58 protein-coding genes, 1 tRNA gene and 1 pseudogene (1 of these 60 running past the window's edge) are annotated in these 54,920 nt (G+C 68.9%); 9 read left to right on the top strand and 51 right to left on the bottom strand.

The annotated features are described in order from the left end of the window. The 5 genes in view from FFS10_RS06150 to FFS10_RS06130 are tightly spaced (at most 22 nt apart) and all read left to right on the top strand, a layout consistent with a single transcriptional unit that may run on beyond the window. Positions 1–940, top strand: the 3' portion of a protein-coding gene (locus tag FFS10_RS06150) for a type II secretion system F family protein (RefSeq protein WP_137892633.1). The gene continues 275 nt to the left of window position 1, outside the view; the window shows 940 of its 1,215 coding nt (coding positions 276–1,215); the start codon falls outside the window, past its left edge; its stop codon occupies positions 938–940. Then, positions 940–1,782, top strand: coding sequence for a prepilin peptidase (locus tag FFS10_RS06145; protein WP_171016071.1), 843 nt, complete (start codon positions 940–942; stop codon positions 1,780–1,782). The genes FFS10_RS06150 and FFS10_RS06145 overlap by 1 nt, the downstream gene beginning before the upstream one ends. Before the next feature lie 8 nt (positions 1,783–1,790). Beyond that, the gene (gene coaE, locus FFS10_RS06140) at positions 1,791–2,402 is read left to right on the top strand and encodes a dephospho-CoA kinase (protein WP_137892631.1); all 612 of its coding nucleotides are present in this window, start codon (positions 1,791–1,793) and stop codon (positions 2,400–2,402) included. 22 nt (positions 2,403–2,424) lie between these two features. Then, positions 2,425–3,180, top strand: a complete 756-nt coding sequence (gene zapD, locus FFS10_RS06135) for a cell division protein ZapD (RefSeq protein ID WP_137892629.1) — start codon at positions 2,425–2,427, stop codon at positions 3,178–3,180. Further along, positions 3,177–3,398, top strand: a complete 222-nt coding sequence (locus FFS10_RS06130; protein ID WP_502702662.1) for a DNA gyrase inhibitor YacG — start codon at positions 3,177–3,179, stop codon at positions 3,396–3,398. The genes zapD and FFS10_RS06130 overlap by 4 nt, the downstream gene beginning before the upstream one ends. 4 nt (positions 3,399–3,402) lie before the next feature. Here the strand turns inward: FFS10_RS06130 and FFS10_RS06125 are convergent, their stop codons facing one another. The 4 genes from FFS10_RS06125 to secA all read right to left on the bottom strand — a co-directional run bounded on the left by FFS10_RS06125 (position 3,403) and on the right by secA (position 8,845). Beyond that, a complete protein-coding gene (locus tag FFS10_RS06125; RefSeq protein ID WP_249931182.1) occupies positions 3,403–3,876 on the bottom strand; it encodes an NUDIX domain-containing protein in 474 nt (157 codons plus the stop codon). 80 nt (positions 3,877–3,956) lie between these two features. After that, positions 3,957–4,829, bottom strand: coding sequence for an ATP-binding protein (locus FFS10_RS06120; RefSeq protein WP_137892622.1), 873 nt, complete (start codon positions 4,827–4,829; stop codon positions 3,957–3,959). Then, positions 4,826–6,055 (bottom strand): bifunctional glutamate N-acetyltransferase/amino-acid acetyltransferase ArgJ, encoded by a 1,230-nt coding sequence (gene argJ / locus FFS10_RS06115; protein ID WP_137892620.1) that lies wholly within the window; start codon positions 6,053–6,055, stop codon positions 4,826–4,828. The genes FFS10_RS06120 and argJ overlap by 4 nt, the downstream gene beginning before the upstream one ends. Positions 6,056–6,064: 9 nt before the next feature. After that, entirely contained in the window at positions 6,065–8,845 is a 2,781-nt protein-coding gene (gene secA, locus FFS10_RS06110; protein WP_137892618.1) for a preprotein translocase subunit SecA, read from the bottom strand. Positions 8,846–9,065: 220 nt separating this feature from the next. Here secA and FFS10_RS06105 point away from each other — a divergent pair, with 220 nt between their 5' ends. Next, the gene (locus FFS10_RS06105) at positions 9,066–9,377 is read left to right on the top strand and encodes a hypothetical protein (RefSeq protein WP_137892616.1); all 312 of its coding nucleotides are present in this window, start codon (positions 9,066–9,068) and stop codon (positions 9,375–9,377) included. A gap of 14 nt (positions 9,378–9,391) precedes the next feature. Here FFS10_RS06105 and FFS10_RS06100 read toward each other — a convergent pair. The 6 genes from FFS10_RS06100 to petA all read right to left on the bottom strand — a co-directional run bounded on the left by FFS10_RS06100 (position 9,392) and on the right by petA (position 13,570). After that, positions 9,392–9,467: transfer RNA gene (locus tag FFS10_RS06100), tRNA-Thr, on the bottom strand. Between the two features lie 47 nt (positions 9,468–9,514). Further along, a complete protein-coding gene (locus FFS10_RS06095) occupies positions 9,515–10,036 on the bottom strand; it encodes a ClpXP protease specificity-enhancing factor (protein WP_137892614.1) in 522 nt (173 codons plus the stop codon). A 16-nt stretch (positions 10,037–10,052) separates the two neighbouring features. Further along, positions 10,053–10,664: a glutathione S-transferase N-terminal domain-containing protein gene (locus FFS10_RS06090; protein WP_137892612.1), complete on the bottom strand. Its 612-nt coding sequence runs from the start codon at positions 10,662–10,664 to the stop codon at positions 10,053–10,055. Positions 10,665–10,764: 100 nt separating this feature from the next. Beyond that, a complete protein-coding gene (locus FFS10_RS06085; protein ID WP_137892610.1) occupies positions 10,765–11,529 on the bottom strand; it encodes a cytochrome c1 in 765 nt (254 codons plus the stop codon). 20 nt (positions 11,530–11,549) lie between these two features. Continuing rightward, positions 11,550–12,962 carry a cytochrome b gene (locus tag FFS10_RS06080; RefSeq protein ID WP_137892608.1) on the bottom strand — a complete coding sequence of 471 codons (1,413 nt, stop codon included), beginning with the start codon at positions 12,960–12,962 and terminating at the stop codon, positions 11,550–11,552. 11 nt (positions 12,963–12,973) lie between these two features. Then, complete coding sequence (petA, locus tag FFS10_RS06075; protein WP_137892606.1) at positions 12,974–13,570, bottom strand: ubiquinol-cytochrome c reductase iron-sulfur subunit; 597 nt, start codon at positions 13,568–13,570, stop codon at positions 12,974–12,976. A gap of 142 nt (positions 13,571–13,712) precedes the next feature. On the opposite strand from petA, the pseudogene mscL reads away from it, so the two are divergent. Then, a pseudogene (gene mscL / locus FFS10_RS06070) lies at positions 13,713–14,134 on the top strand (large conductance mechanosensitive channel protein MscL). A 17-nt stretch (positions 14,135–14,151) separates the two neighbouring features. Here the strand turns inward: mscL and pdxA are convergent. Beyond that, positions 14,152–15,195, bottom strand: coding sequence for a 4-hydroxythreonine-4-phosphate dehydrogenase PdxA (pdxA, locus tag FFS10_RS06065; RefSeq protein WP_137892604.1), 1,044 nt, complete (start codon positions 15,193–15,195; stop codon positions 14,152–14,154). A 6-nt stretch (positions 15,196–15,201) separates the two neighbouring features. Beyond that, positions 15,202–15,960 (bottom strand): Nif3-like dinuclear metal center hexameric protein, encoded by a 759-nt coding sequence (locus FFS10_RS06060; protein WP_137892602.1) that lies wholly within the window; start codon positions 15,958–15,960, stop codon positions 15,202–15,204. Positions 15,961–16,019: 59 nt separating this feature from the next. Here FFS10_RS06060 and FFS10_RS06055 point away from each other — a divergent pair, with 59 nt between their 5' ends. Next, positions 16,020–17,156: a S1C family serine protease gene (locus FFS10_RS06055; protein WP_137892599.1), complete on the top strand. Its 1,137-nt coding sequence runs from the start codon at positions 16,020–16,022 to the stop codon at positions 17,154–17,156. Positions 17,157–17,176: 20 nt separating this feature from the next. On the opposite strand, the gene tatC is transcribed toward FFS10_RS06055, so the two are convergent. From tatC to FFS10_RS05915, 28 genes are all read right to left on the bottom strand, one after another. Continuing rightward, positions 17,177–17,971, bottom strand: coding sequence for a twin-arginine translocase subunit TatC (gene tatC / locus FFS10_RS06050; protein WP_137892597.1), 795 nt, complete (start codon positions 17,969–17,971; stop codon positions 17,177–17,179). A 127-nt stretch (positions 17,972–18,098) separates the two neighbouring features. After that, positions 18,099–18,551, bottom strand: coding sequence for a Sec-independent protein translocase protein TatB (gene tatB, locus FFS10_RS06045; protein WP_137892595.1), 453 nt, complete (start codon positions 18,549–18,551; stop codon positions 18,099–18,101). Between the two features lie 22 nt (positions 18,552–18,573). Next, positions 18,574–18,816, bottom strand: coding sequence for a Sec-independent protein translocase subunit TatA (gene tatA, locus FFS10_RS06040; RefSeq protein ID WP_137892593.1), 243 nt, complete (start codon positions 18,814–18,816; stop codon positions 18,574–18,576). Positions 18,817–18,882: 66 nt separating this feature from the next. Then, positions 18,883–19,239: a histidine triad nucleotide-binding protein gene (locus FFS10_RS06035; RefSeq protein ID WP_137892591.1), complete on the bottom strand. Its 357-nt coding sequence runs from the start codon at positions 19,237–19,239 to the stop codon at positions 18,883–18,885. Positions 19,240–19,281: 42 nt separating this feature from the next. Continuing rightward, positions 19,282–20,292: a patatin-like phospholipase family protein gene (locus tag FFS10_RS06030; protein WP_137892589.1), complete on the bottom strand. Its 1,011-nt coding sequence runs from the start codon at positions 20,290–20,292 to the stop codon at positions 19,282–19,284. Next, a complete protein-coding gene (locus FFS10_RS06025; protein ID WP_137892587.1) occupies positions 20,285–20,647 on the bottom strand; it encodes a DUF4870 family protein in 363 nt (120 codons plus the stop codon). The genes FFS10_RS06030 and FFS10_RS06025 overlap by 8 nt, the downstream gene beginning before the upstream one ends. Next, positions 20,640–21,008 (bottom strand): phosphoribosyl-ATP diphosphatase, encoded by a 369-nt coding sequence (locus FFS10_RS06020; RefSeq protein ID WP_137892585.1) that lies wholly within the window; start codon positions 21,006–21,008, stop codon positions 20,640–20,642. Before FFS10_RS06020 ends, FFS10_RS06025 begins: the two co-directional genes overlap by 8 nt. Positions 21,009–21,012: 4 nt before the next feature. Next, positions 21,013–21,411: a phosphoribosyl-AMP cyclohydrolase gene (gene hisI / locus FFS10_RS06015; protein WP_171016075.1), complete on the bottom strand. Its 399-nt coding sequence runs from the start codon at positions 21,409–21,411 to the stop codon at positions 21,013–21,015. A gap of 49 nt (positions 21,412–21,460) precedes the next feature. Continuing rightward, positions 21,461–22,240, bottom strand: a complete 780-nt coding sequence (hisF, locus tag FFS10_RS06010; protein ID WP_137892581.1) for an imidazole glycerol phosphate synthase subunit HisF — start codon at positions 22,238–22,240, stop codon at positions 21,461–21,463. Positions 22,241–22,249: 9 nt separating this feature from the next. Continuing rightward, positions 22,250–22,990: a 1-(5-phosphoribosyl)-5-[(5-phosphoribosylamino)methylideneamino]imidazole-4-carboxamide isomerase gene (gene hisA / locus FFS10_RS06005; protein WP_137892579.1), complete on the bottom strand. Its 741-nt coding sequence runs from the start codon at positions 22,988–22,990 to the stop codon at positions 22,250–22,252. Between the two features lie 52 nt (positions 22,991–23,042). Next, positions 23,043–23,714, bottom strand: a complete 672-nt coding sequence (gene hisH, locus FFS10_RS06000; RefSeq protein WP_137892577.1) for an imidazole glycerol phosphate synthase subunit HisH — start codon at positions 23,712–23,714, stop codon at positions 23,043–23,045. A 25-nt stretch (positions 23,715–23,739) separates the two neighbouring features. Continuing rightward, the gene (hisB, locus tag FFS10_RS05995) at positions 23,740–24,342 is read right to left on the bottom strand and encodes an imidazoleglycerol-phosphate dehydratase HisB (protein ID WP_137892575.1); all 603 of its coding nucleotides are present in this window, start codon (positions 24,340–24,342) and stop codon (positions 23,740–23,742) included. Next, on the bottom strand, positions 24,339–25,439 hold the full coding sequence (gene hisC, locus FFS10_RS05990) for a histidinol-phosphate transaminase (protein ID WP_137892573.1): 1,101 nt from the start codon (positions 25,437–25,439) through the stop codon (positions 24,339–24,341). The genes hisB and hisC overlap by 4 nt, the downstream gene beginning before the upstream one ends. Beyond that, the gene (gene hisD, locus FFS10_RS05985; RefSeq protein WP_137892571.1) at positions 25,436–26,809 is read right to left on the bottom strand and encodes a histidinol dehydrogenase; all 1,374 of its coding nucleotides are present in this window, start codon (positions 26,807–26,809) and stop codon (positions 25,436–25,438) included. The genes hisC and hisD overlap by 4 nt, the downstream gene beginning before the upstream one ends. A 10-nt stretch (positions 26,810–26,819) precedes the next feature. Further along, positions 26,820–27,461, bottom strand: coding sequence for an ATP phosphoribosyltransferase (gene hisG / locus FFS10_RS05980; RefSeq protein WP_137892569.1), 642 nt, complete (start codon positions 27,459–27,461; stop codon positions 26,820–26,822). A gap of 85 nt (positions 27,462–27,546) precedes the next feature. After that, positions 27,547–28,824, bottom strand: coding sequence for a UDP-N-acetylglucosamine 1-carboxyvinyltransferase (murA, locus tag FFS10_RS05975; RefSeq protein ID WP_137892567.1), 1,278 nt, complete (start codon positions 28,822–28,824; stop codon positions 27,547–27,549). A 33-nt stretch (positions 28,825–28,857) separates the two neighbouring features. After that, positions 28,858–29,100 (bottom strand): BolA family protein, encoded by a 243-nt coding sequence (locus FFS10_RS05970; RefSeq protein ID WP_137892563.1) that lies wholly within the window; start codon positions 29,098–29,100, stop codon positions 28,858–28,860. 11 nt (positions 29,101–29,111) lie between these two features. Continuing rightward, positions 29,112–29,867, bottom strand: coding sequence for an ABC transporter permease (locus FFS10_RS05965; RefSeq protein ID WP_137892561.1), 756 nt, complete (start codon positions 29,865–29,867; stop codon positions 29,112–29,114). Beyond that, entirely contained in the window at positions 29,864–30,817 is a 954-nt protein-coding gene (locus FFS10_RS05960) for an ABC transporter ATP-binding protein (protein WP_137892559.1), read from the bottom strand. Before FFS10_RS05960 ends, FFS10_RS05965 begins: the two co-directional genes overlap by 4 nt. 73 nt (positions 30,818–30,890) lie before the next feature. Continuing rightward, a complete protein-coding gene (locus FFS10_RS05955; RefSeq protein WP_137892557.1) occupies positions 30,891–31,163 on the bottom strand; it encodes an STAS domain-containing protein in 273 nt (90 codons plus the stop codon). 2 nt (positions 31,164–31,165) lie between these two features. Then, positions 31,166–31,801, bottom strand: coding sequence for an MlaC/ttg2D family ABC transporter substrate-binding protein (locus FFS10_RS05950; protein WP_171016072.1), 636 nt, complete (start codon positions 31,799–31,801; stop codon positions 31,166–31,168). 116 nt (positions 31,802–31,917) lie between these two features. Continuing rightward, positions 31,918–32,700: an MlaA family lipoprotein gene (locus FFS10_RS05945; RefSeq protein ID WP_137892553.1), complete on the bottom strand. Its 783-nt coding sequence runs from the start codon at positions 32,698–32,700 to the stop codon at positions 31,918–31,920. Next, positions 32,697–33,185 carry an outer membrane lipid asymmetry maintenance protein MlaD gene (gene mlaD / locus FFS10_RS05940; RefSeq protein WP_137892550.1) on the bottom strand — a complete coding sequence of 163 codons (489 nt, stop codon included), beginning with the start codon at positions 33,183–33,185 and terminating at the stop codon, positions 32,697–32,699. The genes FFS10_RS05945 and mlaD overlap by 4 nt, the downstream gene beginning before the upstream one ends. A gap of 9 nt (positions 33,186–33,194) precedes the next feature. Beyond that, a complete protein-coding gene (gene mlaE / locus FFS10_RS05935; RefSeq protein ID WP_137892549.1) occupies positions 33,195–33,977 on the bottom strand; it encodes a lipid asymmetry maintenance ABC transporter permease subunit MlaE in 783 nt (260 codons plus the stop codon). Continuing rightward, complete coding sequence (locus FFS10_RS05930) at positions 33,974–34,789, bottom strand: ABC transporter ATP-binding protein (RefSeq protein WP_137892547.1); 816 nt, start codon at positions 34,787–34,789, stop codon at positions 33,974–33,976. The genes mlaE and FFS10_RS05930 overlap by 4 nt, the downstream gene beginning before the upstream one ends. Before the next feature lie 79 nt (positions 34,790–34,868). After that, a complete protein-coding gene (locus tag FFS10_RS05925; RefSeq protein ID WP_137892545.1) occupies positions 34,869–36,335 on the bottom strand; it encodes a glutamate synthase subunit beta in 1,467 nt (488 codons plus the stop codon). A 21-nt stretch (positions 36,336–36,356) separates the two neighbouring features. Next, complete coding sequence (locus FFS10_RS05920) at positions 36,357–41,084, bottom strand: glutamate synthase-related protein (RefSeq protein WP_137892543.1); 4,728 nt, start codon at positions 41,082–41,084, stop codon at positions 36,357–36,359. 174 nt (positions 41,085–41,258) lie between these two features. After that, on the bottom strand, positions 41,259–41,957 hold the full coding sequence (locus FFS10_RS05915) for an REP-associated tyrosine transposase (protein WP_137892541.1): 699 nt from the start codon (positions 41,955–41,957) through the stop codon (positions 41,259–41,261). Positions 41,958–42,077: 120 nt separating this feature from the next. Between FFS10_RS05915 and FFS10_RS05910 the strand changes: the two genes are divergently transcribed. After that, entirely contained in the window at positions 42,078–43,913 is a 1,836-nt protein-coding gene (locus FFS10_RS05910; RefSeq protein WP_137892539.1) for a phosphodiesterase, read from the top strand. A gap of 30 nt (positions 43,914–43,943) precedes the next feature. Here FFS10_RS05910 and FFS10_RS05905 read toward each other — a convergent pair whose 3' ends face one another. From FFS10_RS05905 to FFS10_RS05855, 11 genes are read right to left on the bottom strand one after another with little or no spacing between them, the layout of a single operon-like run. Then, a complete protein-coding gene (locus FFS10_RS05905; protein WP_137892537.1) occupies positions 43,944–44,873 on the bottom strand; it encodes a class I SAM-dependent methyltransferase in 930 nt (309 codons plus the stop codon). After that, complete coding sequence (locus FFS10_RS05900) at positions 44,870–45,454, bottom strand: DUF1415 domain-containing protein (protein ID WP_137892535.1); 585 nt, start codon at positions 45,452–45,454, stop codon at positions 44,870–44,872. Before FFS10_RS05900 ends, FFS10_RS05905 begins: the two co-directional genes overlap by 4 nt. A gap of 24 nt (positions 45,455–45,478) precedes the next feature. Continuing rightward, positions 45,479–46,687, bottom strand: coding sequence for an MFS transporter (locus FFS10_RS05895; protein ID WP_137892533.1), 1,209 nt, complete (start codon positions 46,685–46,687; stop codon positions 45,479–45,481). Continuing rightward, positions 46,684–47,826 carry a deoxyguanosinetriphosphate triphosphohydrolase gene (locus tag FFS10_RS05890; protein WP_137892531.1) on the bottom strand — a complete coding sequence of 381 codons (1,143 nt, stop codon included), beginning with the start codon at positions 47,824–47,826 and terminating at the stop codon, positions 46,684–46,686. The genes FFS10_RS05895 and FFS10_RS05890 overlap by 4 nt, the downstream gene beginning before the upstream one ends. Before the next feature lie 26 nt (positions 47,827–47,852). After that, positions 47,853–48,965: a 3-dehydroquinate synthase gene (gene aroB / locus FFS10_RS05885; RefSeq protein ID WP_137892529.1), complete on the bottom strand. Its 1,113-nt coding sequence runs from the start codon at positions 48,963–48,965 to the stop codon at positions 47,853–47,855. Between the two features lie 31 nt (positions 48,966–48,996). Beyond that, entirely contained in the window at positions 48,997–49,524 is a 528-nt protein-coding gene (locus FFS10_RS05880; RefSeq protein ID WP_171016073.1) for a shikimate kinase, read from the bottom strand. Positions 49,525–49,547: 23 nt separating this feature from the next. Next, the gene (locus tag FFS10_RS05875) at positions 49,548–51,698 is read right to left on the bottom strand and encodes a type IV pilus secretin PilQ (protein ID WP_137892528.1); all 2,151 of its coding nucleotides are present in this window, start codon (positions 51,696–51,698) and stop codon (positions 49,548–49,550) included. Further along, entirely contained in the window at positions 51,695–52,237 is a 543-nt protein-coding gene (locus tag FFS10_RS05870) for a pilus assembly protein PilP (protein WP_137892526.1), read from the bottom strand. The genes FFS10_RS05875 and FFS10_RS05870 overlap by 4 nt, the downstream gene beginning before the upstream one ends. Continuing rightward, a complete protein-coding gene (locus tag FFS10_RS05865) occupies positions 52,234–52,902 on the bottom strand; it encodes a type IV pilus inner membrane component PilO (RefSeq protein WP_137892525.1) in 669 nt (222 codons plus the stop codon). Before FFS10_RS05865 ends, FFS10_RS05870 begins: the two co-directional genes overlap by 4 nt. Positions 52,903–52,913: 11 nt before the next feature. Beyond that, positions 52,914–53,546 carry a PilN domain-containing protein gene (locus FFS10_RS05860; protein ID WP_137892523.1) on the bottom strand — a complete coding sequence of 211 codons (633 nt, stop codon included), beginning with the start codon at positions 53,544–53,546 and terminating at the stop codon, positions 52,914–52,916. Continuing rightward, positions 53,543–54,622, bottom strand: a complete 1,080-nt coding sequence (locus FFS10_RS05855; RefSeq protein WP_137892521.1) for a pilus assembly protein PilM — start codon at positions 54,620–54,622, stop codon at positions 53,543–53,545. Before FFS10_RS05855 ends, FFS10_RS05860 begins: the two co-directional genes overlap by 4 nt. Between the last annotated feature and the right edge of the window lie 298 nt (positions 54,623–54,920).

Below are 54,920 nucleotides of genomic sequence, written 5' to 3'. Positions count from 1 at the left end.
CCGCGGCAACGCCAACCCTAGGGTCACCAAGCTGCTCAACGACATCCGCACCGACGTGGAGACCGGCACCTCGCTGAACAACGCCTTCCGCAAGTTCCCGATGTACTTCGACAGCCTGTACTGCAACCTGATCGAGGCCGGCGAGGCCGCGGGCATTCTGGAGCAGCTGCTGGACCGGCTCGCGACCTACATGGAGAAGACCGAGGCGATCAAGTCCAAGATCAAGTCGGCCCTGATGTACCCGATCGCGGTCATCGTGGTGGCCTTCGTCGTGGTGACCGTGATCATGATCTTCGTGATCCCCTCGTTCAAGGAGGTGTTCAGCTCCTTCGGTGCCGACCTGCCCGCCCCCACGCTGTTCGTGATCGGCATGAGCGAGTTCTTCGTCGCCTACTGGTGGCTGATCTTCGGCAGCCTGGGCGGCGGCCTGTACTTCTTCTTCCAGGCCTGGAAGCGCAACGAGAAGGTGCAGCGCTTCATGGACCGCCTGCTGCTCAAGCTGCCGGTGTTCGGCACCCTGATCGAGAAATCGGTGATCGCGCGCTGGACCCGCACCCTGTCGACCATGTTCGCCGCCGGCGTGCCGCTGGTGGAGGCGCTGGACTCCGTGGGCGGCGCGGCGGGCAATACGGTCTACGCCATCGCAACGGAAAGGATCCAGCAGGAGGTCTCCACCGGCACCAGCCTGACCGCGGCCATGACCAACGCCCGCATCTTCCCGTCCATGGTGCTGCAGATGTGCGCGATCGGCGAGGAATCCGGCTCCATAGACCACATGCTGGGCAAGGCGGCGGACTTCTACGAGGCCGAGGTGGACGACATGGTGGCCGGCCTGTCCAGCCTGATGGAGCCCATCATCATCGTGATCCTGGGCGTGGTGATCGGCGGCATCGTGGTCTCCATGTACCTGCCCATCTTCAAGCTCGGCCAGGTGGTCTGATGCCGGAAATCCAAGTCGTGGAGGCCGCCTTCGGCGGCTTGCTGGGCCTGCTGATCGGCAGCTTCCTCAACGTGGTCATACACCGCCTGCCGCAGATGCTGGAGCGGCAGTGGGCGGCCGAATGCGCCCAGCTGTCGGGCCAGGCCCAGGCGCCGGGTGAACCGCTGAGCCTGCTGCGGCCGCGCTCGCGCTGCCCGCACTGCGGCCACGCGATCCGCTGGTACGAGAACATCCCGGTGCTGAGCTACCTGGCGCTGCGCGGCCGATGCGCCGCCTGCCACGCCACCATCGGCTTGCGCTACCCGCTGGTCGAGCTGGCCACCGGCGCGCTGTTCGCCTGGTGCGCCTGGCGCTGGGGCGCCACGCCGGCCGCGCTGGCCTGGAGCGCCTTCGCCGCGACACTGCTGGCGCTGACCCTGATCGACTGGGACACCACCTTGCTGCCGGACGACATGACGCTGCCGCTGCTGTGGGGCGGCCTGATCGCCGCGGCCCTGAACCTGAACGGCGTGCCGCTGAGCACCGCCCTGTGGGGAGCCGTCGCCGGCTATGTCTCGCTGTGGGCGGTCTACTGGGCGTTCAAGCTCGCCACCGGCAAGGAGGGCATGGGCTACGGCGACTTCAAGCTGTTCGCCGCCCTGGGCGCCTGGTTCGGCTGGCAGGCCCTGGTGCCCATGATCCTGATGGCCTCGGTGATCGGCGCAGGGGTCGGCATAGGCATGAAGTTCGCGAACACGCTGCGCGAGGGCGGCTACGTGCCGTTCGGCCCCTTCCTGGCCGCGGCCGGTTTGACGGCCATGCTGTTCGGGCCCGAGGCCATCCTGCGCGCGGTCGGACTCTAGGGCCGGCCATGGCTACGGTGACCCTGCTCGGCCTGACCGGCGGCATAGGCAGCGGCAAGAGCACGGTCGCCGCCATGCTGGCCGAGCATGGCGCGGCCGTGGTCGACGCCGACGCCATCGCGCGCGGCGTCACGGCGCCGGGCGGCGCCGCCATCCCGGCGATCGCACAGGCCTTCGGCGCCGAACTGATCACGCCGCAGGGCGCGCTGGACCGCGACCGCATGCGCGCCCTGGTGTTCGCCGACCCGAACGCCAGGCGGCGGCTGGAAGCCATCGTGCATCCGCTGGTCGGCCAGGAGACCGAGCGCCAGGCCCAGGCCGCCCTGGCCCAGGGCCGGCGCACCGTGGTGTACGACGTGCCGCTGCTGGTCGAGTCGGGCCGGCGCTGGCGCCAGAAGGTGCAGCGCGTGCTGGTGGTCGACTGCCCGGTCGTCACCCAGGTCGAACGCGTCATGGCGCGCAGCGGACTGGCCCAGGCCGAGGTGGAGCGCATCGTCGCCAGCCAGGCCAGCCGCGCCCAGCGCCTGGCGGCCGCCGACATCGTGATCCACAACCAGGGCCTGACGCTGCCGGCCCTGCGCGAGGAAGTGAGGCAGTTGGCGCAAGGCTTCGGGCTATGATGCGGGCACAGGAAAAAGCAGCGTGATACTGTACGAATATCCCTTCAACGAACGCATCCGTACCTACCTGCGACTGGAGCACCTGTTCCGACGCCTGGGCCAGCTGGTGCCCCGCGAAACCCCGCTGGATCACCACTACGCACTGACCACACTGTTCGAGGTCATGGACGTCGCCGCGCGCGCCGACCTCAAGTCGGACGTGCTCAAGGACCTGGAAAAGCAGAAACAGGCGCTCAACGGATATCGCGGCAACCCCGCGATCTCCGAGGCTGCGCTCGACGAGGTCGTGGCCCGGCTCGACGCTTGCTTCTCGGCCCTCAACCAGCAGCCCGGCAAGGCCGGCCACGCGCTGACCGAGAACGAATGGCTGATGAGCATACGCAGCCGCGCCGTGATCCCCGGCGGCACCTGCGAGTTCGACCTGCCGGCCTACTACGCCTGGCAGCACAAGGACGCCGACACGCGCCGGCACGACCTGCAGCAATGGGCCACCACGCTGGCGCCGCTGGCCGAATCCATCCACCTGCTGCTGCGGATGCTGCGCGACTCGGGCGCGCCGCAGAAGGTGATGGCCGTGGGCGGGCAGTTCCAGCAGAACCTGCCTCAGGGCCGCAGCTTCCAGCTGCTGCGCCTGCGCATCGACCCGGCGCTGGACCTGATCCCCGAGATCAGCGGCAACCGCCTCATCGTGTCGGTGCGGCTGATGCGCCAGGAGGCCGACGGCCGGCTGCAGGCCGGCGGCGACGACGCTCCGCTGGAGATGACATTGTGCGCGTGAAGCCCTCCGCCCCGGCCAGCACCGACTCCAAGGCCCGGCAGGTGCGCTGCCCCGCCTGCGGCGGCCCCAGCCTGTTCGCGCCGGAAAACCGCTTCCGCCCCTTCTGCTGCGAGCGCTGCAAGAACATGGACCTGGGCGCCTGGGCCAGCGAGAGCTTCCGCATGCCCGCCGAAGCGCCGCCCGAGGACCAGGCCTTCGGCGACCCCAGGCTGCAGTAGGCGCTCAGGCCGGGGCGTGCGTGGCGCCCTCGAAGCCCTGCTCGGCGGCGAACCACTGCAGCACCGGCACCGTGCCCGGCAGCACCGGCCTCACCTGCACCGGCAGGCGCTGCCAGGCGAAGGACTGGCCTTCGCGCATGTGCAGCTCGCCCGCCCAGTCGTAGACCTTGCAGAAGTTCAGCCGCACCAGGGCATGCGGGTAGTCGACCCGTTCCACCTTCCAGGGATGGGCGGCGCCGATGGCGACGCCGATTTCCTCCTGGAGCTCGCGCCGCAGCGCCTGCTCCACGGTCTCGCCGGGCTCGACCTTGCCGCCGGGGAATTCCCAGTAGCCCTCGTAGACCTTGCCGGGCGGGCGCGAGGTCAGCAGGAAGGAACCATCGGCCCGCAGCAGCACGCCCACGGCCACCTCGACCTCCTTGCGATCCGGCCCACCCTCGCGCGGACGGTGGCCGTCGGCGACGAGTACGGCCCCCACGCTTGCCACTTCGTGTGCTGCGCTGCCCCCCGAGGGGGCCTTCGCGCCTTGGGGCGGCCCGGCGGCGCTCAAGCTTTCCGTCATGCGGAACGGCGGCCCGCGTAATCGCGCGCAAACTGGTAAGCGACGCGGCCGCTGCGCGAGCCGCGCTCCAGCGCCCAGACCAGGGCCTCGGGACGAGCCGCATCGATGGCCTGCGGCCCGACGCCGAACGAGGACAGCCATTGCGCGGTGATCGCCAGGTACTCGTCCTGACTGAACGGGTAGAAGCTGACCCACAGGCCGAAGCGCTCGGACAGCGAGATCTTCTCCTCCACCACCTCGCCCGGATGGACCTCGCCGTCCTCGCTGTGGGTGTAGGTGAGGTTCTCCTTCATGTACTCGGGCAACAGGTGGCGGCGGTTGCTGGTCGCGTAGATCAGCACGTTCGGCGTGGCCGCAGCCACCGAGCCGTCCAGGATGGACTTGAGCGCCTTGTAGCCGGGTTCGCCGTCCTCGAAGCTCAGGTCGTCGCAGAACACGACGAACTTCTCGGGGCGCTCGGACACCACGTCGACGATGTCCGGCAGGTCCGTCAGGTCGGCCTTGTCCACCTCGATCAGGCGCAGGCCGCGCGCCGCGTAGGCGTTCAGGCAGGCCTTGATCAGCGAGGACTTGCCGGTGCCGCGCGCGCCGGTCAGCAGCACGTTGTTGGCCGGACGGCCTTGGACGAACTGCTCGGTGTTGCGCCGGATCTTGTCCTTCTGGCCGTCGATCTCCTTGAGGTCGTCGAGCGCGATGCCGGCCACGTGGCGCACCGGCTCGAGCACGCCGTGGCCGGAGGCGCGCTTGCGGTAGCGCCAGGCGATGGCGGCCGACCAGTCCGGCTCGGTCAGCGGCTGCGGCAGCACGGATTCGATGCGCGCCATCAGGTGTTCGGCACGCTGTATCAGTCTCTCGAGCGGATCGATCATGAGCGGTAGTCGGCGTTGATCGACACGTAGTCGTGGCTGAGGTCGCAGGTCCAGACCTGGTCGCTGGCAGCGCCACGGCCCAGGACCACGCGCACCGTGATCTCGCTTTGCTTCATCACGCGCTGGCCGTCCTCCTCGCGGTAGGCCGGATGGCGCCCCCCCTGCACCGCGACATGGACCTCGTCGAGGTAGAGGTCGATGCCGGTCTGGTCCAGGTCATCGATGCCGGCATAGCCCACGGCGGCCAGGATGCGGCCCAGGTTGGGGTCGCTGGCGAAGAAGGCCGTCTTGACCAGCGGCGAATGCGCGATCGCGTAGGCCACCTTGCGGCACTCCTCGCCGTCGCGCCCGCCCTCGACCCGGATGGTGATGAACTTGGTCGCGCCCTCGCCGTCGCGCACGATGGCCTGGGCCAGCCGGCGCGCCACGTCCAGCAGCGCCGCCTTGAGCGCCTGGCCCTCGGCGCTGGCCAGCGACTGGATCGGTGCGTGGGCCGCCTGCTGCGTGGCCACCAGCACGAAGGAGTCGTTGGTCGAGGTGTCGCCGTCGATGGTGACACGGTTGAACGAGCCCTCGGCCAGCTCGGTCACGAGCTGCTGCATCAGGGCCGGCGCCACGCAGGCGTCGGTGGCCAGGAAGCCCAGCATGGTCGCCATGTTGGGGCGGATCATGCCTGCGCCTTTGCTGATGCCGGTGATGGTCACCGGCGCGCCGGCGATGGTCACGCGCGCGCTGAAGGCCTTGGGCACGGTGTCGGTGGTCATGATGCCCTCGGCCGCGCGCGCCCAGTGGTCGGCTCGCGCGTCGGCCAGCGCCGCTGGCAGGCCCGCCGCTATGCGCTCGACCGGCAGCGGCTCCATGATCACGCCAGTGGAGAACGGCAGCACCTGCTCGGGGGCCAGCTGCAGCTGGCTGGCCAGCACGGCGCAGGTCTGGCGCGCGCGCGCCAGGCCTTCGGCGCCGGTGCCGGCGTTGGCATTGCCGGTGTTGATCACCATGGCGCGTATGCCGGCGCCCACGGCCAGGTGCTCGCGGCAGATCTGCACCGGCGCGGCGCAGAAGCGGTTGCGCGTGAACACGCCGGCCACGCTCGCGCCTTCGTCGAGCAGCAGCACGGTCAGGTCCTTTCGGCCGACCTTGCGTATGCCGGCCTCGGTCACGCCCAGGCGCAGGCCGGGCACGGGAAAGAGCTGGAAGGGATCGGGGGCGGAAAGGTTGACGGGCATGGCGGTCTCTCAGGCCAGCTGGCCGTGGCAGTGCTTGTACTTCTTGCCGCTGCCGCAGGGGCAGGGGTCGTTGCGGCCCACACGTGGCATGTTCGGCGGCAGGGCGCCCGCCGCCAGGCCCACGGCCAGCGGCTCGGGGCGACCGTCGAACGCCGTGGTCTGGGCCTCGCCGGTCTCGGTCGGCGCGGTGTAGGTCACGTGGCTGATGGCCTCGGCACGCTGCTCCAGATCCTCGGCGGCCTGGCCGATCTGCTCGCTGGACTGCACCTTCACGGTCATCAGCAGCTTGGTGACCTCGTTCTTGACCGAGTCGAGCAGCTGGCCGAACAGCTCGAAGGCCTCGCGCTTGTACTCCTGCTTGGGCTGCTTCTGCGCGTAGCCGCGCAGGTGTATGCCCTGGCGCAGGTAGTCGAGCGCGCTGAGGTGCTCGCGCCAGTGGGTGTCTATGCTCTGCAGCAGCACGATGCGCTCGAACTGCGTGAAGTTCTCGGCGCCGACCTGGGCCACCTTGGCCTCGAAGGCCGCATTCGCCGCGGCCAGCACGGTCTCCAGCATGTCCTCGTCGGTGATGGCGCTGGCGGCCTGCACCTGCTGCGCCAGCGGCAGCGCGATCTGCCACTCCTCGGCCAGCACGCGCTCCAGGCCCGCGATGTCCCATTGCTCCTCGACCGACTCGGGCGGCACGTACTGGCGCACCAGGTCGGTGAAACAGCCCTCGCGCAGCGCGGCGATCTGAGCGCCCAGGTCGGCCGCGTCCAGGATGTCGTTGCGCTGCTGGTAGATCACCTTGCGCTGGTCGTTCGACACGTCGTCGTACTCGAGCAGCTGCTTGCGGATGTCGAAGTTGCGCGCCTCGACCTTGCGCTGCGCGCTCTCTATGCTGCGCGTGACGATGCCGGCCTCGATGGCCTCGCCCTCGGGCATCTTGAGCCGGTCCATGATGGCGCGCACCCGGTCGCCGGCGAAGATGCGCATCAGCTGGTCGTCCAGGCTCAGGTAGAAGCGCGAGGAGCCCGGGTCGCCCTGGCGGCCGGAGCGGCCGCGCAGCTGGTTGTCGATGCGGCGCGACTCGTGTCGCTCGGTGGCGATGATGCGCAGGCCGCCCTGCGCGGTGACGAACTCGTGGTCCTTCTGCCACTGCGCGCGCATCTCCTGCACGCGGGCCTGCCTGGCCGCCTCGTCCTGCGTGGCGTCGGCTTCCACGGCCTCGATCGCCTTCTCGATGTTGCCGCCGAGCACGATGTCGGTGCCGCGGCCCGCCATGTTGGTGGCGATGGTGATCATCTTGGGCCGACCGGCCTGGGCCACGATCTCGGCCTCGCGCGCGTGCTGCTTGGCGTTGAGCACTTGGTGCGGCAGCTTCTCCTTGTCGAGCAGCTGGGAGATCAGCTCGGAGTTCTCGATCGAGGTGGTGCCCACCAGCACCGGCTGGCCGCGCTCGTGGCATTCGCGGATGTCCTGGATCGCGGCCACGTACTTCTCGCCCGTGGTCTTGTAGACGCGGTCGAGCTGGTCCTCGCGGCGGCTCGGGCGGTTGGGCGGGATGACCACGGTCTCCAGGCCGTAGATCTCCTGGAACTCGTAGGCTTCGGTGTCGGCCGTGCCGGTCATGCCGGCCAGCTTGCCGTACAGGCGGAAATAGTTCTGGAAGGTGATCGAGGCCAGGGTCTGGTTCTCGGCCTGGATGGCCACGCCCTCCTTGGCCTCCACGGACTGGTGCAGGCCGTCGCTCCAGCGCCGGCCGGCCATCAGGCGGCCGGTGAACTCGTCGACGATGACGATCTCGCCGTTCTGCACCACGTAGTGCTGGTCGCGGTGATAGAGGTGACGCGCGCGCAAGGCCGCGTTGAGGTGATGCATCAGCGCGATGTTGGACGGGTCGTACAGGCTGGCCCCCTCGGGGATCAGGCCGCGCTCGGCCAGGATGCGCTCGGCGTTCTCGTGGCCCTGCTCGGTCAGGAACACCTGGTGGGACTTCTCGTCCAGCGTGAAGTCGCCGGGCTTGGTCACGCCTTCGCCGGTGCGCGGGTCGGCCTCGCCCTCCTGGCGCGTGAGCAGCGGCACCACCTGGTTCATGGCCAGGTACAGGGCCGTGTGGTCCTCGGCCTGGCCGCTGATGATCAGGGGCGTGCGCGCCTCGTCGATCAGGATGGAGTCCACCTCGTCGACGATGGCGTAGCGCAGGCCGCGCTGCACGCGGTCCTGCACCTCGTAGACCATGTTGTCGCGCAGGTAGTCGAAGCCGAACTCGTTATTGGTGCCGTAGGTGATGTCGGCCTGGTAGGCCGCCTGCTTGTCCTCGCGCGGCATCTGCGGCAGGTTCACGCCCACCGACAGGCCGAGGAAGTTGTACAGCCGCCCCATCCACTGCGCGTCGCGGTTGGCCAGGTAGTCGTTCACGGTGACCACATGCACGCCCTCGCCGGCCAGCGCATTGAGGTAGACCGGCAGCGTGGCCGTCAGGGTCTTGCCCTCGCCGGTGCGCATCTCGGCGATCTTGCCGTTGTGCAGCGCCATGCCGCCCAGCAGCTGCACGTCGAAATGGCGCATCTTCATCACGCGCTTGGAGCCCTCGCGCACCGCCGCGAAGGCCTCGGGCAACAGGGCATCGAGCGACTCCCCCTTGGCCACGCGCTCCCGGAATTCCTGCGTCTTGGCGCGCAACTGCTCGTCGCTCAGCCCCTCGAACGCGGCTTCAAGCGCGTTGATGCGCTCGACCGTCTTGCGGTACTGCTTGATCAGACGGTCGTTGCGACTGCCGAAGATTTTGGTGAGGAGACTGGTAGCCATGCATGCAGGACCGCCCGGCCTGCCGTGTCAGCCTGCCGGGCGACCGAAATCCCTAAAGTGTTGTGGATCCAGGTGGGAGCGTCGGCGCGGGCTGCGCCGCCTGCAGCGACGGCGGCCCGCGTCGGTGCCGGGCGCCATTTTACCCACGGGCCGGGCGGCCGCGTGCCGCCCCTATCCACGATAATCGTCGGCCGCAACGCCCTGCCCTCGCGCCCGCCCCATGAACCGACGCCACCACGCCATCACGCTGCAGCAAGCCGCCGCCGATTCACCCACGCTGGCGCGGCTGGCCGGGCTGGCGCGCGAATCCGGCGAACGGCTCAAGGCCGTGCAGTCCCTGATCCCGGTGATGCTGCGCCCCACGGTCAGGCCCGGGCCCATAGACGGTGACAGCTGGTGCCTGCTGGTCGGCAGCAACGCGGCTGCGGCCAAGCTCAGGCAGGTGCTCCCGGCCTTGATGGCCAGCCTGCGCAGCAAGGGCTACCAGGTGAACAGCATCCGACTCAAGGTCCAGGTGGAAACCAGGCCCTGAGCGAAGGGAAGGGATGGTGCCGCTTGTCGGATTCGAACTGACGACCTACCGCTTACAAGGCGGTTGCTCTACCAACTGAGCTAAAGCGGCGGAATGCGCTTGCGATTCTAACGGCTGGCCCAGGTGGGCCGCGGTGTTCACTTCACACGCTTGAGCGCGGGGCGAGGCCCGGCCGGTGGCTTGGGTGGCTCGGGCTCCGGCGTACCCGCCTCACCCTCCGCAACCTCGCCGCCCGGCACCAGCTGCATCGAGCGGCCAGCCGCGGACGCCTCGGGCGCGGCACCCGACGCCGCCGCGGGTGGCGGGGGCTCGGCCGGCTCCGCGGCCGCAGCGGGCACCGGCACCGGGAAGGCCATGCCCTGGCCGTTTTCCCGCGCGTAGATCGCAATCACGCGCTCCACCGGCACGCTGATCTCGCGCGCCACGCCCGCGAAGCGGGCCTTGAACTCGATGAAGTCGTTGCCCAGCTTGAGCGAGCTCGTGGCGTCGAAGCTGATGTTCAGCACGATCTCGCCGTCCTTCACGTACTCGCGCGGCACCTGCACCGTGTCGTCGACCAGCACCGCCACATAGGGCGTGAAGCCGTTGTCGGTGCACCACTCGTACAGGGCGCGGATCAGGTAGGGCCGGGTGGAGCTGGCGTCCAGGGCGTTCATCATGGCGCGGCCTGGGCGCTTACTTGCGCATCACTTTCTCGGACGGCGTCAGCGCCTCGATGTAGGCCGGGCGCGAGAAGATGCGCTCGGCGTACTTGAGCAAAGGCGCGGCGTTCTTGCTGAGCTCGATGCCGTAGTAGTCCAGGCGCCACAGCAGCGGCGCGATGGCCACGTCGAGCATGGAGAAGTTCTCGCCCAGCATGTACTTGTTCTTGAGAAACACCGGGGCGAGCTGGGTCAGGCGGTCGCGGATATGGGCGCGCGCCTTCTCCAGCAGCTTGTCGTTGCCCTTGGCGGCGCGGTTTTCCAGCGTCGAGACATGGACGAACAACTCCTTCTCGAAGTTGAGCAGGAACAGGCGCACGCGGGCTCGGTCCACCGGGTCGCCCGGCATCAGCTGCGGGTGCGGGAAGCGCTCGTCGATGTACTCGTTGATGATGTTGGACTCGTACAGGATGAGGTCACGCTCGACCAGGATGGGCACCTGGCCGTAGGGGTTCATCACGTTGATGTCCTCGGGCTTGTTGTAGAGGTCCACGTCGCGGATCTCGAAGTCCATGCCCTTCTCGAACAGCACGAAACGGCAACGGTGGGAAAACGGACAGGTGGTTCCTGAATACAGCACCATCATGGCGGGGACTCCTCAAAATCAAAAAGAGTGGGATGCCGCCGGGCCCGGCCCGGCACACCCACTCTGGCAATGCCGGGCAACAGGCCCGGCCAGGTCTGGTTTACTTGACGTCTTTCCAGTACGCGGCATTGAGGCGCCACGCGATCACGGTGAAGACCACCAGGAACAGCAGCACCCAGACGCCTATGCGCACGCGGCTGTTCTGCGCCGGCTCGCCCATCCACTGCAGGTAGTTCACCAGGTCGCCGACCGCCTGGTCGTACTGCAGCGGGGTCATGGTCCCGGGCGTGACCTGCTCCCAGCCCTTGAAGACCTGGACCTCGTGGCCATGCTCCTGCTTGGCCTCGAACAGCGGGCGGCGCTCGCCCTGCAGCTCCCACAGCGCGTGCGGCATGCCGACGCTGGGGAACACCAGGTTGTTCCAGCCGGTGGCCTTGGTGTCGTCGCGGTAGTAGCTGCGCAGGTAGGTGTAGAGGTAATCGGCGCCCGTGCCGTCGTGGCCGGCACGCGAGCGCGCGACGAGCGTCAGGTCGGGCGGGTTGGCGCCGAACCAGTCCTTGGCCTGCTTGGGATCGATCGCGGCCTTCATGGTCTCGCCGACCTTGTCGGTGGTGAACAGCAGGTTGTCCTTGATCTGCTGCTCGCTCAGGCCGATGTCGCGCAGGCGGTTGAAGCGCATGTACGCAGCCGAGTGGCAGTTCAGGCAGTAGTTGACGAACAGCTTGGCGCCGTTCTGCAGCGAGGCCAGGTCGGTCGTCTTGACGGGCGCCTTGTCCCAGCTCACGCCGCCGCCAGCGGCCTGCACACCCGAGATCAGGCCGATGGCCACGACCAAGCCCAGCGCCAGTTTCTTGAATTTGTTCATGGGGTCACTCTCTACAGGGCTTAGTGCGGGGCGAAGGTCACGCGCTCAGGCACCGGCTTGGGCTCGCCCAGCTTGCTCCACCAGGGCATCAGCAGGAAGAAGCCGAAGTAGAACAGCGTACCGACTTGCGACACGCGCTCGCCGATCGGCGAGGGCGGCTGCACGCCGAGGTAGCCCAGCACCAGGAACACGACCACGAACACGGCGTACAGGTACTTGTGCCAGCCCGCACGGTAGCGGATCGACTTGACCGGGCTGTGGTCCAGCCAGGGCAGGAAGAACAGGATGACGACGGCGCCACCCATCACGAGCACGCCCCAGAACTTGGCGTCGATGGCCAGCATCAGCACCGAGGCCACCACGGCGGCGCCGACCACCACGGCCTTGAGCAGGCCGGACAGCTTGCCCTTGAGCACGCCGAAGGCAGCCGCAGCGACCACGCAGGCGATCAGCGCATACATCATCTCGCTGGTGATGGCGCGCAGCATGGAATAGAACGGCGTGAAGTACCAGACCGGCGCGATGTGCGGCGGCGTCTTCAGCGGGTCGGCCGGGATGAAGTTGTTGAACTCCAGGAAGTAGCCGCCGAACTCGGGCGCGAAGAACACGATGGCCGAGAAGGCCAGCAGGAACACGCTCACGCCGAAGATGTCGTGCACCGTGTAGAAGGGGTGGAAGGGCACGCCGTCCAGCGGCTTGCCGTTGGCATCCTTGGGCGCCTTGGGGCCTTTGATCTCGATGCCGTCGGGGTTGTTCGAGCCCACGTCGTGCAGCGCCAGCAGGTGCGCCACCACCAGGCCCAGCAGCACCAGCGGCACGGCGATCACGTGGAAGCTGAAGAAGCGGTTCAGCGTGGCGTCGCCGACCACGTAGTCGCCGCGGATCAGCAGGGCCAGGTCCGGACCGATGAAGGGGATGGCGGAGAACAGGTTGACGATCACCTGGGCGCCCCAGTAGGACATCTGGCCCCAGGGCAGCAGGTAGCCCATGAAGGCCTCGGCCATCAGGCACAGGAAGATCGCGCAGCCGAAGATCCAGACCAGCTCGCGCGGCTTGCGGTAGCTGCCGTACATCAGGCCGCGGAACATGTGCAGGTAGACCACCACGAAGAAGGCCGAGGCGCCGGTGGAGTGCATGTAGCGGATCAGCCAGCCCCAGGGCACGTCGCGCATGATGTACTCGACCGACTCGAACGCCTTGGCCGCGTCCGGCTTGTAGTGCATCACCAGGAAGATGCCGGTGACGATCTGGATCACCAGCACCAGCAGCGACAGCGAGCCGAAGATGTACCAGAAGTTGAAGTTCTTCGGCGCGTAGTACTCCGACATGTGGACGCGGTAGGCGTCGAAGGCGGTCGGGAAGCGGTTTTCGAGCCAGTTGGTCAGCTTGGCGCCGGCCGGGGCGTTGGGAGAGATTTCCTTGAATTCAGCCATGTCCGTCGTCCTCAGGCCTTCTTGTCTTCACCGATCAGCAGCTTGCTCTCGGAGAGGTAGATGTGCGGAGGCACCTCGAGGTTGTCCGGCGCCGGCTTGTTCTTGAACACGCGGCCGGCCATGTCGAAGGTCGAGCCGTGGCAGGGGCAGAGGAAGCCGCCCTGCCAGTCGTCGGGCAGCGAGGGCTGGGCGCCGGTCTGGAACTTGTCGGACGGCGAGCAGCCCAGGTGCGAGCAGATGCCGACGCCGACCCAGACCTCGGGCTTGATCGAGCGGTACTGGTTCTTGGCGTACTCGGGCGTGGGATAGGCCTTGCGGTCCGAATTCGGGTCGGCGAGCTGCGTCTCGGTCTTCTTCAGCGACTCGAGCTGCTCGGGCGTGCGCTTCATGATCCAGACCGGCTTGCCGCGCCATTCCACCGTGAGTTTCTCGCCCGGTTTCAGGCTAGAGATGTCCACTTCGACGGCGGCACCAGCCGCCTTGGCTCTCTCCGAGGGCTGGAAGGTGCTGACGAAGGGCACGGCGGCGAAGCCGGCACCGACGGCACCCGCGCAGGTGGACGCGATCAGCCACGTCCTCTTGCTGCTGTCGACTGGGGTGTCACTCATGGGGATCCTCTGGCAATGCTGTATCAGGGTCAACCAGAGATTGTAGCCGAGCGAAACATCCACCCCCGGCCCAGCCCCCCCGCCTTGACAGGGCCCTGCGGCCGGCCATACTGGCCGCCTCAACAACAAGCAGGAGGGCCCCATGGGGATGATGCAGGAGTTCAGGGAGTTCGCCGTCAAGGGCAATGTGATGGACCTGGCCGTCGGTGTGATCATCGGCGGAGCCTTCGGCAAGATCGTCGACTCGGTGGTCGGCGATCTGATCATGCCGGTCGTCAGCAAGATCTTCGGCGGCCTGGACTTCTCCAACTACTACCTGGGCCTGGCCGGACAGCCGCCGGGCTGCCCCTGGCGGAGGCCAAGAAGGCCGGCGCGGTGCTCGCCTACGGCAGCTTCATCACCGTGGCGCTGAACTTCGTCATCCTGGCCTTCATCATCTTCGTCATGGTCAAGCAGATGAACCGGCTCAAGAAGGAGGCACCGCCCGCCGCACCGGCGGCGCCGGCCGCCCCGCCGGAAGACATCGTGCTGCTGCGCGAGATCCGCGACAGCCTGAAGAGGTAGGCCCGCGCGGGCGCCGCTCAGCGCGCCAGCCGGCGCGCCACGCGTATCGCCTCGATCAGGCTGGCGGCCTCGGCCCGACCGCTGCCGGCGATGTCGAAGGCCGTGCCATGGTCCGGGCTGGTGCGCACCAGCGGCAGGCCCAGGGTCACGTTGACACCCTTGTCCACGCCCAGGTACTTGACCGGGATCAAGCCCTGGTCGTGGTACATGGCCACCACCACGTCGAACTCGCCGGGATGACCGGCTGCGGCACGGGCGCGCATGAAGACCGTGTCGGGCGCGAACGGGCCATGGGCGTCCACGCCTTCGGCGCGCGCGGCCGCGATGGCCGGCGCGATGAGCTCGATCTCCTCGCGCCCGAACAGCCCGCCCTCGCCCGCGTGCGGGTTGAGCCCGGCCACGCCGATCCGGGGCGCGCGGCCGAGCGCGGCGCCCAGCGCGGCATGGGTGATGCGCAGGGTCTGCAGCACGCTGTCGAAGCTCACCGCGGCGATCGCCTCGCGCAGCGAGACATGGATGCTGACCAGCACGGTGCGCAGCTCGTCGTTGGCCAGCATCATGCGCACCGGCAGCTCGGACAGGGACTTGCCCAGGTGGCCCGCCGCCTCGGCCTGCAGCAGCTCGGTGTGGCCCGGGTATTGCGCGTAGGGAGGGCCCGCAGCCGACAGCGCCTCCTTGTGCAGCGGCGCCGTGACCAGCGCGGCGATCTCGCCGCGCAGCGCAGCGCGCGCTGCCCATAACACGCAGTCGCCCGCGATCCGGCCGGCCTCGGCGCTGACCTGGCCGCAGGGCACCGGCGGCCGGGCCGGCACCACCTGCAGCACCGGGATGCAGCGCGGCGGCGCGTCCCAGGCCTGGTGCGCCGCCTCGAGCTCGGCCACCGGCAGGCCGGGCGCCCCCGGCGCGGTGATGAAGCCGGCGGCGCGGCGCAGCGTGGCCAGGTCGCCGGCGACGAAGCATCCGCGCGTCGCCTCGGGCGCGTCGCGGAAGGCCTTGGCGATGATCTCCGGGCCTATGCCGGCCGCGTCGCCTAGCGTGATCGCGATGGGTTTTGCGCTCATGCGGCCTCAGGCGGGGTTGTCGATGTCGACGAACACATGGTCCAGGCCCAGCTGGGCCGCCACATGGGCCGCCAGAGCCGGCGCCCCGTAGCGCTCGCTCGCGTGGTGACCGCAGGCCAGGAAGGCCACGCCGCATTCGCGTGCGTAGTGCGCCTGCGGCTCGGAGATCTCGCCGGTGATGAAGGCGTCGGCGCCAGCCGCGATCGCGGCCTCGAAATAGCCCTGGGCCCCGCCGCTGCACCAGGCGATGCGCCGCAGGGGCTTCGCCCCGGCCTCGACCAGGGTCACGGGCCGCCCCAGGGCCGCCTCCACATGCCGGGCCAGCGCCCGTCCATCGGCGAAGCCGCCCTCCTCGACGCGTGCGCCCAGGAAACCCAGGTCCTGCTCGCCGAAGCGGGCCTGGGCCGTGAGGCCCAGCACGCGGCCGAGCTGGGCGTTGTTGCCGAGCTCGGGATGAGCGTCGAGCGGCAGATGGTAGGCGTAGAGGCTGATGTCGTGCGCCAGCAGCAGGGCCAGGCGCTGCTTCATCCAGCCGGTGACGCGGCCCTCCTGGCCGCGCCAGAACAGGCCGTGGTGCACCAGGATGGCGTCCGCCCCTTGGGCGACGGCGGCCTCGATCAGGGCGCGGCTGGCCGTCACGCCGGAAACCAGCTTGCGCACCTCTGTCCGGCCCTCGACCTGCAGGCCGTTGGGCCCATAGTCGCGAAAGCGTTCGGGCTGCATCAGGGCGTCGAAGGCGGCGAGCAGGGTCTGGCGGTCGGTCATGCGGGGCTTTGCAGGGCAGGCGGCCACGATTGTGGGCCAAGTTCAGGGACAATCCTGCCATGAAACGTTTCTGGCTTCTCTTCTCGCAGGCCGTCACCGTGTTGCTGGCGGCGTATTTCGTGGTCGGCACGCTCAAGCCCGCATGGCTGGGCCATGGCGCAGGCGGCGGCGCGCTGGCCGTGTTCGAGGCCCCCGGCGCCAGCCCGGGCGCCGCCCCGTCAGGCGGCTTCAGCGCGGCCGCACGCAAGGCCGCGCCGGCCGTGGTCAGCATCAGCACCAGCAAGGCGGCCCGCACGCCCTACAGCAACGACCCCTGGTTCCGCTTCTTCTTCGGCGAACAGGACAGCCAGCCCCAGGTCGGCCTGGGCTCGGGCGTGATCATCAGCCCCTCGGGCTATGTGCTGACCAACAACCACGTGGTCGAGGGCGCGGACGAGATCGAGGTGGTGCTGACCGACCGCCGCCGCGCCCAGGCCAAGATCATAGGCACCGACCCCGACACCGACCTGGCCATCCTCAAGATCGAGCTCGACCGGCTGCCGGTCATCGTGCTGGGCAACTCCGACGCGCTGCAGGTCGGCGACCAGGTGCTGGCCATAGGCAACCCCTTCGGCGTGGGCCAGACCGTGACCAGCGGCATCGTCAGCGCCCTGGGCCGCAACCAGCTGGGCATCAACACCTTCGAGAACTTTATCCAGACCGACGCGGCCATCAACCCCGGCAACTCGGGCGGGGCGCTGGTGGACACTCAGGGCAACCTGATGGGCATCAACACCGCGATCTACTCGCGCTCGGGCGGCAGCATGGGCATAGGCTTCGCGATCCCCGTCTCCACCGCCAAGCTGGTGCTGGAAGGCATCGTCAAGGACGGGCAGGTGCGGCGCGGCTGGATAGGCGTGGAGCCGAACGAACTCTCGCCCGAGCTGGCCGAGACCTTCGGCGTCAAGGCCCGCGAAGGCGTGCTGATCACCGGCGTGCTGCAGAACGGCCCGGCGGCGCAGGCCGGCATCCGACCCGGCGACGTGATCGTGCAGGTGGCGGACAAGCCGGTCACCAGCGTGTCGGAGCTGCTGTCGGCGGTGGCGGCGCTCAAGCCCGGCACCGCCACGCGCTTTCGCCTGCTGCGCCGCGACGACCAGCTGGAGCTGGCCGTGACGCCCGGGCTGCGCCCCAAGCAGCGCAACGCGCCGCGCTGAGCGCGGCAGCGGAGCGCAGATCAGGGACGCGCGGCGTCGGCGTCCTGCTCGGGCGCCTGCGTGTACTTGAGGAACAGCTGGGCGGCCCAGATCCCCAGCTCGTAGAGCAGGCACATGGGGATCGCCAGCGCCAGCTGCGACACCACGTCGGGCGGCGTGACGATGGCCGCGATGATGAACGCCAGGACCACGAAATAGCCGCGGAAGGCCCTGAGCTTCTCGACGCTGACCACGCCCAGGCGCGCCAGCACCACCACCGCGACCGGCACCTCGAAGGCCAGGCCGAAGGCCAGGAACATGGTCAGCACGAAGCTCAGGTAGGCCTCGATGTCAGGCGCTGCCGTGATGCTCTTGGGCGCGAAGCCCTGGATGAACTTGAACACCTGGCCGAACACGAAGAAGTAGCAGAACGCCACGCCGATGAAGAACAGCACGGAGCTGGAGACCACCAGCGGCAGCACCAACCGCTTCTCGTGCGAGTACAGCCCCGGCGCGATGAAGGCCCAGAGCTGGTAGAGCACCACCGGCAGCGCGAGCAGGAAGGCCGCCATCAGCAGGATCTTGAGCGGCACCATGAAGGGCGAGATCACCGAGGTCGCGATCAGCGTCGCCCCCTTGGGCAGGTGGGCCACCAGGGGCGCGGCCAGCAGGTCGTAGAGCTCGCCCGGCCCGGGAAAGATGGCCAGCACGGCTGCCGCGACGCCGACCGCCGCCAGCGCACGGATCAGGCGGTCGCGCAGCTCGACCAGGTGCTGCACGAAGGGCTGCTCGGTGCCGGCGAGTTCGTCTTCCGGGGATTTCTGGGGGTCGGACATGAGAAAGCTGCTGGTTCCGTGGGCCCTGAGCTTGCCGGCGGGCAGGAATTCGTGCGCGGGGGATCAGGCAAGCTCAGCCCGAACGGACTGCGAGCCCCCGTGGCGCATTAGGGTTTGTTCACAGGCCCTAGCTGAACTTGCTCGGCCGATAGCGCGCCACGCGCGCGGCGCCGGACAAGGCCTTGCTGCGCATGCCGTTGCGCGCCTTGTACCACTGGGGCACCGCGCCCTGCTTGAGCCGCCATTTCTTCTTGGGATGGCGGTATTCGGGGGGCGGCGGTTCCCAGGCCGAGCCCAGGCTGCCGGTGCTCTCGGACCAGGTCTTCTCGAACTCGGCCGCGCTGGTCTGGACCGACTGCTCGACGTCGCGCGCCGCATCCTCGACCGTCTCCTTCATCTTCTTGAGCTCGTCGAGCTCCATCGAGCGGTTGACCTCGGCCTTGACGTCGGCCACATAGCGCTGCGCCTTGCCCAGCAAGGTGCCCACGGTGCGCGCCACGCGCGGCAGCTTCTCGGGCCCGATCACGACGAGCGCCACGGCGCCGATCAGCGCCATCTTGGAAATGCCGAGGTCAATCACGAAGGTTCAGCCATCCGCCGGATCAGGACTTGGTCTTGGCTTCGACGTCGATGGTCGTCTTCTCGGCGCCGGGCGCATTGGCGACCTGGCCGGCCGGCGGGGCCGCCTTGTCTTCGGGCGTGCTGCCGCCGTCCTTCATGCCGTCCTTGAAGCCCTTGACCGCGCCGCCGAGGTCGGAGCCGATGTTCTTGAGCTTCTTGGTGCCGAACACCATGACCACGATCAGCAGAACGATCAGCCAGTGCCAGATGGAAAACGAACCCATGGAATTCTCCTAACGAATCGCTTGGATTTTAGACCCTGTGGAATAGTTCAGCGCCGCGGGCGCCGATCAACCCTTGCGCCAGGGACGGGGCCCGCCGATGACGTGCAGGTGCAGGTGATGCACCTCCTGCCCGCCCTCGTCGCCGGTGTTGACGATCAGGCGAAAGCCCCCGTCCGGGTAGGGGTTGCAGCCCTGGGCCTGCGCCAGCTTCGGCACCAGGGTCATCATGCGGCCCATCACGCCGGCATGCTCGGGGCCGAGCTGCGCCATCGACGGCAGGTGCAGCTTGGGCACCATGAGAAAGTGCACCGGCGCCCAGGGGTGGATGTCGTTGAAGACGTAGATCTCCTCGTCCTCGTAGACCTTTTGCGAGGGGATCTGGCCCTCGATGATCTTGCAGAAAATGCAGTTGGGGTCTCGCATGGGTGTCTCCGATCAACGGCCTGGGCCGCGGTGGGGTTCAGTTCAATAATCCTTGGCGATGTCCACGCTGGCGCGCTGGCCCACATGCTCGAGAGCGCTGGCCAGCCACTGCTGCCCGGCTTCGCGGCCGAGCGTGAACAGCTGTTTCACGAACGCCAGGTCCGAGCGCATTTTGCTCGCGGCGCCGAAGTCCGCCAGCGCAGCGCCGCCGTCGACGCGATGCAGCCTCACGTCCTTGTAGCGCCGCGGATCGAGGCGGCCCTCGGCCAGCAGGCGGCGCACGAACTCGATGGCGCGCAGCTCGGCCAGCAGGCTGGCGTTGAAGGTGACCTCGTTGACGCGCTCCAGGATCTCCTGCGCCGTGTCGGGCAGGTCGTGGTGCTCGATCGGGTTGATCTGCACCAGCAGGATGTCGGCCGTCTCGGTCTGGTAGAGCAGCGGATGCAGCGCGGGGTTGCCCGAATAGCCGCCGTCCCAGTAGCGTTCGCCGTCGATCTCCACGGCCTTGAACAGCAGCGGCAGGCAGGCCGAGGCCATGACGGCGTCCACGCTGAGGCGTCGGCCCGAGAAGATCTCGCCGCGGCCGGTGCGCACGTTGGTGGCGCAGACGAAGACCTTGGGGGTCGTGGCACGCGCCAGCAACTCGAAGTCGATCTCGCGCTCGATCAGGCTGCGCAGCGGGTTGATGCCCAGCGGGTTGGTGTCGTAGGGCGACAGCCAGTGCGCCATCAGGCCGCGCAGGGCCGCAGCGCCTGCCGGCGAGGCCGCGCCCGCCAGGCTGCCGAGTGCGCCCACGCCCTCCCACAGCCGGGCCAGCGAGGCGCGCGCGAGCTCGCGCGCAGCCACCGCATCCAGGCCCTGGTGCGCCGCCTGCGCGAAGCCATGGGCCAGGGCCACCGCATTCACGGCACCGGCGCTGGTGCCGCTCAGGCCGTCGATCTCGAGCCGGCCGTCCTCCAGCAGGGCGTCGAGCACGCCCCAGGTGAAGGCCCCATGCGAGCCGCCGCCCTGCAGGGCCAGGTTGATGCGGCGCGGCGCGGCCGGTTCAGCCATCGATGGCCTGGTCCTTGTTCATGCGCACCATGCCCTTGACGATGCGATAGAGGAACCAGATGGAGATCGCCAGCCAGGCCAGGTAGCCCGGCAGGACCAGCAGGAAGAACAGGGGGATGGTCAGCAGGTACAGCGCGCCGGCCCACAGCACGCTGCGGATGCGCCAGGCGAAATGGCTGGCCATCCAGCTGCCCTCGGCATCGGAGCGTTTCACCAGGTCGATGACCAGGGCCACGATCAGCAGGGCCGCACCGGCCTGGGCGCCGGGGATCACCGCGCCCACGGCCACGATCAGGTGCAGGACGTAGCTGACCCAGCCTATGGTCTTGAGCGAATCGAGTTCGTCTTCAGTCATCGCCCGCCTCCCGCGCCCGCAGCTTGCGCATGGCCTTTTCCTCGATCCCGCTCAGGCCTTCGCGCCGCTCGAGCTCGGCCAGCACGTCGGCCGGCGCGAGGCCGTAGTGGGCCAGGGCGATCATCGAGTGGAACCACAGGTCGGCCACCTCGCCGACGAGCTTGCTGCGGTCGCCGCCATGCTCGGCGTCCTTGGCGGCCATGACCACCTCGGTGGCCTCCTCGCCGACCTTCTTGAGGAAGGCGTCGGGGCCCTTGTGCAGCAGGCGCGCGACATAGCTCTTGTCGGGATCGCCGCCGTTGGCCGGCTTGCGGCTTTCGATCACGGCGGCCAGGCGGGCCAAGGAGTCGTTCGAGGTCATGGGCTTACTTGTAGATGGACTCGGGGTCTTTGAGCACCGGCTCGACGGCCTGCCAGGCGCCCTGCTCCAAGCGCTGGAAGAAGCAGCTGTGGCGGCCGGTGTGGCAGGCGATGCCGGGCTCGTGGCCGAGCTGGGTCACCTTGAGCAGCACCACGTCGTTGTCGCAGTCCAGGCGGATCTCGTGCACGGTCTGCACATGGCCGGACTCCTCGCCCTTGAACCAGAGCTTGCCGCGCGAGCGGCTGTAGTAGACGGCGCGGCCGAGCTCGGCGGTCTTCAGCAGCGCCTCGCGGTTCATCCAGGCGAACATCAGCACGTCGCCCGTGGCCGCCTCCTGCGCGATCACCGGGACCAGCCCCTGGGCGTCCCATTTCACTTCTTCGAGCCAGTTCATGCGGTGAATCTACCACGCGAACCGGCGCGCCATGCGCTTGAGATCTGAGCAGCAGCCTCTAGAGACGCACCGGGATACCGCGCTCGCGCATGTGCTGCTTGGCCTGCTGCACCGTGTACTCGCCGTAGTGGAAGATGCTGGCGGCCAGCACCGCGTCGGCGCCGCCCTGCTGTATGCCGTCGGCCAGGTGGTCGAGGTTGCCGACCCCGCCCGAGGCGATCACCGGCACGTCGACCGCGTCGCTGACCGCGCGCGTGAGCGCGAGGTCGAAGCCGGCCTTGGTGCCGTCGCGGTCCATGCTGGTGAGCAGGATCTCGCCGGCGCCATGCTCGGCCATCTGGCGCGCCCAGGCCACGGCGTCCAGCCCGGTGTTCCTGCGCCCGCCATGGCTGTAGACGTCCCAGCCCTCGCCGCGCGCCAGCAGGTCCTCGCCATGGCGGCGCTTGGCGTCGATGGCGACCACGATGCACTGCGCGCCGTACTTGTGCGAGGCGTCGCGGATCACCTGCGGGTTGGCGATCGCCGCCGAGTTGAAGCTGGTCTTGTCGGCGCCCGCGTTGAGCAGGCGGCGCACGTCGTCCACGCTGCGCACGCCGCCGCCCACGGTCAGCGGAATGAAGACCTGGGAGGCCACGGCCTCGATGATGTGCAGGATCAGGCCGCGCTCGTCCGAGGTGGCGGTGATGTCCAGGAAGGTCAGCTCGTCGGCGCCCTGCTCGTTGTAGCGCGCGGCGATCTCCACCGGATCGCCGGCGTCGCGCAGCTCGACGAAGTTGACGCCCTTGACCACGCGGCCGCCGGTCACGTCCAGGCAGGGGATGATGCGTTTGGCGAGCATGAAAACCGATCAGCCGTTCAGGGCGTCCGCACGCGCCTGTGCGGCGGCGAAATCGAGGTCGCCGGAGTAGATCGCGCGACCGCAGATCACGCCCTCTATGCCCTCGCCCTCGACCGCGCACAGCTTCTCGATGTCGGCCATGCCGGCCAGGCCGCCCGAGGCGATCACCGGGATCTGCAGCGACTGCGCCAGCTTGACGGTGGCCTCGACGTTGATGCCGGTCAGCATGCCGTCGCGCCCGATGTCGGTGTAGACGATGGATTCCACGCCCCAGTCCTCGAACTTGCGCGCCAGGTCGACCACCTCGTGGCCGGTCAGCTTGCTCCAGCCGTCGGTCGCGACCTTGCCGTCCTTGGCGTCCAGGCCCACGATGATGTGGCCGCCGAAGGCGGTGCAGGCGTCCTTGAGGAAGCCGGGGTTCTTGACCGCGGCCGTGCCTATGATCACGTAACGCAGGCCGCCGTCGATGTACCTCTCTATCGTGTCGAGGTCGCGTATGCCGCCGCCGAGCTGCACCGGGATGTCGTCGCCGACCTCCTTGAGTATGGCCTTGACGGCCGCGAAGTTCTGCGGCTTGCCGGCGAAGGCGCCGTTGAGGTCGACCAGGTGCAGGCGGCGCGCGCCGCGGTCCAGCCACTGGCGGGCCATGGCGGCGGGGTCCTCGCCGAAGGTGGTGGCCTGCTCCATGTCGCCTTGCTTGAGGCGAACGCAGTGGCCGTCTTTGAGATCGATCGCGGGAATGAGGAGCATGGTGGTTCGGGGAAAAGGGCTTCGACAGGCTCAGCCCGAACGGTTCTAAGAATCAGGGATTCCAGTGCAGGAAGTTGCGGTACAGGGCCAGACCCTGGTCCGCGCTCTTCTCGGGGTGGAACTGGGTGGCGAAAATATTATCGCGCGAGACCGCCGCGGTAAAGCGGCCGCCGTAGTCGGCCTCGCCCGCGCTGTGGCGCGCATCGGACGGGCGCGCGTAGAAGCTGTGCACGAAATAGAACCAGCTGCCGTCGGGCACGCCGCCCCAGACCGGGTGACGGCCCTGGCCATGGTCCGTCTGCCAGACCTGGTTCCAGCCCATCTGCGGCACCTTGTAGCGGCTGCCGTCGGGCTGGTTCCGGCCGGCCAGGTCGAACTTGACCACCTCGCCGTGGATCAGGCCCAGGCCCGGCGTGTCGCCCTCGGCACTGTGGTCCAGCAGCATCTGCATGCCCACGCAGACGCCGAACAGCGGCTTGCGCGCGGCGGCGTCGAGCACCGGGGCCAGCAGGCCGGACTCGCGCAACTCGCGCATGCAGTCGGGCATGGCGCCCTGGCCGGGCAGCACGACGCGCGCGGCGACCTCGACGTCGTGCGGACGCGAGGTGACGAGCACGTCCCAGCCGGTGCCCGCGGCAGCGGCTTGCACCGCCTGCGAGACCGAGCGCAGGTTGCCCATGCCGTAATCGACCACGGCGACGGTCTTGGGAGTGATCAGGCTCATGGCGAGTTCGGCAAAGCGTCGGCGTTCAGAGCGAGCCCTTGGTCGAGGGAATGCTGCCCGCGGCGCGCGGGTCGCGCTCGAGCGCCGCGCGCAGGGCGCGCGCGAAGGCCTTGAACACGGTCTCGGCCTGGTGGTGGGCGTTCTCGCCGCGCAGGTTGTCTATGTGCAGGGTCACGAAGGCGTGGTTCACGAAGCCCTGGAAGAACTCGAACATCAGCTGGGTGTCGAAGGTCCCTATCATGCCGCTCTTGAACGGCACATGGCAGACCAGGCCCGGGCGGCCCGAGAAGTCGACCACCACGCGCGACAGCGCCTCGTCCAGCGGCACGTAGGCATGGCCGTAGCGGCGGATGCCGCGCTTGTCGCCCACGGCCTTGGCCACGGCCTGGCCCAGGGTGATGCCCACGTCCTCGACCGTGTGGTGGCCGTCGATGTGCAGGTCGCCCAGGGCGTGGATGTCCAGGTCGATCAGGCCGTGGCGCGCGATCTGGTCGAGCATGTGGTCGAAGAAGCCGATGCCGGTGTGCAGCTTGGCTTGGCCGGTGCCGTCCAGGTTGACGCGGACGGTGATCTGGGTCTCGGCCGTGTGGCGCGTGACCTCGGCGGTGCGGGGGGCGGTGGTCGTCATAGTGAAGCCTTCAATGCCGCCAGCATCTGCGCGTTCTCCTCGGGCGTGCCGACGGTCAGGCGCAGGCAGTTGGCCAGCAATGGGTGCATTTTAGAAACGTTCTTGACCAGCACCTGGCGCGCCTTCATGCCCTCGAAGACCCGGGCGGCCGCGCCGCTGTCGGCGCTGTCCTGGCCCTGCACGCGCACCAGGATCATATTGGCCTCGCTCTTGAACGGCTGCACGCCCGGCAGCCGGCCCAGGGCCTCGATCAGCTGGCCGCGCTGCACGCGCAGCTCGGCGGCCTGGACCGCGAACACGTCGGCATGCTCGATCGCGAACATGGCGCACTCGCAGTTGAGCACGCTGATGTTGTAGGGCGGGCGCACCTTGTCGAGCTCGGCGATCAGCACCCTGGGGCCGATCAGGTAGCCCAGGCGCACGCCGGCCAGGCCGAACTTGGACAGGGTGCGCATCTGCAGCACATGGTGGTGGCGCGCCAGGCGGTCGATGTAGCTGCGCGAGGCAAAGGGCTGGTAGGCCTCGTCGATCACGACCAGGCCGCCCTGCCGGCCCACCGCCTCGATCAGGCGCTCGATCACCGCGTCGTCCCAGAGGTTGGCCGTGGGGTTGTTCGGGTAGGCCAGGTAGGTGATGGCGGGCTGGTGGGCCTCGATCGCGGCCAGCATCGCGGCCTCGTCGAGCTCGAAGTCGGCGGTCAGCGGCACGCCATGGTAGGCCAGGCCCTGCAACTGGGCGCTCATGGCGTACATCACGAAGCCCGGCTCGGGCGCCAGCACCGAGGCCCCGGGCAGGGCGCAGGCCAGGGCCAGCAGCGAGATCAGCTCGTCCGAGCCGTTGCCGAGCATGAGCTCGAAGCCCTTGGGCACACCGGCATAGGCGGCCAGCGCCGCGCGCAGCTCGTGCACGCGCGCGCCGGGGTAGCGGTTCAGCGCCAGCGCGCCGAGCCGCCGGCCCAGGGCCTCCTGCAGGCCGGGCGGCAGGGGATAGGGGTTCTCCATCGCGTCGAGCTTGACCAGGCCCTCGGCGTCCTGCACCTGGTAGGCGTGCATGGCCCGCACCTCGGGGCGTATGCGCTGCAGCGGGGCCGCGCTCATGCCTGCCCCCGCATGGGCGGCACCGGGGTGAGGCGCAGTTCGGCCGCGCGCGCATGGGCCTGCAGGCCCTCGCCGTAGGCCAGCTCGGCGGCGATGGCGCCCAGGCGCTGGGCGCCGGCCGCGCTGACTTCGATCAGGCTGGAGCGCTTCTGGAAGTCGTAGACGCCCAGCGGCGAGGAAAAGCGCGCCGTGCCCGAGGTCGGCAGCACATGGTTGGGCCCGGCGCAGTAGTCGCCCAGGCTTTCGCTGGTGTAGGCGCCGAGGAAGATCGCGCCCGCATGCCTGAGCAGCGGCTCCCAGCGCCGGGGCTCGCGGCTGGAGACCTCGAGGTGCTCGGGCGCGATGCGGTTGCTGATCGCGCAGGCCTCTTCCATGCTGCGCGTGTGGATCAGGGCGCCGCGGTCGGACAGCGACTTGGCGATGATGGCCGCGCGCGGCATGGCGGGCAGCAGGCGGGCTATCGCGGCCTGCACCGCGGCGATGTAGGCCGCGTCGGGGCTGAGCAGGATGCTTTGCGCGAGCTCGTCGTGCTCGGCCTGCGAGAACAGGTCCATGGCCACCCAGTCGGCCGGCGTGCTGCCGTCGGCCAGCACCAGGATCTCGCTGGGACCGGCGATCATGTCTATGCCCACGCTGCCGAACACGCGCTTCTTGGCGCTGGCCACGTAGGCGTTACCGGGCCCGGTGATCTTGTCGACCTTGGGGACCGTGGCCGTGCCGTAGGCCAGGGCCGCCACGGCCTGCGCGCCGCCGATGGTGAAGGCGCGGGTGACGCCGGCCACATGGGCGGCGGCCAGCACCAGGGCGTTCCTTTCACCGGGGTGTGCCGAAGGCGCACCGTTCCGATGCGCGGGCGTGGGCACCACCATGACGATCTCGCCCACGCCGGCCACATGGGCGGGAATGGCGTTCATCAGCACGCTGGACGGGTAGGCCGCCTTGCCGCCCGGCACGTAGATGCCGACGCGGTCCAGCGGCGTGACCTTCTGGCCCAGCAGGGTACCGTCCTCGTCGCGGTAGCTCCAGCTCTCGCCGCTGGCGCGCTTCTGGGCCTCGTGGTAGGTACGCACGCGCTGCGCGGCCTGCTCCAGCGCCTGGCGCTGCGTCGCGGGCAGGCCGTCGAAGGCGGCCTTGAGCTCCTCGGGCCGCAGCTCGAGCGCGGCCATGGATGCGGCGCCCAGGCCGTCGAAGCGTTGGGTGTACTCGAGCACGGCCGCATCGCCGCGCACGCGCACGTCGGCCAGGATGTCGGCCACGCGCTGCTCGATCGCGGCGTCGGTGTCGGCCGACCAGTGCAGCCTGGCCTGGAAGGCGGCCTCGAATCCGGCGTCGGCCGTGGACAGCTGCAGGGGGGTGGCTTTCAGGGACATGGCGTCGGTGTCAGTCGTTGGCGACGGCCCCGGCGAAGGCGTCGATGATGGCGCGGATCGGCGCCTGCTTGAGCTTGAGCGCGGCCTGGTTGACCACCAGGCGCGAACTGATGTCCATGATGCGCTCGACCTCGACCAGCTGGTTGGCCTTGAGCGTGCTGCCGGTGGACACCAGGTCGACGATGGCGTCGGCCAGGCCCGTCAGCGGCGCCAGCTCCATGCTGCCGTAGAGCTTGATCAGGTCCACGTGCACGCCCTTGTCGGCGAAGAACTCGCGCGCGATCGCGGTGTACTTGGTCGCAACCTTGAGCCGCGAGCCCTGGCGCACGGCGCGCGCGTAGTCGAAGTCGGCGCGCACCGCCACGCTCATGCGGCATTTCGCGATGCGCAGGTCCAGCGGCTGGTACAGGCCGTGGCCGCCATGCTCGATCAGCGTGTCCTTGCCGGTCACGCCGAGGTCGGCGCCGCCGTACTCTACATAGGTCGGCACGTCGGTGGCGCGCACCAGCACCACGCGCACCTCGGGCCGGTTGGTCGCCAGGATCAGCTTGCGCGACTTGTCCGGGTCCTCCAGCACCGCTATGCCGGCCGCCTTCAAGAGCGGCAGGGTCTCGTCGAAGATGCGTCCCTTGGAGAGGGCCAGGGTAATCATCGTGCCTCCTGCCGAGCCGCCTCAAAGGAGGCACGCGCCCCCTCGGGGGGCAGCGAATTACGCGAAGCGAAGAGCGTGGGGGTCATCATTTCGACCTTTCAATGTCGGCACCGAGGCCGCGCAGCTTGGCCTCCATGCGGTCGTAGCCGCGGTCCAGGTGGTAGATGCGGTCGACCACGGTCTCGCCCTCCGCCACCAGGCCGGCGATCACCAGGCTGGCCGAGGCGCGCAGGTCGGTCGCCATCACGGTCGCGCCGGACAGCTGGGCCACGCCCTCGACCAGGGCCACCTTGCCGTCGATCTGCACATGGGCCCCCAGGCGCGCCAGCTCGTTGACGTGCATGAAGCGGTTCTCGAAGATGGTCTCGGTGACCATGCTCGCGCCCTGCGACACGCAGTTGAGCGCCATGAACTGGGCCTGCATGTCGGTCGGGAAGCCCGGGTATTCGGTGGTGCGGAAGCTCTGCGCCTTCAGGCGCTGGAAGGCCGGGCCTTCGCCGCGGATGCGGACGAAGCCCTCGCCCGCCTCCACCGTGGCGCCGGCGTCGCGCAGCTTGTCGATCACCGCCTCGAGGTGGTCGGCGCGGCCGTGGCGCAGCAGCACGTCGCCGCCGGTGGCGGCGACGGCGCACAGGAAGGTGCCGGCCTCGATGCGGTCGGCCACCACCTGGTGGCGGCAGCCGCTCAGCCGCTCCACGCCCTGGATGTGGATGCGGCTCGTGCCGTGGCCCTCGATCTTGGCGCCCATGCGGATCAGCATCTCGGCCAGGTCGGGAATCTCGGGCTCCTGGGCGGCGTTCTCGAGCACGGTCTCGCCCTCGGCCAGCGCGGCCGCCATCAGCAGGTTCTCGGTGCCGGTCACCGTGACCATGTCGGTGGCGATGCGCGCGCCGCGCAGCCGGCTGCGCCCCGCGGGCAGGCCGGCCAGCATGTAGCCATGCTCGACCACGATCTCGGCACCCATGGCCTGCAGGCCCTTGATGTGCTGGTCCACCGGGCGCGAGCCGATCGCGCAGCCGCCCGGCAGCGAGACCTTGGCGCGGCCGAAGCGCGCCAGCAGCGGCCCCAGAGCGAGCACCGAGGCGCGCATGGTCTTGACCAGCTCATAGGGCGCCTCCGGCTGGTCCAGCGCGCCCGCGTCCAGCTGCACTGTCCCGTCGGCGCCGTGCTCGGCGCGCACGCCCATGTGGCGCAGCAGCTTGAGCATGGTGGCCACGTCCTGCAGGCGCGGCACGTTGACCAGGGTGACCGGCTGGTCGGTGAGCAGGGCGGCGCAGAGCTCGGGCAGGGCCGCGTTCTTGGCGCCGGAGATCAGAACTTCGCCGTGCAGCGGACGGCCGCCGCGAATGATGAGTTTGTCCATGGAATGAAGGCTGGAATGGGGCGCTTTGGCCGCTCAGGACTGGGACGCGGCCCATTCGGCCGGCGTGAAGGTCTTCATCGACAGGGCATGAACCTCGTCGGTCTGCATCCTTTGGCCCAGCGTCGCGTACACGCGCTGGTGGCGGGCGATGGGGCGCTTGCCCTCGAATTCGGGCGAGACGATGGTCGCGTACCAGTGGCGGCCGTCGCCCTCGACCTGCAGGTGCTGGCAGGGCAGGCCGGCGGCGATGAGGGATTGGAGTTCTTCAGCGGTCATGTCGGTTCATTTCAGCCACGGATCTTGTAGCCTATGCGCAGCAGGTGGATGGCGATCGCGCTCACCAGCGCCAGCGCAGCGCCGACGATGGCCAGGCTGAGCCAGGGCGAGACGTCGCTCTGGCCGAAGAAGCCGTAGCGGAAGCCGTCGATCATGTAGAAGAACGGGTTCAGGTGGCTGAGCTTCTGCCAGAACGGCGGCAGCGAATGGATGGAGTAGAACACGCCGGACAGGAAGGTCATGGGCATGATGATGAAGTTCTGGAACGCCGCCATCTGGTCGAACTTCTCGGCCCACAGGCCGGCGATCAGGCCCAGCGCGCCCAGCATGGCTGCGCCGAGCACGGCGAAGGCCAGGATCCACAGCGGTGCAACGAAGCTCGGCGGCGCCAACAGGGCCGTCACGAGGAACACGCCCAGTCCGACGGCCAGGCCGCGCGCGATCGACGAGCCCACGTAGGCGACGAACCAGCTCCAGTGCGACAGCGGCGTGAGCAGCACGAACACCAGGTTGCCCATGATCTTGCTCTGGATCAGGCTCGACGAGCTGTTGGCGAAGGCGTTCTGCAGCACGCTCATCATCACCAGGCCCGGCACCAGGAAGGCGCTGTAGCTGACCTGGTCGTAGACCTGGACATGCGCCTCGAGCACATGGCCGAAGATCAGCATGTAGAGCACGGCCGTGAGCACCGGCGCCGCCACGGTCTGGAAGCTCACCTTCCAGAAGCGCAGCACCTCCTTGTAGAACAGGGTCTGCCAACCACTCATGCCTGCACCTCGATGCCGGGGGCCGGCGCCGCCGCGGCCGGTTTCCCGCCGCCGGTCATCACGTCCAGGAACACGTCCTCGAGATCGGCCTTGCGGATCTCGACGTCCTCGGCGTGCAGGCCGGCCTCGCGGATCGCCGCGAGGTAATGCTCGATCTCGGCCGCGTCGTGCGCGGGGAACTGCACGATGCGCCCGGTCACGCGCGCCTGCAGCGCCAGGTGGCGCGGCAGCTCACTGTCGATTTTGAAGCGCAGCACGTTGCTGGATGCCGCCTTGAGCAGCTCCGAGGTCCTGGCCAGGGCCACCACCCGCCCCTGCTTGAGCATGGCGATGCGGCTGCACAGGGCCTCGGCTTCCTCGAGGTAATGCGTGGTCAGCAGCACGGCGTGGCCCTGCTTGTTGAGCCGGGCGATGAACTGCCACAGGGTCTGGCGCAGCTCGACGTCGACGCCCGCGGTGGGCTCGTCGAGCACGATCACCGGCGGCTTGTGCACCAGGGCCTGGGCCACCAGCACGCGCCGCTTCATGCCGCCCGAGAGCTGGCGCATGTTGGCATGGGCCTTGTCGGCCAGGCCCAGGCTTTCGAGCAGCTCGTCGATCCAGGCCTCGTTGCGCTTGACGCCGAAGTAACCCGACTGAATGCGCAGGGCCTCGCGCACGCTGAAGAAGGGGTCGAACACCAGCTCCTGCGGCACCACGCCGAGCTGGCGGCGCGCCTGGGCGTAGTCGACCTGCACGTCGTGGCCGCGCACCAGCACGCGGCCGCTGGTGGCGCGGGTGAGGCCGGCCAGGATGCTGATCAGCGTGGTCTTGCCCGCGCCGTTGGGCCCGAGCAGGCCGAAGAACTCGCCCTCCTCGATGTCGAAGCTGACCTCGTCGAGCGCCTTGAGTGGCCGCCCCCCTGGGGTCTGGAAGGTCTTGGAGACGGACTGGAATGAGATCGCGGGCATGGGAACCCTTGATTTTAAGGGTTCGGCCATGTGGCGGCCGGCGGCGGGCCGCAAATCCCGGCCGGACGCGGGCTCAGCCCTGGGCCGGCAGCAGTTCGGAGACGCCGTACAGCCCGGCCAGCTCGCGCAGCTTGGCCGGCAGGCCCTTGACGGCCAGCGTCTTGCCGTCGGCCAGGCATTCGCGCCGGCAGGCCAGCAGCACGGCCAGCGCCGAGGAATCGAAGCGCTCGAGCGCGCCGGCGTCGGCCACCACCTGCTGCCCCGCCTCGCCGCGCACGGCCTGCAGCAGCATGTGCAGGCAGGCCGCGGCCTGGCGCTGGGTCAACTCGGCGGGCAAGACCAGCATCGTCAACCTTTCTTCGCGTTCGCCTTGTTGCGCTCGGTCAGGGTGCCGATCAGGCCGTCCACGCCCTTGGCGTTGATTTCCTGGGCGAACTGGCTGCGGTAGGTGTCGACCAGCCACACGCCCAGCACATTGAGGTCGTAGATCTTCCAGCCGGCGCCCTCGCCGGGGGTCTTCTCGAGCCGGTAATCGAGCTGGATCGGCTCGCCGCGCCCGCGCACCTCGGTGCGCACGACGACCTCGCGGTCCTCGGCCGAGCCGCGCATCGGCTTGAGCACCACGCTCTGGTCGCTGACCTGGGACAGGGCCCCGGCATAGGTGCGCACCAGCAGGGTCTTGAACTCCTCCTGCAGGCGTTTTTGCTGCTCGGGCGTGGCCTTGCGCCAGCCCGGGCCGGTGGCCGAGGCCGTCATGCGCCGGAAGTTGACGCTGGGCATGATCTTGCTGTCGACCAGGACCATGATCTTGGAGACGTCGCCGGTTTGCAGGCTCTTGTCGGCCTTGATGGCATCCAGCACGTCGGTCGACAGGCGCTTGATCAGCGCGTCCGGCGCTTCGTCGGCCGCGTGGGCCGGCGCGGCGGCCAGCAGCGTGGCCGCCAGGGAGGCGGAAAGCAGGTGGACGAGGGAGCGGCGTTTCATCAAGTGAGGTTCCTTATGGCGGGCAATCCCGCATTCGGCCGAGGCCTATGCACACAGGGTAGCGGATCGGCGCGTGGCCCTGTAAACCGCGCGGCCGAAGTTGCAACAGACGGCAACTACTTCTGGGCCGGTGCGACGGGTGCGGCGTCGGGGTCAGGCGCGGCCGGTTCGTCGGGCGGCGTGCCGTCGTAGACGTCGTTGCGGCGCTTTTGCAGGAAGGCGTCGCGCTTGAAGCTGTAGGGGTCCAGGGCCGCCTGGTCCAGCAGGTCGCCGGCCCGCAGCAGCTGCGCGCGGGTGTCGACGGCATTGAGCGCGGTCAGCGAGTTGCGCGTGGCCACGTCGTCCACACTGGAGACCAGGTTGCCCTTCACGTCCACCGGCAGGGCGGCCGTGTCGCGCACGGTCGAGGGCCCAAGCAGCGGCAACACCAGGTAGGGCCCGGACGGCACGCCCCAGCGGCCCAGGGTCTGGCCGAAGTCCTCGCGGCGCGACTCCAGGCCCATCTCGCTGGCGATGTCCAGCACGCCGGCAAAGCCGAACACGGTGTTCACGCCCACGCGGGTGAAGCTCTCGGCGGCCGCCATGCCCTTGAGCTGCAGCACGTTGTTGGCGAAGGTCCAGACCTCGGCGAGGTTGCCGAAGAAGTTGCCGACGCCGCTGCGCAGCGGCGAAGGCACCACGTCGCGGTAGGCCGTGGCCACAGGCTTGAGCACCACGTCGTCGACGGCGTCGTTGAAACGGGTCATGCCGCGGTTGTAGGGCTCGAACGGGTCGCGCGGGTCGGCCGCGGGCCCGCTGGCGCAGGCCGACAGGCCCAGCACGGCCACACATGCCAGCGCCGCCAGCCAGCGGCGCGGCGCCCGGGCCGCCCTCTCGGCCCCTACGGATGCTGCATTCATTTCTTGTTACCTGTCCCTTGGGATGCCCCGCCTTCGGCCGCCTTGCTGTAGAGGAACTGTCCGATCAGGTTCTCCAGCACCACGGCCGACTGGGTCGAGCCCACATTATCGCCCGCCGCCAGGGTTTTTTCATCGGCGCCGGGTTGGATGCCGATGTATTGCTCGCCCAGCAGGCCACTGGTCAGGATTTTCAGCGAGCTGTCCTTGGGAAAGGCGTAGCGGCTCTCCAGCGCCAGGGTCACGATGGCCTGGAAGCTCTGGTCGTCGAAACTGATGGACTCGACCCGCCCCACCACCACGCCCGCGCTCTTGACGGCCGCCTTGGGCTTGAGGCCCCCGATGTTGTCGAACTTGGCCGTGACACGATATTCGGACTGGAAGCTCAGGGTCAGCAGGTTGGCCGACTTGAGCGCCAGGAACAGGATGGCCGCCAGGCCCACCATGACAAACAAACCCACCCACACGTCGTTCTTCGCACGCTGCACAAGCCTCTCCTAGATACTGAACATCATGACGGTCAGGATGAAATCCAGACCCAGCACCGACAGCGACGCGATCACCACCGTGCGGGTGGTCGCGCTGGACACGCCTTCGGGCGTGGCCTGCGCCTCGTAGCCCTGCAGCAGGGCGATGAAGGTCACGGCCACGCCGAACACCAGGCTCTTGATGACGCCGTTGCCCACATCGCTCCAGACGTCGACGCCGCCCTGCATCTGGCTCCAGAAGGAGCCCTCGTCAATGCCAATCATCAGCACGCTGACCACCCAGCCGCCCAGGATGCCGACCGCGCTGAACACGGCGGCCAGCAGCGGCATGGCGATCACGCCGGCCCAGAAGCGCGGCGCCAGGATGCGCTGCACCGGGTCCACGGCCATCATCTCCATGGCCGTGATCTGCTCGCCGGCACGCATCAGGCCGATCTCGGCCGTGAGCGAGGCGCCGGCGCGGCCGGCGAACAGCAGGGCCGTGATCACCGGCCCCAGCTCGCGCACCAGGCTCAGCGCCACCAGCAGGCCCACGGCCTCCGAGGAGCCGTAGCGCTGCAGGGTGTAGTAGCCCTGCAGGCCCAGCACGAAGCCGACGAACAGGCCCGACACGGTGATGATGGCCAGAGAGTAGTTGCCGACGAACAGTATCTGGTCGCGCACCAGCGAAAAGCGCCGCAGGCAGGCGCCCAGCAGCAGCGTCAGGCGTACCAGCAGCCGGGCGCCATAGCCCCAGGCGTCCAGCTGCCGGCGGGTGGCGAAACCGAGGTCGGAGGGCTTGTACCAGCTCATGCGGCCCTCACGCCGAAGTCGTCGGCCAGCGTGGGGCCGGGATAGTGGAACTGCACCGGCCCCTCGGTCAACGCGTTGACGAACTGCACCACCAGGGGGTCGCTGGAGTTGCGCACCTCCTCGGGCGTGCCCTGGGCCGCGATGCGGCCATTGGCCAGGATGATGACCTGGTCGGCGATGTGGAAGGTCTCCGGGATCTCGTGCGACACCACCAGGCTGGTTAGCCCCAAGGTGTCGTTGAGCTGGCGGATCAGGCGCGCGGCCGTGCCCAGCGAGATCGGGTCCAGGCCCGAGAACGGTTCGTCGTACATGACCAGGTCCGGATCCAGGGCGATGGCGCGCGCCAGCGCCACGCGCCGGTTCATGCCGCCTGAGATTTCCGAGGGCATCAGCTGGCGGGCGCCGCGCAGGCCCACGGCATCGAGCTTCATCAGCACGATGTCGTGGATCAGGCTCTCGGGCAGGTCGGTGTGCTCGCGCAGCGGAAAGGCCACGTTGTCGAACACGTTGAGGTCGGTGAACAGGGCGCCGAACTGGAACAGCATGCCCATGCGGCGCCGGGCGGCGTAGAGCTGCTCCTGGTCCAGGCGCCCCAGATCCTGTCCATCGAACAGCGCCTCGCCCTTCTGGGCCCGGTACTGGCCGCCGATCAGGCGCAGCGTGGTGGTCTTGCCGCCGCCCGAGGCCCCCATCAGCGCCGTGACCTTGCCGCGCGGCAGGCTCAGCGTGATGTCGTCCAGGATCACGCGCTCCCCGTACCCGAAGGTCAGGTTGCGGAATTCGACGAGGGCGTCTGGCTTGGAGGCAGTCATAAAAACAAAAGCCGGGGAGAGCCGGCTTTTGGATCATAAGGGATTCAGGTAAACCCGAATCCGGGACTCTGGGACCGGCTCAGCGCGGCAGGTCGCTGTAGCCCATCAGGAACTCGTCCACCGCGCGCGCGGCTTGGCGGCCCTCACGAATGGCCCAGACCACCAGGCTCTGGCCGCGGCGCATGTCGCCGGCCGCGAACACCTTGGGGACGTTGGTGGCGTAGCCGCCGGTGAACTCGGTCGTGGCCTTGGCATTGCCGCGGCCGTCCTTGTCGACGCCGAAGGCGTCCAGGATGGTCGCCACCGGATTCACGAAGCCCATGGCCAGCAGCACCAGGTCGGCCTTGTACTCCTTCTCGGTGCCCGGGATCTCGACCAGCTTGCCGTCCTTGAACTCGACGTGCACGGTCTTGAGGCCGGTGAGCTTGCCGTTCTTGCCGACGAATTCCTTGGTGGAGACCGCGAACTCGCGCACGCAGCCCTCCTCGTGGCTGGAGCTGGTGCGCAGCTTGAGCGGCCAGTAGGGCCAGACCAGCGGCTTGTTCTCCTGCTCGGGCGGCTGGGGCATGACCTCGAACTGGGTCACGCTCACGGCACCGTGGCGGTTGCTGGTGCCCACGCAGTCGGAGCCGGTGTCGCCGCCGCCGATCACGATCACATGCTTGCCGTCGGCACGCAGCTGGCCCTTGAGCTTGTCGCCGGCGTTGACCTTGTTCTGCTGCGGCAGGAACTCCATGGCGAAGTGGATGCCGTCCAGCTCGCGCCCGGGCACCGGCAGGTCGCGCGACTGCTCGGCGCCGCCGGTCAGCAGCACGGCGTCGAAGTCCTTTTGCAGTTGCTCGGCCGAGACGCTTTCCTTGGCCCAGTTGGTGACCTTGCTGCCCTCGGGCAGCTGGCCGACCAGCACGCCGGTGCGGATCTTGACACCCTCGGCCTCGAGCTGCTTGACGCGGCGGTCGATGTGCGACTTCTCCATCTTGAAGTCGGGGATGCCGTAGCGCAGCAGGCCGCCGACCCGGTCGTTCTTCTCGAACAGGGTCACGTCGTGGCCCACGCGCGCCAGCTGCTGGGCCGCGGCCATGCCGGCCGGGCCGGAGCCGACCACCGCGACTTTCTTGCCGGTCTGGTGCTTGGCCGGCAGGGGTTTGACCCAGCCTTCGGCCCAGGCGCGGTCGATGATGGCGTGCTCGATCGACTTGATGCCCACCGCGTCGTCGTTCACGTTGAGCGTGCAGGCGGCCTCGCAGGGCGCGGGGCAGATGCGGCCGGTAAACTCGGGGAAGTTGTTGGTGCTGTGCAGCACGGTGATGGCGTTCTGCCAGTCGCCGTGGTAGACCAGATCGTTGAAGTCCGGAATGATGTTGTTGACCGGACAGCCGTTGTTGCAGAACGGCGTGCCGCAGTCCATGCAGCGCGCACCCTGGACCTTGGCCTGCGCCTCGTCCAGGCCGACCACGAATTCCTTGTAATGCTTCAGGCGCTCGGGAACGGGCTTGTAGCCCTCCTCGACGCGCTCGTACTCCATGAAGCCGGTGACTTTACCCATGATTCTTCAATCCTTCAGTGCTTACTTGGCGACGACGGCTTCCTTGGCCGAGGCCTGGGCCTTGCCGGTGGCGGCGACCGCGGCCTTGCGCGCATTGATCTCGCCCAGGGCGCGCTTGTACTCGTTCGGGAACACCTTGACGAACTTCTGGCGCGCCTCGGCCCAGTTGTCCAGCAGGGCGCGCGCGCGCTTGCTGCCGGTCCAGCGGTGGTGGTCCTCGAGCAGCTTCTTGAGCTGCGCCTCGTCGGTCTGGTCGCGGTGCCAGACGCCGCGGTCCAGCGTGGCTTCCTGCTCGGCGGCGGGCAGCACCTTCTCCAGGCTGACCATGGCGGTGTTGCAGCGCTTGGCGAACTGGCCGTCCTCGTCGTAGACATAGGCCAGGCCGCCGCTCATGCCGGCGGCGAAGTTGCGGCCGGTCTTGCCCAGCACGGCCACGGTGCCGCCGGTCATGTACTCGCAGCCATGGTCGCCCGTGCCCTCGACGACGGCGGTCGCACCCGACAGGCGCACCGCGAAGCGCTCGCCGGCCACGCCGCTGAAGAAGGCCTCACCGGTGGTGGCGCCGTACATCACGGTGTTGCCCACGATGATGTTCTGCGTCGCCTCGCCGCGGAAGTCCAGGCTGGGGCGCACCACGATGCGGCCGCCCGACAGGCCCTTGCCGGTGTAGTCGTTGGCCTCGCCGATCAGGTACAGCGTGATGCCGCGGGCCAGGAAGGCGCCGAAGGACTGGCCGCCCGTGCCCTCGAGCTGGATGCGGATGGTGTCGTCGGGCAGGCCGTCCGGGTGCACCTTGGTCAGCGCGCCGGACAGCATGGCGCCGACCGAGCGGTTGACGTTGCGCGCCACCTCCATGAACTGCACCTTCTCGCCCTTTTCGATGGCGGCGCGGCTCTTGGCGATCAGCACGTTGTCGAGCGACTTCTCCAGGCCATGCTCCTGGTTCTCGACATGGTAGCGGGCCACGTCGGCCGGCACCGTAGGCAGGGCCAGCAGGCGGCTGAAGTCCAGGCCGCGCGCCTTCCAGTGCGCGATGCCCTGCTTCATGTCGAGCAGGTCGGAGCGACCGATCATGTCGTCGAACTTGCGGATGCCCAGCTGGGCCATGATCTGGCGCACTTCCTCGGCAATGAAGAAGAAGTAGTTCACCACATGCTCGGGCTTGCCCGAGAACTTGCGGCGCAGCACCGGGTCCTGCGTGGCCACGCCCACCGGGCAGGTGTTGAGGTGGCATTTGCGCATCATGATGCAGCCCTCGACCACCAGCGGCGCGGTGGCGAAGCCGAATTCATCGGCGCCCAGCAGCGCGCCGATGGCGACGTCGCGGCCGGTCTTCATCTGGCCGTCGGCCTGCACGCGGATGCGGCTGCGCAGGCGGTTGAGCACCAGGGTCTGCTGGGTCTCGGCCAGGCCGATCTCCCAGGGGCTGCCGGCGTGCTTGATCGAGGACCAGGGCGAGGCGCCGGTGCCGCCGTCATGGCCGGCGATCACCACATGGTCGCTCTTGCACTTGGCCACGCCCGCGGCGATGGTGCCCACGCCGACCTCGGACACCAGCTTGACGCTGATGCTGGCATGCGGCGCCACGTTCTTCAGGTCGTGGATCAGCTGGGCCAGGTCCTCGATCGAGTAGATGTCGTGGTGCGGCGGCGGCGAGATCAGGCCCACGCCGGGCACGCTGTGGCGCAGCTTGCCAATGTAGTCGGACACCTTGCCGCCGGGCAGCTGGCCGCCCTCGCCGGGCTTGGCGCCCTGCGCCATCTTGATCTGGATCTGGTCGGCCGAGGCCAGGTACTCGGCGGTGACGCCGAAGCGGCCCGAGGCCACCTGCTTGATGCGCGAGCGCAGCGAGTCGCCGTCTTCCAGCGGCAGGTCGACCTCGACCACGTCCTCGCCGATCACGCTCTTGAGCGTCTCGCCCTTCTTGATCGGGATGCCCTTGAGCTCGTTGCGGTAGCGCGCCGCGTCCTCGCCGCCCTCGCCGGTGTTGCTCTTGCCGCCGACGCGGTTCATCGCGATGGCCAGCGTGGCATGCGCCTCGGTTGAGATCGAGCCCAGCGACATGGCGCCGGTGGCGAAGCGCTTGACGATCTCCTTGGCCGACTCGACCTCCTCGACCGGAATCGCCTTGGCCGGGTCGATCTTGAACTCGAACAGGCCGCGCAGCGTCATGTGGCGGCGGCTCTGGTCGTTGATCAGCTGGGCGTATTCCTTGTAGGTGTTCCAGTTGTTGGCGCGCGTGCTGTGCTGCAGCTTGGCGATCGCGTCGGGCGACCACATGTGCTCCTCGCCGCGCACGCGCCAGGCGTACTCGCCGCCGGCGTCGAGCATGTTGGCCAGCACCGGGTCGTCGCCGAAGGCAGCCTTGTGCATGCGGATCGCCTCCTCGGCGATCTCGAACACGCCCAGGCCTTCCACGCGGCTGGCGGTGCCGGTGAAGTACTTGGCCACGGTGTCGCTGTTCAGGCCGATGGCCTCGAACAGCTGGGCGCCGCAGTAGCTCATGTAGGTGCTCACGCCCATCTTGGACATGATCTTGGACAGGCCCTTGCCGATCGCCTTGACGTAGTTGTAGATCGCCTTCTCGGCCGACAGGTCGCCCGGCAGGTCCTTGTGGATCGCGGCCAGGGTCTCCATGGCCAGGTAGGGGTGCACGGCCTCGGCGCCATAGCCGGCCAGCACGCCGAAGTGGTGCACCTCGCGCGCGGTGCCGGTCTCGACCACCAGGCCGGCCGTGGTGCGCAGGCCCTCGCGCACCAGGTGCTGGTGGATGGCCGACAGGGCCAGCAGCGCGGGGATCGCCACCTGGGTGGCGCTGATGGCGCGGTCGCTGATGATCAGGATGTTCTTGCCGCCCTTGATCGCGTCCACGGCTTCGGCGCACAGCGAGGCCAGCTTGGCCTCCACGCCCTCGCGGCCCCAGGCCACCGGGTAGGTGATGTCCAGGGTGGCGCTGCGGAACTTGCCCTGGGTGACGGCCTCGATGTCGCGCAGCTTGGCCATGTCGGCGAAGTCCAGCACGGGCTGGCTCACCTCCAGGCGCATCGGCGGGTTGACCTGGTTGATGTCGAGCAGGTTGGGCTTGGGTCCGATGAAGGACACCAGCGACATCACGATGGCCTCGCGGATCGGATCGATCGGCGGGTTGGTCACCTGGGCGAACAGCTGCTTGAAGTAGTTGTACAGCGGCTTGTTCTTGTCCGACAGCACAGCCAGCGGGCTGTCGTTGCCCATGGAGCCAATGCCCTCCTCGCCGGCCTGGGCCATGGGCGCGAGCAGGAACTTGATGTCCTCCTGGGTGGTGCCGAAGGCCTGCTGGCGGTCCAGCAGCGAAACCTCGTGCGGCAGCGGCGTGACCGTGGCCGGGCCTTCCACGTCGTCGAGCTTGATGCGCAGGTTCTCGATCCACTGCTTGTAGGGCTTGCTGTTGGCGAGGTTGGCCTTGAGCTCCTCGTCGTCGATCATGCGGCCCTGCTCGAGGTCGATCAGGAACATCTTGCCGGGCTGCAGGCGCCACTTGCGCACGATCTTGCTCTCGGGCACGGGCAGCACGCCGGACTCCGAGCCCATGATCACGAAATCATCGTCGGTGATGCAGTAGCGCGAGGGGCGCAGGCCGTTGCGGTCCAGCGTGGCGCCGATCTGGCGGCCGTCGGTGAACACGATGGAAGCCGGACCGTCCCAAGGCTCGAGCATGGCCGCGTGGTATTCGTAGAAGGCCTTGCGGCGCTCGTCCATGGTGGTGTGCTGCTCCCAGGGCTCGGGGATCATCATCATCACGGCCTGGCTGATCGGGTAGCCGGCCATGGTCAGCAGCTCGAGGCAGTTGTCGAAGGTCGCGGTATCGGACTGGTCGGCGAAGCTGATCGGATAGAGCTTCCTGAGGTCCTCGCCCAGCACCGGCGAGGACATCACGCCCTCGCGCGCCTTCATCCAGTTGTAGTTGCCCTTGACCGTGTTGATCTCGCCGTTGTGCGCGACATAGCGGTAGGGGTGGGCCAGCGGCCACTCGGGGAAGGTGTTGGTCGAGAAGCGCTGGTGCACCAGACCCAGGGCCGAAACGCAGCGCGGGTCTTCCAGGTCACGGTAGTAAGTGCCCACCTGGTTGGCCAGCAGCAGGCCCTTGTAGACGACGGTGCGGCTGCTCATGCTGGGCACGTAGTATTCCTTGCTGTGCTTGAGCTTGAGGCGCTGGATGGCGGCGCTGGCGGTCTTGCGGATCACGTAGAGCTTGCGCTCGAGCGCGTCCTGCACGATCACGTCGCTGCCGCGGCCGATGAAGACCTGGCGCAGGATGGGCTCTTTCTCGCGCACCGTGGGCGACATGGGCATCTCGCGGTTGACCGGCACGTCGCGCCAGCCCAGCAGCACCTGGCCCTCGGCCTTGATGGCACGCTCCATCTCCTGCTCGCAGGCCAGGCGCGAGGCATGCTCCTTGGGCAGGAAGATCATGCCCACGCCGTATTCGCCGGGCGGCGGCAGGGCCACGCCCTGCTTGGCCATCTCCTCGCGGTACAGGGCGTCGGGCAGCTGGATCAGGATGCCGGCACCGTCGCCCATCAGCTTGTCGGCGCCGACGGCGCCACGGTGGTCCAGGTTCTCGAGGATCTTGAGGCCCTGCTGCACGATGGCATGGCTCTTCTCGCCCTTGATGTGCGCCACGAAACCCACGCCGCAGGCGTCGTGCTCGTTGGCGGGGTCGTACAGACCGGTCTGTTGCAGGGCTTGTTTCTCGGCTGCCGTGGTCATGGCGCACTCCTCAATTTCACAGGGAAGCCGAAGCATAGTGCAGCGCAGCAAGCATTTCAAGCAGAATAAATGGGGTCAGATTCCAATTAACTCCAGAAAAGAAAATTCTAAAATTAATTGGGGACGCATTAATCACAAGGACACTGACGATGCACGCAAGCTGCGTGCCGACCTTCAACCGGTCTTGCGATCCGCAGCGGGCCGGCCCGCCCTCCCCTTGCTGACACGGCGCTCGGTCCGCCGCTGCAACTCGGCCACGAAGTCCGTGTCGCCGAGCGCCCAGCCGCGCAGCGCCGACTGGGTCAGGGCCTGCTGCTGCGCGGGGCTGAGGCCTGCGCGCACCAGCTCCGCATAGGCCGCCTCGCGCGCGAACGGGGTATTGCCGAGCTGCCAGTAAAGCGCGTGCGGCGTGATCAGGCGGTCGTGGCGCAGGCCGATGTAGTGGCCATGGCTGGACCAGGGGTAGTCGCGCGGGTCGGCCACCAGGCCGGCGCGCACCGGGTTCAGGTCGATGTAGGCCATGCAGGCCAGCAGGTGACGCTCGGCCTGGATCAGGGTCGAGCGGTAGCGCCCCTCCCAGAGGGTGCCGCTGCGGCCCTGGCTGTCGTTGAAATGGCGCACGTAGCGCCGCCCCACGGCCTGCATCATCTGCGGCAGCCCTTGCGCCGTCTCGGGCGTGGCCAGCAGGTGGAAATGGTTGTCCATCAGCACATAGGCGTGCAAGGCCACGCCGAACTGGGCCGCGTACTCGGCCAGCAGCGCGAGCAGGCGCTCACGGTCGGCCGGCGTCGCGAAGATGGGCTGACGGTTGTTGCCACGCTGGATCACGTGGTGCGCGTAGCCGGGCAGAGTCAGACGGGGCAGGCGGGCCATGGGCGGAGTGGCGAAGCAAAGCGGCATGTTAATGGCTCGCAGCCGGGAAGATCGTCGGAGGCTGTCACGCCAAAGTCACACGACTGTCACACCACCGAAGTAAAAACACCAGTCCGCCCTATGAACATGGCCTCGCTCTCCAGCAACTGCCCGCCGGCCACAGTACGCGAACTGCTGGCCAGCGACGCCCTGGACATCCATTTCCAGCCCATCGTCGGCCTGGGCCAGGCCGACATCCACGGCCACGAGGCCCTGGTGCGGCCGCCGCCGGACAGCCCCTGGCCCGCCCCCGACCGCCTGTTCGCCGCCGCGCGCCTGGAGGGCCTGGCAATCGAGCTGGAGCTGGCCTGCCTGCGCCGGGCCCTGCGCTGCTGGCATCAACAGGCGCAGCCCGGCCGCCTGTTCGTGAACATGAGCGCCTCGGCACTGGTCGCGGGCACGGGCCGGGAGGGCCTGGCGCACGCGGTGCAGCCCGAGGATACCGGCGCGCTGGCGCTGTCCGGCGTGGTGATCGAGCTGACCGAGCACGAGCATGTGCACGACATGCCGGCCCTGCAGGAGGCCATGGCGACGCTGCGCAGCGCCGGCATCTCGCTGGCGCTCGACGATTTCGGCGACGGCCGCTCCAGCCTGCGCCTGTGGTCCGAGCTGCGCCCCGAGTACGTGAAGATCGACAAGTACTTCACGCGCCAGGTCAACACCACCAGCCACAAGCTGCAGACTTACCGCGCCCTGCTGCAGATCGCCGAGACCTTCGGCGCGCAGCTGGTCGCCGAGGGCGTGGAAACGGCGGACGAGCTGCGCGTGCTGCGCGACATCGGCGTGCCCATGGCCCAGGGCTTCTTTCTCGGCCGACCCGCACCGCAGGCCCTTCAGGCGCTGGCCGAGGCGCCGCGCCAGGTGCTGCACAGCCGAGAGATCGCCGTGCTGCCGCAGCAGCGCCACGCCAGCAACCGCGCCCTGACGGCCGAAAGCCTGCGCATCCCCGCCCCCGCCATCTCCCCCGAGCTCTGCCACGACGACGTGGTCACCCTGTTTCGCCAGCATGAGCAGCTGCACGCCCTGCCGCTGGTGAAGGACGGGCAGCCGGTGGGCCTGGTGCTGCGCCAGCGCATACAGGACCTGTACCTGAGACCCTACTTCAGGGAGCTGATGGGCCGCCGCCCTTGCCGGCTGCACGCCAACCTGCAGCCCCTGGTCGTGGAAACGCACACCCCGATCGAAGACCTGACGCAGGTGCTGACCTCCAGCGACCAGCGCTACCTGACCGAGGGCTTCATCCTCACCGAGCGCGGACGCTACCGCGGCCTGGGCACGGGCGAGCAGCTGGTGCGCGCGGTGACCGAGGCGCGCATCGAGGCGGCCCGCCACGCCAACCCGCTGACCTTTCTGCCCGGCAACCTGCCCATCACCATCCACATCGAGCGCCTGCTCGCCAGCGGCCACGACTTCGTCGCCTGCTACGCCGACCTGAACCAGTTCAAGCCCTTCAACGACCATTACGGCTACTGGCGCGGCGATGAAATGATCCGGCTCCAGGCCGAGGCCATCGTCTCGGCCTGCGACCCGCGCCGCGACTTCGTGGGCCATGTGGGCGGCGACGACTTCGTGATGCTGCTGCAAAGCCGCGACTGGGAAGCCCGCTGCGCCCGCGCCGTGCAGCGCTTCAACCAGGGCGCGCTGGCGCTGTTCGATCCCGAGGCCCGCCAGGCGGGCGGCATCCACGCCGAAGACCGGCAGGGCGTGGTGCGCTTTCACGGCTGCACCACGCTGAGCATAGGCGTGATCCAGGTCGGCCCGGGCATGTTCGGCAGCGCCGAAGAAGTGGCGTCGGCCGCGGCGGCGGCCAAGCACCGCGCCAAACAGCAGCGCGTCGGCATTTTCCGGATGGACGCGCTCGAAGCCCGCAGCCATTTCGCCCCCGAGCCCAATCCCTACGCGGCCCCCTGCAGCTGACGGGCCATCCCGGCGCCGGGCCGGCCGGGTTCAGACCGGCGGCACGCCGGGGCCGGCCGCCGCCAGGTCCTGCACCATCGCCGACGCCGGGCCGAGCCCGGAAAAACGTGTCTGCAGCAGGTCCTGCAGGCCGAACTGCACGAGGATGGCCTGCAGCCGCTCGGCCGCGCTGCGCTTTCTCTGACCGGTGTAGCTGGCGATGATGAGCTCGTTCTTCAGGCTGTGTTCCCAGCCCACGAGCTCGGTCACCGTGACCTGGTAGCCGCAGGCCTCCAGGTACAGGCAGCGCAGCACATTGGTCAGCTGGCTGCCCAGCTCGCGCGTGTGCAGCGGATGGCGCCAGAGCTCGGCCAGCGGCGTGCGCGCCAGCTGCAGCGCCTTGTTCTGGCGCAGGCTGGCGGCCACCTCGGCCTGGCAGCAGGGCACCAGCACCATGTGGCGGGCCTGCTTCTGCAGGCCGAAGGCGATCGCGTCGTCGGTGGCGGTGTCGCAGGCGTGCAGCGCCGTCACCACGTCGATGCGCGCCGGCAGCGCCTCGGACTGCGCCGACTCGGCCACCGTGAGGTTGAGAAAGGACATGCGCTCGAAACCCAGGCGCGCCGCCAGCTCGCGCGAGCGCTGCACCAGCTCGGGCCGGGTCTCTATGCCGTAGATGTGGCCGCGCCCCAGGGTCTTGAAGTACAGGTCGTAGACGATGAAGCCGAGGTAGGACTTGCCGGCGCCATGGTCGGCCAGGGTGATGCCGGCCTCCGACTCGGGCAGCTCCCGCAGCAGCTTCTCGATGAACTGGTAGAGGTGGTAGACCTGCTTGAGCTTGCGCCGCGAGTCCTGGTTGAGCCGGCCCTCGCGCGTGAGGATGTGCAGCGCCTTGAGCAGTTCCACCGACTGGCCGGGCCGCAGCTCGGCCAGCACCTCGGCCACCGGCTGCGAGGCCGACGCCATGCCCTTGCGCGGCTTCATGGCCGCCCCCCGCCTTCGGTTCCGGCGGCCGGCGACGGGCCTACGTCGAGCGCGCGCCAGCCCTCGGGGCCGAGCCGCTCCAGGGTGGCCATGTTGGTCTCGTAGATCGTCTCGGCCTCGGGAAAGGCCTGGACCGCGCGGTCCAAGCTGGCCTCGCGCAGCAGGTGCAGCGTCGGGTGGGGCGCGCGGTTGGTGAAGTTCGTGATGTCGTCAGGGTCCGTGCCGGCGAACCGGTAGCGCGGGTGGAAGCTGGCGATCTGCAGCACGCCCTCCAGGTCGAGCTCGGCCAGGGCCTGGTCGGCCTCGGCCAGGAAGTCGTTGAAATCGAGGAAGTCGGGAAAGGCGAGCGGCGCGATCAGCAGCGTGGTGTCGCGCTGCTGCGCATCCATGGCGGCCAGGTCGCGCAGTTCGGCCAGCAGGTCGCGGCGCAGCTCGGCGGCGCAGCTCGCCGCGCTGACGGCGTAGTGGATCTGGCCCTTGACATGCACGGCCTTGGCAAACGGGCAGAGGTTCAGGCCTATGACCGCGCGCTCGAGCCAGCGGCGCATGTCCTGTTCGACGGTCGGTGCTTCGTATGGCATGGCCCCGATTGTGACCGCCCCGCCTCAGCCGCGCCGCAGCCGGGCCATGCGCAGCGCCAGCCCCATGCCGACGGCCGAGCAGGCCCCGGTAACGGCCCAGGTCCAGCCCCAGCCGCCCACCTGACCTGCCACCCAGGCGACCAGCGGCGGGCCGAAGAACTGGCCCAGGGCCGACCATTGCTGGACCCAGCCCACGGTGGTCGAGACCGTGCGTTCGTTGGGCGCAAGATGCACGGCCTGCGAGAACAGGGTGCCGGGGATCAGGCCGCCCAGGGCGGAAAACAGCAGCACGCCGGCGTAGCGCAGGGCCGGCGATGCGCCCTCCCCGAGGCCGAAGGCCAGCCAGGCGCCCGCGAACATGGCGACAAAGCCCAGGTGGAGCAGCCGCCGCGCAGGCACGCCGCGCTGCAGCAGGCGGCCCGAGGCGATGTTGCCGCTCATGTTGACGGCGGCGGCCAGCGCGGTCAGGGCCCCGGCCGCGCCGCCCGCCAGGCCGGCCTGGGCGTAGACCGTGGGCAGGAAACCGATCACGGCCAGCCACTGGCCCGAATACATGGCGAAGCACAGTGCCACCAGCCAGGGCCCCGGCGCCCCCAGGGTCTGGCGCAGGCGCGGCCACCAGCCTCCCGCCATGGCCACGGACGGGGCTGGTGCGCCGGCCTGCCGCGCCGCATCCGAGGGCAGGGCCTGGGCCAGCCACAGCGCCATCGCGCCCGAAAGCAGCGCCAACAGCCACCACCAGCCCTGCCAGCCCAGGACCGCCATGACCCAGGGGCCGGCCAGCAGGGCCAGGGCCGTACCCAGCGGCATGTAGGCGCCCCACAGGCCCAGCATGGCACTCAGGCGCGCGGGCGCCACCAGCTGGCGCACCAGGCTGGGCGCAGGCAGCGAGACCAGCAGGAAGCCGAAACCCTCGAGCGCACGCAGCACCAGCAGATCGGCCGGGCCGCGCGCCCAGCCGCCCAGCAGGCCGGCCGCGCACAGCACGCCCAGGCCGATCAGCATGCTGCGCCGCAGGCCCAGGCCGTCGGCGGCGAGCCCCACGGCCAGGCCCAGGCCCATGCCGGCCAGCTGCACCAGCGAGAGCAGGAAGCCGGCCTGCAGCAGGCTCACTCCCAGCGCTTCGCGCAGCACCGGCAGGGCCGGCGGCAGCTTGCCCACGTGCAGCGCCGCGCTGACGCCGGCGAGGATCACGAGCAGCGCCGGATCGATCCCCCTCCTGGCCATGCTCATGGCAGCAGGCGGCGCCCGCTGAGCCGCTCGTGCTCGCGCGCGGCAAAGCGGTCGGTCATGCCGGCGATGTAGTCGGCCACCGCGCGCGGGGTGTCGGCGCGCGCGGCGAAGCCCGCCGGCATCTGGGCCGGATCGGCGCAGTAGGCGTCGAACAGCTCGCGCACCACGGCCCGGGCCTGGTCCGTGGTCTGCACCACCTGCGGGTGGCGGTAGAGGTTGGCGAACAGGAAGCGCTTGAGCGCGCCGGACTGCTCGCGCATGGCTTCGCTGAACAGCACCAGCGGCCCGGCCCGGCGCGCCGCGTCGGCGCTGTCCGGCGCGGCCGTCGCGAGAGCGGCCCGCGTCGCCGCGATCACGTCGTAGACCTGGGCGCTGAGCATGCGGCGTATGGTTTCGTAGAGCAGGCGCCGTCCTTGGCCAGCCTCGCCCAGGCCCGGGTGCTGGGCCAGGGCCTCGAGCCGGTGGCGCTCGAACAGCTCGACCGCTTCGAGCTGGGCCAGCGTGATCAGGCCGGAGCGCACGCCGTCGTCGATGTCGTGCGCGTTGTAGGCGATCTCGTCGGCCAGGTTGCACAGCTGGGCCTCCAGGCTGGGCTCGCTGCGGTCCAGGAAGCGGCGCGCCACGCCGCCGGGCTCGGCCGCCTCGAGCTTCTCGGCGTTGGCGCGCGAGCAGTGCTTGAGGATGCCCTCGCGCGTCTCGAAGCTCAGGTTGAGCCCGTCGTAGGCCGGGTAGCGTTCTTCGAGCTGGTCGACCACGCGCAGGCTCTGCAGGTTGTGCTCGAAGCCGCCATGGCCGGCCATGCAGGCGTTCAGCGCGTCCTGCCCGGCGTGGCCGAAGGGCGTGTGGCCCAGGTCGTGCGCCAGGGCGACGGCCTCGACCAGGTCCTCGTTGAGTCCCAGCGAACGCGCGATCGATCGGCCCAGCTGCGCCACCTCGAGCGAATGCGTGAGCCGGGTACGGAACAGGTCGCCCTCGTGGTTGAGGAACACCTGGGTCTTGTAGACCAGGCGCCGGAAGGCCGTGGAGTGCACGATGCGGTCGCGGTCGCGCTGGAACTCGGTGCGCGTGGGCGCCGGCACCTCGGCGTGGCGGCGGCCGCGCGAGCGCGCGGGGTCGCAGGCGTAGGGCGCGAGCGTCATGACTTGAGCGCCGCAGCCCCCCAGGCTCATCCCTTGCAGCACGCGTCTATGACCTCGCGCACCAGCGCGTCAGGAGCGCCGCGCAGCAGCGCGCGCCCGGGCGGGTCGATCACGACGAAGCGGATCTCGCCGCCCTCGGCCTTCTTGTCCACGCGCATCAGCTCGAGGTAGCGCCCGGCGTTGTCGTCCGGGTCCAGCACCGGGGCGCGCACCGGCAGGCCCGCGCGGCCGATCAGGGCCGCGAGCCGCTGCACGAAGGCCTCGTCGACCCCGCCCAGGCGCTGAGACAGCCGCGCCGCCATGACCATGCCGCAGCCCACGGCCTCGCCGTGCAGCCAGGCGCCGTAGCCCATGCCCGCCTCGATGGCGTGGCCGAAGGTGTGGCCGAAGTTGAGGATGGCGCGCAGGCCCGACTCGCGCTCGTCCTCGCCCACCACGGCCGCCTTGATCTGGCAGCTGCGCTGCACCGCGTGCGCCAGCGCCGCCGGATTGCGCGCCACCAGCGCGTCCATACCGGCCTCGATCCAGTCCAGGAAGTCCAGGTCGGCGATCGGGCCGTATTTGATGACCTCGGCCAGGCCCGCGCTGAGCTCGCGCGGCGGCAGGGTCTTGAGCGTGTCGAGGTCGCAGACCACCAGGCGCGGCTGGTAGAAGGCGCCTATCATGTTCTTGCCCAGGGGGTGGTTGATCGCGGTCTTGCCGCCGACCGAGGAGTCGACCTGGGCCAGCAGCGTGGTCGGCACCTGGACGAAGGGCACGCCGCGCATGTAGCTGGCCGCGGCGAAGCCGGTCATGTCGCCGACCACCCCGCCGCCCAGGGCGTAGAGCACGGTTTTGCGGTCGCAGCCGTTGGACAGCAGGGCATCGAAGATCAGGTTCAGCGTGGCCCAGGTCTTGTGCGCCTCGCCGTCGGGCAGGGTGACGACATGGACCGCCCGGTGGCGCCCGGCCAGCGCGCCGCGCAGGCGCTCGGCGTAGAGCGGACCCACGGTGGTGTTGGTGACGATCAGCGCGGCGCTGGACGCCGGCACGGCGGCATAGGTCTGGGGCGCGTCGAACAGGGCCGGGCCGATGACGATGGGGTAGCTGCGCTCGCCGAGCGAGATGGCAACCTGCTGGGAGACGGATGGGGCTTGCATACCCCGAGTTTAGGGGCTGCGTGACACAAGCTCAGTGTGGAGGGAGCACGCCCGCCAGTTCCAGCTGCATGGTGATCATGTTGACCAGGGTGGCCACGGAAGGCCGCCCGGTCTCGATCACGAACTGGGCCGCATCACGGTACAGGGGATCGCGCGCCGCGAACAGGTCGCGCAGCCGGGTCAGCGGGTCCTCGACCTGCAGCAGCGGCCGGCTCACGTCGTGGCGCAGGCGGCGAAACACTTCCTCGGGAGTGGAGCGAAGGTAGACCACCTGGCAGCGCGCGCGCAGGTGCTCGCGGTTGGCGGGCCGCAGCACGGCCCCGCCGCCGGTGGCGAGCACGCCGCGGTGCTCGCGCGAGAGGTCGTCGATCGCCGCCTCTTCCACATCGCGGAATCTAGCCTCGCCCTCGCGGTCGAAATACTCGCGGATCGAGCAGCCCAGGCGCTCCTCGATCACATGGTCGGAGTCGACGAAGGGGACCGCGAGCCGGCGCGCCAGTTGTCGTCCGACGGTGGATTTTCCAGAGCCGGGCAGACCGACCAGAGCAATGACAGTCACGAAATCAAGTTAAGGCGCTCAAGTTAACGCGCAGCAGTCCGGTCGGAAATCATCTTGGGCGTGATGAACACCAGCATTTCCTGCTTGTTGGTGCTGCGCGACCTGGTCTTGAACAGGTTTCCGACCGCCGGCAGGTCGCCCAGCAATGGTACCTTGGTTTCGCTGTCCGACTCGTTGAGCTCGAAAATGCCGCCGATCACCACGGTGCCGCCGTTCTCCACCAGCACCTGGGTCTTGATGTGCTTGGTGTTGATCGCGAAACCGGCCGCCGTGGCCTGGCCCACGCTGTCCTTGTTCACGTCCAGGTCCAGGATGATGTTGCCCTCGGGCGTGATCTGGGGCGTCACTTCCAGCTTCAGGTTGGCCTTGCGAAAGGCGATCGAGGTCGCGCCGCTGGCGGTGGCGACCTGGTAGGGCAGCTCGGTGCCCTGCTCGATCAGGGCCTTGGTCTGGTCGGCCGTCACCACGCGCGGGCTGGACACCACCTTGCCCTTGCCGTCGGCCTCGAGCGCGGAGATCTCGAGGTTCAGGAAGCGGTTGGCGGCGGAGCCGAACAGCGAGATCGCGAACGAGGCCGGGTTGTAGCCGTTCAGGCCCACCGCCGGCAGGTTGAAGAAGCTGGTGTTGACCGTGGTGAGCTCGGTGTCGCTCTCGCGCGTCATGCCGGTCACCGCGTTGTAGGTGGCGCCGTAGGCCGCCCGGTTGGCGCCGAAGCTGTAGCCGGGCGTGCCGCCGCGCGGGTTGCTGGTGCGCAGGTCGCTGCCGCCCAGGCGCATGCCCAGGGACTTGCCGAAGGTGTCCGAGGCCTCGACGATGCGCGCCTCGATCAGCACCTGGCGCACCGCCACGTCGAGCTTGGCGATCAGGGCCTGCACCTGCTCGAGGCGCGAGGTGATGTCCGAGACGAACAGCTGGTTGGTGCGCGGCTCGGCGATCACGCTGCCGCGCGGGCTCAGGATGCGCGCGCTGCCGGCACCGCTCGAGCCAGTGCCGCCGCCACCGGCCGTGAGCTGGCCGGCGATGTCGGCGGCCTTGGTGTAGTTGAGCTGGAAGGCCTGGGTGCGCAGCGGCTCCAGCCCCTGGATCGCGGCCTTGGCCTCGAGCTCCTGCTTTTCCTTGGCGGCGATCTCGTCGCGCGGCGCGATCCACAGCACGTTGCCGACCTTGCGCTTGTCCAGGCCCTTGGCCTGCAGGATGATGTCCAGCGCCTGGTCCCAGGGCACGTCCTTCAGGCGCAGGGTCACCGCGCCCGAGACCGAATCCGAGGTCACGATGTTGAAGCTGGTGAAGTCGGCGATCACCTGCAGCAGCGAGCGCACCTCGATGTTCTGGAAGTTCAGCGAGAGCTTCTCGCCGCTGTAGCCCGGGCCCTGGGTCAGCTTGGTCGGGTCGACCTTCTGCGGGCGCACCTCGACCACCAGCTGGTTGTCGCTCTGGTAGGCGCTGTGCTCCCAGTCGCCGCGCGGCTCGATCACCATGCGCACGCGCTCGCCGACCTGCTGCGTGGTCACGGCCTGCACCGGCGTGCCGAAGTCAGACACGTCCAGACGCCGGCGCAGGCCCTCGGGCAGCGTGGTCTTGAGGAACTCCACCACCAGGGTCTTGCCCTGCGGGCGGATGTCGACGCCGACCTGGTCGTTGGCCAGGTCCACCACCACGCGGCCCGCGTTGTCGGGGCCGCGGCGGAAATCCACGTCCCTGAGCGGCAGCGCGTCGCGGTTGCGGCTCTCGGCGAACACCGGCGCCGCGGCCGCCACCGGCGCAGCTCCGGCCACCGGCTCGAGCGTGACCCACAGGGTCTTGCCGCGCAGCTCGGTCTTGTAGGCCGTGGGCTGCTTGAGGTTGAGCACCAGGCGCGAGCGCTCGCCCGACTGCACCACGTTGACCGAGCGCAGGTTGCCCTGGTTGATCTCCACGCTGGAGCGGCCCATGGCGTTGCTGACGCCGGGGAAGTCGAGCGCGATGCGGGCCGGCGACTGGATGGCGAAGCCGGTCGGCGCCGCCGCCAGGGGCTGGGACAGGTCCACGCGGACCACCTCCACCCCGCCCTGGACCGAGCCGGTCACGGCCTCGATCGCAGTCTGGGCCTGGGCGGACAGAGCGCCCAGCAGGCCGCCCAGGGCCAGCAGGCCGCTGGCCAGCCAGCGTTGCATCGTGATGTTCTGGTGCTTCATTTCGACCTCTCTTGCAGCTGCAACGAGGCAGCACGTTCGATCCACTCGCCCGCGGCATCCTGGACGATTTCACGCAAAGTCAGCTCGGTCTCGCTGATCCGGGTGACCTTGCCGTAGTTCTGCCCCAGGTAGCTGCCGGCGCGGACCTGGTAGAGCAGGTTGTCCACCTTGACCAGGGCCACGCGCTGGCCCGCCTTGTTCAGGCTGCCGACCATGGACATGGCGTCGAGCGGGAAGCTCTCCAGCGGCTCCTTGCGCCGGTTCAGCTCGGGCGCGATCAGGGCCGTGTTGCCGGGCTGGGCCGCCGCCTGGCGCAGCGCCTGGGTCAGCTTCTGGTTGCTGAAGGGCTCGACCGCCCCATCCTGCTGGTAGGCCTGAGGCACGAAGCGCTTGGGTTCGGGAATCGGCGTCACGCGCGGCTTGGTCAGCGCGCGCTGCTCGTTCATCCATTGCCGCAACTCGTCTTCGTCCGAGCCGCCGCAGCCCGCGAGCAGCAGGCCGGCCAGCAGCGCCGTCCCCATGGTACGCAAGGCCATCATTTCTTCGCTCCCGGTTTGGCCGCCTTGCGCTGGGCCGCCACTTCCTCGAGGTCGAGGTAGCGGAAGGTCCTGGCCGTGGCGTCCAACGTGAGCGAGCCGTCGCGCGCCGGCGTGATGCTGAGGTTGTTCAGGGTCACGATGCGCGACAGGTTGGCGACGTCGGCGGTGAACGAGCCGATGTCGTGGAAACGGCCGGTCACCTTGAGCGCGATCGGCAGCTCGGCGTAGTACTCGCGCACGTTGACCAGGCCGGGGCGGAACAGGTCGAACTGCAGGCTGCGGCCGAGGCCCGCCTGGTTGATGTCGGACAGCAGGGCGTCCATCTCGGCCTTGCTCGGCAGCTGCTTCTCCAGCTGGGTCACGTACTGCAGGACCTGCTCGCGCTGCTTCTTCAGCGCCTCCAGGTTGACCGCCTGGGCCACCTTCTTGCTGTAGTCCTGGCGCAGCTGGGTCTCGCGCCGGCGCTCGGCCTCCAGCTCGTCGGCCGAGTCCTGCAGCCAGAGGAACCACAGCAGGGTCACGACCATCACGGTCACGGCCGCGCACAGCAGGTACTTGGGCAGGTCCGGCCAGGAGGCCGGGTCGTTGGGGTCGAGGCCGCTGAACTGCTTGCGCAGCTTGCCCTGCACGGCCGCGAAATCGATGCTGGAGTTTCTGAAAGCCATGGCGGTTCCGATCACGATCTGGCGGAAGCCGACGCCGCCCCCGACGCGGCGGAGGCCGGCGCCGAGGCCGCGGCCTGCGCCTCGCTGGCACGCTTGAGATGCACGCGCAGGCTGAAGTTGGCCACGCGGCGCTGGTCGCGCGGCGCCAGCGTGACCTGGCCCGCGACCACCTCGACGAGCTCGGGGCGCGTGAGCCATTCGCTGCGGTAGGACAGGTTGCGCAGCAGCTCGGAGACCCGCTCGTTCGACTGCGCCACGCCCTGCAGCGTGACGACCTGGTTCTCCTGGCGCATGCCGGTCAGGTAGACGCCGTCGGGCAACTGGCGCACCAGTTCGTTGAGCAGGTGCACCGGCAGGTTGCGGTCGGCCTGCAGGTCCTCGACGGCCTGCTGGCGCGCGCGCAGCGCGGCGATCTCGGCCTGCAGCGTGGCGATGTCCTTGATCTGCGCCTCCAGCCGCACGATCTCGGTCTGCAGCAGCTGGTTCCTGTCCTGCTGGCTGCCGATCTTGGCCTGGTACCAGGTGAACACGGCGGCCGCGATCAGGCCGCCGAGCAGGGCCGATCCGCCCAGGGTGGCGTAGAAGATCTCGCGCCGGCGCTTGCGGGCCGCCTCCCGGTGCGGCAAGAGGTTGATCAGGATCACTGCAGGAACCTCCGCATGGCCAGGCCGCAGGCCGTGAGATAGGAAGGCGCCTCGCGCCTGAGTTTCTTCTCGCGCACGCCGCTGCTGATCTCCATGTCGTGGAAGGGATTGGCCAGGCTGCAGGCGAAGGAGGTGTGACGGGTGACGGCCTCGGTCAGGCCGGGCAGCACCGAGGAGCCGCCGGCCAGCAGCACGTAGTCCACCCGGTGGTAAGGCGTGCTGGTGAAGAAGAACTGCAGGGCGCGGCCGATCTCCTGCGCGAGGCTCTCTATGAAGGGCTCGAGCAGGCTCTGCTCGTAGTCCTCGGGCAGGTCGCCGTTGCGCTTCTTGATCTCGGCCTCTTCCGGGGAAAAACCGTACTGGTTCACGATCTGCTGGGTCAGCAGGCCGCCGCCGAAGCCCTGGTCGCGCTCGTACAGCACGTCCTCGTTGCAGATCACCTGCATGCTGGCCGTCAGCGCGCCGATCTCGAACAGGGCCACCACCACGTCCTTGCCGCCGTCGGGCAGGGTTTCGATCAGGCGGGTGGCGGCCAGGCGCGAGGCATAGGACTCGACGTCGAGGATCACCGGGAGCAGGCCGGCGGCTTCGGCCAGGCCCTGGCGGTCCTGCACCTTCTCCTTGCGCGAGGCCGCGATCAGCACCTCGACGTCGCCGGCCGAGCCGGGGCTGGGCCCGGCGACGCAGAAGTCCAGGCTGACCTCGTCGAGCGAGAACGGGATGTACTGGTTGGCCTCGGACTCGACCTGGGCCTCGAGCTCGGCCTCGCTGAGGCCGGCGGGCAGCGTGATCTTCTTGGTGATGACGGCCGACGGCGCCAGCGCCATCGCCACGTTGCGCGTGCGGGTGCCGCTTTTCTTCACTACGCGGCGCAGCGCTTCCGCCACTTCGTCGAAATTCTCGACATTGCCATCCGTGACCCATCCCGGCTCCAGCGGCTCGAGCGCGCAGCACTCGAGCACCAGCTGCCCGGCCTTGCCGTGCCCCAGCTCCACCAGCTTGATGCTGGAGGAGCTGATGTCCAGCCCCAGCAAGGGCGCGGACTGACGATTCAACAACGACCCCAGAGCGTTCAAGGCTAGCCTCCCCATGTAACCAACCGCTACACGGCCGGAATGACTTAAGAATCCACTTGAATCCTATCAGCAGGCCCCTTGTCGGCCAAAGGATTTTCCGGTTTTCCCCCCTCTCATGCGTTGCCAAAAGCCGACGCTTGCCGGGCCCCTCGCGCGTCACCACTGGAGACAAATGCGACAACAGCCCCCAACAAGTCACGGGTCGTCACCTCCCCTCGCAGCGCCCGGACATGACTAATTTTTATAATGCTGACGCGGCTTTACACGATTCCATATGCCCCCTCACTCGCACCCCGAA

Source organism: Ramlibacter sp. 2FC (assembly GCF_005503345.1).
GTDB lineage: Bacteria > Pseudomonadota > Gammaproteobacteria > Burkholderiales > Burkholderiaceae_C > SCMQ01.
The sequence above is the reverse complement of the archived record's forward strand: the minus strand, read 5'-3'. Positions and strand labels throughout refer to the sequence as shown.

Coding starts and splice junctions, on each gene's coding strand:
- FFS10_RS05965 (WP_137892561.1), bottom strand. CDS start 29,867: ATGAGTGGTTGGCAGACCCTGTTCTACAAGGAGGTGCTGCGCTTCTGG.
- FFS10_RS05890 (WP_137892531.1), bottom strand. CDS start 47,826: ATGACGCTCGCGCCCTACGCCTGCGACCCCGCGCGCTCGCGCGGCCGC.
- FFS10_RS06105 (WP_137892616.1), top strand. CDS start 9,066: ATGAACCGACGCCACCACGCCATCACGCTGCAGCAAGCCGCCGCCGAT.
- FFS10_RS06085 (WP_137892610.1), bottom strand. CDS start 11,529: ATGAACAAATTCAAGAAACTGGCGCTGGGCTTGGTCGTGGCCATCGGC.
- FFS10_RS05950 (WP_171016072.1), bottom strand. CDS start 31,801: ATGAAACGCCGCTCCCTCGTCCACCTGCTTTCCGCCTCCCTGGCGGCC.
- tatC (WP_137892597.1), bottom strand. CDS start 17,971: ATGTCCGACCCCCAGAAATCCCCGGAAGACGAACTCGCCGGCACCGAG.
- hisG (WP_137892569.1), bottom strand. CDS start 27,461: ATGATTACCCTGGCCCTCTCCAAGGGACGCATCTTCGACGAGACCCTG.
- hisB (WP_137892575.1), bottom strand. CDS start 24,342: ATGACGACCACCGCCCCCCGCACCGCCGAGGTCACGCGCCACACGGCC.
- FFS10_RS05905 (WP_137892537.1), bottom strand. CDS start 44,873: ATGAAGCCGCGCAAGGGCATGGCGTCGGCCTCGCAGCCGGTGGCCGAG.
- secA (WP_137892618.1), bottom strand. CDS start 8,845: ATGGCTACCAGTCTCCTCACCAAAATCTTCGGCAGTCGCAACGACCGT.
- FFS10_RS05920 (WP_137892543.1), bottom strand. CDS start 41,084: ATGACCACGGCAGCCGAGAAACAAGCCCTGCAACAGACCGGTCTGTAC.
- FFS10_RS05930 (WP_137892547.1), bottom strand. CDS start 34,789: ATGACTGCCTCCAAGCCAGACGCCCTCGTCGAATTCCGCAACCTGACC.
- hisD (WP_137892571.1), bottom strand. CDS start 26,809: ATGTCCCTGAAAGCCACCCCCCTGCAGCTGTCCACGGCCGACGCCGGA.
- FFS10_RS05945 (WP_137892553.1), bottom strand. CDS start 32,700: ATGAATGCAGCATCCGTAGGGGCCGAGAGGGCGGCCCGGGCGCCGCGC.
- FFS10_RS05955 (WP_137892557.1), bottom strand. CDS start 31,163: ATGCTGGTCTTGCCCGCCGAGTTGACCCAGCGCCAGGCCGCGGCCTGC.
- FFS10_RS05960 (WP_137892559.1), bottom strand. CDS start 30,817: ATGCCCGCGATCTCATTCCAGTCCGTCTCCAAGACCTTCCAGACCCCA.
- FFS10_RS06090 (WP_137892612.1), bottom strand. CDS start 10,664: ATGATGGTGCTGTATTCAGGAACCACCTGTCCGTTTTCCCACCGTTGC.
- FFS10_RS06025 (WP_137892587.1), bottom strand. CDS start 20,647: ATGACTGAAGACGAACTCGATTCGCTCAAGACCATAGGCTGGGTCAGC.
- FFS10_RS05875 (WP_137892528.1), bottom strand. CDS start 51,698: ATGAAGCACCAGAACATCACGATGCAACGCTGGCTGGCCAGCGGCCTG.
- FFS10_RS05895 (WP_137892533.1), bottom strand. CDS start 46,687: ATGAGCATGGCCAGGAGGGGGATCGATCCGGCGCTGCTCGTGATCCTC.
- murA (WP_137892567.1), bottom strand. CDS start 28,824: ATGGACAAACTCATCATTCGCGGCGGCCGTCCGCTGCACGGCGAAGTT.
- FFS10_RS06120 (WP_137892622.1), bottom strand. CDS start 4,829: ATGATCGATCCGCTCGAGAGACTGATACAGCGTGCCGAACACCTGATG.
- FFS10_RS06035 (WP_137892591.1), bottom strand. CDS start 19,239: ATGCGAGACCCCAACTGCATTTTCTGCAAGATCATCGAGGGCCAGATC.
- pdxA (WP_137892604.1), bottom strand. CDS start 15,195: ATGAGCGCAAAACCCATCGCGATCACGCTAGGCGACGCGGCCGGCATA.
- hisF (WP_137892581.1), bottom strand. CDS start 22,240: ATGCTCGCCAAACGCATCATCCCCTGCCTGGACGTGACCGGCGGCCGC.
- FFS10_RS05970 (WP_137892563.1), bottom strand. CDS start 29,100: ATGACCGCTGAAGAACTCCAATCCCTCATCGCCGCCGGCCTGCCCTGC.
- FFS10_RS05865 (WP_137892525.1), bottom strand. CDS start 52,902: ATGGCTTTCAGAAACTCCAGCATCGATTTCGCGGCCGTGCAGGGCAAG.
- mlaE (WP_137892549.1), bottom strand. CDS start 33,977: ATGAGCTGGTACAAGCCCTCCGACCTCGGTTTCGCCACCCGCCGGCAG.
- FFS10_RS06145 (WP_171016071.1), top strand. CDS start 940: ATGCCGGAAATCCAAGTCGTGGAGGCCGCCTTCGGCGGCTTGCTGGGC.
- FFS10_RS05915 (WP_137892541.1), bottom strand. CDS start 41,957: ATGGCCCGCCTGCCCCGTCTGACTCTGCCCGGCTACGCGCACCACGTG.
- argJ (WP_137892620.1), bottom strand. CDS start 6,055: ATGCCCGTCAACCTTTCCGCCCCCGATCCCTTCCAGCTCTTTCCCGTG.
- FFS10_RS06030 (WP_137892589.1), bottom strand. CDS start 20,292: ATGGCTGAACCGGCCGCGCCGCGCCGCATCAACCTGGCCCTGCAGGGC.
- FFS10_RS05925 (WP_137892545.1), bottom strand. CDS start 36,335: ATGGGTAAAGTCACCGGCTTCATGGAGTACGAGCGCGTCGAGGAGGGC.
- FFS10_RS05900 (WP_137892535.1), bottom strand. CDS start 45,454: ATGCCATACGAAGCACCGACCGTCGAACAGGACATGCGCCGCTGGCTC.
- FFS10_RS05870 (WP_137892526.1), bottom strand. CDS start 52,237: ATGATGGCCTTGCGTACCATGGGGACGGCGCTGCTGGCCGGCCTGCTG.
- FFS10_RS06055 (WP_137892599.1), top strand. CDS start 16,020: ATGAAACGTTTCTGGCTTCTCTTCTCGCAGGCCGTCACCGTGTTGCTG.
- hisA (WP_137892579.1), bottom strand. CDS start 22,990: ATGCTCCTCATTCCCGCGATCGATCTCAAAGACGGCCACTGCGTTCGC.
- FFS10_RS06095 (WP_137892614.1), bottom strand. CDS start 10,036: ATGATGAACGCCCTGGACGCCAGCTCCACCCGGCCCTACCTGATCCGC.
- FFS10_RS05910 (WP_137892539.1), top strand. CDS start 42,078: ATGAACATGGCCTCGCTCTCCAGCAACTGCCCGCCGGCCACAGTACGC.
- FFS10_RS06060 (WP_137892602.1), bottom strand. CDS start 15,960: ATGACCGACCGCCAGACCCTGCTCGCCGCCTTCGACGCCCTGATGCAG.
- FFS10_RS06080 (WP_137892608.1), bottom strand. CDS start 12,962: ATGGCTGAATTCAAGGAAATCTCTCCCAACGCCCCGGCCGGCGCCAAG.
- tatA (WP_137892593.1), bottom strand. CDS start 18,816: ATGGGTTCGTTTTCCATCTGGCACTGGCTGATCGTTCTGCTGATCGTG.
- hisC (WP_137892573.1), bottom strand. CDS start 25,439: ATGAGCGCGGCCCCGCTGCAGCGCATACGCCCCGAGGTGCGGGCCATG.
- coaE (WP_137892631.1), top strand. CDS start 1,791: ATGGCTACGGTGACCCTGCTCGGCCTGACCGGCGGCATAGGCAGCGGC.
- hisH (WP_137892577.1), bottom strand. CDS start 23,714: ATGAGCCTGATCACTCCCAAGACCGTCGCCGTGGTCGATTACGGCATG.
- aroB (WP_137892529.1), bottom strand. CDS start 48,965: ATGCAAGCCCCATCCGTCTCCCAGCAGGTTGCCATCTCGCTCGGCGAG.
- petA (WP_137892606.1), bottom strand. CDS start 13,570: ATGAGTGACACCCCAGTCGACAGCAGCAAGAGGACGTGGCTGATCGCG.
- FFS10_RS06020 (WP_137892585.1), bottom strand. CDS start 21,008: ATGACCTCGAACGACTCCTTGGCCCGCCTGGCCGCCGTGATCGAAAGC.